The following is a 57,671-nucleotide window of genomic DNA, read 5'->3' on the forward strand; positions in this document are numbered from 1 at the left end:
CATCGGTAACAGGCGGAATTGGCGTTCTGCTCTCAGTTACAATGGGCTCCATTGACGTCATCTCAGTGAAATTCTCATCTGCTGGCATCTGCATGGCAGACATGTCGTGCCCGGCGTGGGGATCTGCAGAGACGGAGCCCGCCGCAATAGAAAGCTGTGAGGTAAACAAACCGGCGACCAGAACAGGTATGGCCTTCAAATTTCTCTTCATTCGCATCATTCCTCCACCCGGACTTCACGAAACATTCCCATTTCCATGTGATAGAGCAAATGGCAGTGATACGCCCAGCGGCCAAGCGCATCTGCTGTCACTCTGTAACTGCGTTTTGTACCAGGGGGAACATCTATTGTGTGTTTACGAACCATGAAATTACCGTTTTCATCTTCCAGATCGCTCCACATACCATGCAGGTGAATGGGGTGAGTCATCATGGTATCGTTGATCAGCGTGATCCTGAGCCGCTCACCGTATTTCAGCAGCACCGGTGCGGCATCTGAAAACTTGATTCCGTTAAATGACCAGGCAAACTTTTCCATGTGGCCGGTTAAATGCAGTTCTATGGTACGGCCAGGTTCACGTCCGTCAGGATCCTCAAAGCGGCTTTTCAAATCCGCGTACGTGAGAACCTTTCTTCCGTTATTTCGAAGACCAATACCCGGATCATTTAATTTCGGAGAGACGCTCATCGCCTGCATATCAACCAGTGGGTTATCCGTTTCTGACGCAGGATGACTTTGCATACCCGGCATTCCGGCCATCCGGGAATGATCCATACCGGCCATGCTGCTGTGATCCATGGGCGCGGAGGATGTCCCGCTATCCGGAAGGTCAGCACCGTCCATAGACATCATCTCTCCGCTGTTATCCATGCCTCCCATCTGGCTGTGGTCCATTCCTGCCATATCATGTCCCATTCCCCCCATACCCATATCTTCCATGGTCAACAGAGGACGGGGATCGAGGGGGGGAACGGCAGCACTTAACCCCTCTCTCGTGGCCAGTGTCCCTCGAGCGTAACCGGTCCTGTCCATGGATTGTGCGAAGATGGTATAGGCCTCACCCTGAGGCTCCACAATGACATCATAGGTTTCGGCAACGGCAATCCTGAATTCGTCAACGGTAACCGGGTTTACATACTGGCCATCTGCAGCCACGACCGTCATTTTCAGCCCGGGGATACGGATATCGAAATAGGTCATTGCCGAGCCGTTGATAAACCGTAAGCGTATCTTTTCACCGGGACGGAACAGTCCGGTCCAGTTTTTCAGCGGGGCCTGCCCGTTCATGAGATAGGTGTAGGTGTAGCCACTGACATCCGCGAGGTCAGTCGGATTCATTTTCATTTCAGCCCACATTTTCCGATCGGCAATGGTGGCTGACAGCCCCCTGGTATTCACGTCGCGGAAAAAAGAGCCAACGGTTGGTTTATTGAAATTGTAGTAATCCGACTGTTTTTTTAATTTTTTCAGCAGGCTGTGAGGATTTTCATCGGTCCAGTCAGACAACATGACCACATGCTCACGATCGTAAGCAAACGGTTCTGGCTCCCTGGCATCGATGATAATGGCACCGTATACCCCCTCCTGTTCCTGCAGACCGGAATGGCTGTGGTACCAGTAAGTCCCGTTCTGCTTAACCTTAAAGGTGTAAACGTAGGTATCATCAGGCTCTATGCCCATAAAACTCAGCCCCGGAACACCATCCATATTGGCCGGAAGAATAATGCCGTGCCAGTGAATGGACGTCTGTTCATTAAGACGGTTTTTGACCTTCAGGGTAATGGTGTCACCTTCTTTCCAGCGAAGAACGGGCCCCGGCAGGCCTCCATTGATTGTTTTGGCCTGACGCTCACTGCCCGTGATATTGACGGCCGTTTCACCAATGGTCAGGTCAAACTGAGTACCCTGCAGGGATGCGGCAACTGGCAGGCTCAGACTGGAACGCGCATTGAAACTCCATACGCCAAGACTTCCGGCTACGCCAGAGAGGGTTAACCCCTTCAGGAAAGTTCGTCGAGACGTTTTCAACAGCATGCGCATTCCCTTATTTAAAGTATGGTTACTGACAGAATTCGAGAACCGATTTAAATTAAATTACTGGTTCATCCACTTACAATGAAATGAATCTAGCACACCTTAAGAAACAAATTCATTACAATCGTGTAATGTACATAGCTGTATTACATTTACGTCATCTTCCCCACAGGTTGATTATTTTTATATATGATCATAAGGACATCTTTTATGTACCTCAGAAGGTAATTACACATGAATATATTAATCACGACCACTGCGTTTACAGCTTTATTTTGTGGGGCAGCTTTTGCTCAGTCCAGTGATATTGCCCATGAAGCACATCGATTTGTTAATAATGCCTCAGCCGTCAGTCATGTGAATTCCTCGACGCATGAAAACTTACCGGACAGGGTTAATAAAAACAACACGCCCTCATTCTCTGAAATGAATGAACATGAAAGGGCCATTGTTGCTCATTCATTTATGAACAACAGCGCGTCCTATGCGCATCAGAAAATGATTGAGGAACATAAAAAAATGCTGTCCGGCAGTGATGCAAATTCAAAGACCTCGTCTTCTTCTTTTAACGAACTGAATGCCGGAGAAAAAGCCGCTCTCGTGCATGAGCTGGTCAATAATGCCGGTGCGGAAGCACATCAGACGCAGGCAAGAAAGCTTCGCGGGCTGTATTCGACCAGGTAACTGCAGGCGGGTTAGTGCTTAGCGTCAGGTGCGCAGCAGGGCTTTACTGACGGGTTACGTAGCAGGACATGAGCCCCATATTGCTCTGCCGTAACCTGTTTCAGTCCCGTTAATCATCACCGTCGGGCTGGTCATACAGTTCCCAGAGCTTCCGGAGCAAACGGGAAACAAGATATGTTACAAAAATGACGACCATCAACGGTGCTCCCGATTAACTGACAGATGACACGCCTCCTGAAAACCCCTAGCATACGCCGCAGTGTTCATGCTAACGGCGAATTCCAGTAAATGTATTCTACCGATGTCGTAAAAGAAAATGCCTACCTTTCAGCCACCCGCTCGGGGCTGGAATCGAACGAGATCGCTACTCTTCAGCGCTCCTTGCCTTCCCGGTTTAATCTGCGGCATTTGAAAAAAAATGAATCATTAAAACTCGTACTGCAAAAGAAAGCGGGAAAATCACGTGTCGTGGCCTATAAATTTACGTCCGGTTCATTTAATTACACGGCGTATCGTATATCAGATAAAAAGTTCTATAACCTTTCCGATACTTCCGGGAAAGGCAGTCTCGATTATCCGTTACCGGCCACAGCAAGACTCAGTTCGCCTTTCAATCCTGCAAGACTTAACCCGGTATCGGGAAAAGTGAGTCCCCATAATGGCATTGATTATTCCATGCCCATGAACACGAAAATAGTCAGCGTCATCGACGGAAAAATCACCCGGGCCGAATACAACAGTACCATGGGATATTTTGTTGAAGTAACGGGAAAAGCCGGTGTTAAAACTCGCTATCTCCACCTCAATAAAATGCTCGTTACTAAAGAGGCCAGGGTTACCCGGGGAGACGCTATTGCGTTATCCGGTAACAGCGGACGTTCATCCGGTCCTCATCTGCATTACGAGCTGGTCATCAATAACAATCCTGTTAACTCACTGGCGTTCCGGACGGCGGCACCCGCTGATAACAAACTCGAACAGCATGCCTTTGCGCATGCCAGAGACTACGAACGATACCTGGACTGATAACGGGACCGCGACGCGGTCCCGTCTGCCGGATTAATTTTTTTTATCGTTTTCACTTCCGTGATGTTGATGATCTCCATGCCCCCCGTGACCGTGGAAAAGATGCATGAGCGGACAAAGCAGCAGTAACAGATATGGCCAGTAGCCTGCCACATGTGACCAGTGTTCGCGCAGGAGAGCAAATGCCGCAATCGCGGCGACAGCAATAAGCGCATAGGTTGTACTTTTCATACCGGACTCCTTCTGTTCGTAACAGCCCCTTCACTCAGTGTTATTTCCCGAGCCTGACACTTTTCAGACGCAACGCATTTGCAATGACGCTAACGGAGGAAAGGGCCATGGCCGCCGCCGCAATAACTGGCGACAGCAGTATTCCATACACAGGATAAAGCAGACCTGCAGCTACAGGCACCCCAAGAGCATTGTAGATAAACGCAAAAAACAGATTCTGCCGGATATTTTTCATGGTGATCTCTGACAGATGACGGGCCCTGTTGAGTATCATCAAATCGCCTTTGAGAAGGGTAACGCCAGCACTTTCTATTGCCACATCTGTACCCGTTCCCATGGCTATACCCACGTCAGCCGCTGCCAGCGCCGGGGCATCATTCACACCGTCTCCGGCCATCGCAACCACATGGCCAGACTCTTTCAGTCGGGTTATCACTGCTTTTTTGCCATCCGGCAGAATCCCGGCTTCAACCTCATCTATTCCCAGTTTCCGTGCGACTGCTTCAGCAGTAAGCTGGTTATCCCCGGTGAGCATAACAATGCGGATCCCCGCCTGACGCAAAGCTTTAAGCGCATCCGGCGTGGTTGCTTTCACGGGATCCGAGATAGCTATCAGGCCTGCAAGGTTCCCGTCTGTGGCCACATAGATAACGGTAGCGCCTTCCATCCGCAACGTATCCGCAACGGCCTTTTGATTATCAATAACGATACTGTTTTCCTGCATAGCCAGTTCATTACCAATAACAACCCGTTGACCTTCGACATCGCCTGAGACACCTTTCCCCGACGGGGCATTGAAATTACTGACGGCAGGTATCACGATCCCCTTTTCATGCGCGGCTCTGACAACAGCCATACCCAACGGATGCTGCGAACCTTTTTCCACTGCAGCTGTTACACGTAAAAGAGATATTTCCCCACCCGGACTGAGACTGATAATCCCTGTCACCGTAGGCGAACCTTCCGTGAGCGTGCCTGTTTTGTCGACAACCAGCGTGTCCACTTTTTCAAGACGCTCAAGGGCTTCGGCATTCTTGATTAACACCCCGGCCTGGGCGCCTTTGCCCACCCCCACCATTATCGACATCGGCGTGGCCAGTCCCAGCGCGCAGGGACAGGCAATAATCAGGACCGACACAGCCGCAATGAGACCGTGCGCCATCCTGGGCTCGGGCCCCCAGACAGACCAGATCAAGAAAGCAACAACCGCGATAAGTATCACCAGAGGAACAAACCAGCCTGAAACGCTGTCTGCCATTCTCTGGATGGGGGCACGCGAACGCTGTGCATCAGCGACCATCTGAACAATTCGTGAGAGCATCGTTTCGGTAATGCTGTCAACCTGTTGATGACTATTTTAATCTGTAGTCATTCAATCCTTGTAACATCAGGATGATCCTGGTGTCAGTGAAAATACGAAATCAACACGTTGGTATCATTACCATCGTTTCATCACCGACTTTCTCTGCACGGATGATAAGACTACCTGTCTGATTAATCGTCCCCCCAATGACAGGGTCACCCTTCGTTTTGGTAACCGGCATAGACTCCCCGGTCACCATCGATTCATCCACAGTTGTTTTGCCTTCGATCACGATACCGTCGACCGGAATACTCTCTCCAGGTCTGATGCGGAGCTTATCGCCAGGCAGGACATCTTCCGCATTAATATCCGTTTCATGACCGTCATGATCCAGCCGTCTGGCGGTTTTGGGGGCAAGGTTCAGAAGCGCAGTAATGGCGCCTGAGGTTTGTTCCCGTGCCCGCAGCTCAAGAACCTGTCCCAGCAGAACAAGCACCGTAATAACTGCTGCGGCTTCAAAATAAACGGCCACCAGGCCATCCATGTTTCTGAACGATGCAGGAAACCAGGAGGGGAAGACGGTTGCAATGACGCTGTAAACCCAGGCTACGCCGGTCCCCATTGCAACAAGGGTAAACATATTCAGGGAGCGGTTACGTAACGACATTCCGGCCCGGGCGAAGAATGGCCAGCCACACCACAACACGACAGGGGAGGCCAGAAGCAACTGCAGCCATGTGTTGTACTGTGGCGGTACTGTATTCCTCAAGTCGGGAAACAGATGAGATCCCATTTCGAGTACCAGAACCGGAAACGCCAGCAACAACCCCAGCCAGAAGCGTCTTGTCATGTCGTGAAGTTCATCACTTGGCCCCGTGGATGCCGTGGCTACGAGCGGCTCCAGTGCCATTCCACAGACAGGACAGCTTCCGGGACCACTGCGGCGTATCTCCGGGTGCATCGGACATGTCCACACACCTTCAGAATTCTCTTTTTCCGCCTGGTTGTGAGGCTGTTTTATCTGATCAGGGCTGACTTCGTGATGATCGTGGTGATGGTGATGGTGATGGGAATGTTCACTGGCATCTTCGGTAAAATAATGATCGGGATGGGCTTTAAATTTGCTCTCACAGCTGGCGGAGCAGAAATAAAGCTGATGGTCCTGGTATCGAATGCTGCTGTGCGCCTTGTCAGGCAGGATGACCATCCCGCACACGGGATCTCTCACCTTATGCAATACGTGGCCCTCGTCCGGGGATAATGTCTGCTCAGAAGCAGTCTGGTTGTTGTGTTGCACTGCATTGTCATTTTTCACAGTAACTCTCCTTATGCATACCGAAGCATCTTCTGTCTTCAGGGTATGTCATGGATGCGATTACCACGAATATCGCCGGCACAGGAGTGCCTGCTACCGGCGTCCCGTTATCAGCCGTTCCGCTGACTATTCGATTCGCTGGAAGACTTTTTTACTTCCATCCGGTGAGAATGCGATAACATCGTAAGCCTCTTTTCGGGCTCCCATCTCCATTCCAGGACTTCCTGCTGGCATACCGGGGGTGGCGAGACCGTATATACCCGAACCAGACTGCATTGCCTTATGTATCGTTGTCGCAGGCACATGGCCTTCAATGATCAAATTACCGGCAACCGCGGTATGACAAATTCGTAGTCCTGCAGGAACAGCATGCTTTTCTTTCAGGGCTGACAGCGCCTGATCATTCATGACGTGAGTTCGTACTTCGAACCCGTCTTTTTCCATCGCTTTGCCCCACAGGGAACAACAGCCACAGTTTTCAGATTTGTACATATCAATCACTTTTTCACTCGCCATCGCGGGTAGTGAAAGGCCGAGAGCCAGCGCCATTAGAACCACTTTTTTCATACTCACCTCTGTATATTATCGATATAAACCCTGACGTCAGGGTGAATCAGTAAAGAAGGACACCCACAGGGGGTGCCCTTTCAGGTTCAGGACACGCTTTTTTTATGTCTGCGCAGCCAGATTAATTTGTAGGCGGCAGGAATAATGAACAGGGACAGCAGCGGAGCCGTGATCATCCCACCAATCATGGGTGCCGCAATACGGCTCATGACTTCTGAACCTGCGCCGGTTCCCCAGAGTATTGGCAGCAGACCCGCAATGATCACCGCCACGGTCATGGCTTTCGGCCGGACACGCAGTACGGCACCATGATAGAGGGCTTCATCAAGACCTTCCGGTGTGAACGTCTCTTTACGGGACAATTCCGGGTGCGCTTCAATGGCATGACGCAGATACATCAGCATGACCACGCCAAACTCTGCTGCCACCCCGGCCAGGGCGATAAACCCGGTTCCGGTCGCCACTGACATATGGAAGCCCTGCCAGTACAGGAACCATATTCCGCCAACCAGGGCGAACGGCAGGCTCATCAGGATCAGCAGGGCTTCGTCAACCCGGCGGAATGCCAGATACAACAGGATGAAAATGATCATCACCGTCATCGGCACCATCAGCTTCAGTTTCTTGTTGGCATGCTCAAGCAGTTCAAACTGTCCGGAGAATGCCACACTGGTTCCCGGTCTCAGTTTCACTTTCTCGCTGATGGCCGTCTTAATGTCGTTAACCACCGACACCATGTCCCTGCCGCGGGCATCAACATAAATCCAGCTGGCTGGCCGGGCATTTTCGGTTTTCAGCATGGTTGGTCCAGAAACGACGTTAATATCCGCGACATCGCCCAGCGTGATCTGCTGCTTCATCGGGGTCAGGATCGGCATCTGTTTCAGCGCCTGCGGACTGTTCCGGTAATCCTGCGGGTAGCGAATGTTAATAGGGTACCGGGCCACCCCTTCAACCGTCTCACCCACCATAGCACCTCCGATTGCTGAAGAGACGAACAGCTGGACATCACCTACCGTCATCCCGTAGCGGGAGGCTTTCTCCCGGTTGATATCGATATCGATGTAGCGCCCGCCCTCAAGTCGCTCAGCCAGGACAGACACCACGCCAGGCACGGTTTTGGCTACCGCCTCGATACTCTGCGCCGTCGCGTCGATATCGGACAGAACAGTCCCGGACACTTTGATACCTATCGGGCTTTTGATCCCGGTTGAGAGCATATCAATACGGTTACGGATAGGCGGCACCCAGAGGTTTGCCAGACCCGGTAAACGGACTGTCCTGTCGAGTTCATCAATAATCTTGTCAATTGTCATGCCGGGACGCCACTGATCCTCAGGTTTGAGCTGGATCGTGGTTTCCACCATTTCGAGCGGCGCGGAATCCGTTGCGGTCTCTGCTTTACCGGTCTTGCCAAATACAGAAGCCACTTCAGGAACGCTTTTGATTAACTTGTCTGTTGTCTGCAGGAGCGCTGCAGCTTCTGCCGGAGAGACGCCAGGCAAGGTCGACGGCATATACAGCAGATCGCCCTCGTTAATCTTCGGCAGAAATTCACCGCCCACCTGACTCAGTGGCCAGATAACCGTGAAAATGGACAAGGCCGCAACCAGCAGGGTTGTTTTTGGCCAGTGGAGGACCCGCAGCAGCAAAGGATGATACGCTTTGATCAGCACCCGGTTCAGGGGGTTACTTGTCTCGGCAGGAATTTTCCCCCGGATCCAGAATCCCATCAGAATAGGAATGACGATGATGGCCAGTGCGGCCGCTCCCGCCATGGAGTACGTTTTCGTGAATGCCAGCGGGCCAAACAGACGACCTTCCTGCCCTTCCAGGGTAAAGATAGGAATAAAGGACAGGGTGATGATCAGCAGGCTAATGAACAACGCGGGTCCCACTTCCACGGAGGCGTCGGTAATCACCTTCCAGCGGGTGGCGTTGTCAATCTGCTCACCCGGATGCTGATGATCCCACTCCTCAAGCCGTTTGTGCGCATTTTCAATCATCACAATGGCGGCATCCACCATCGCACCGACGGCAATCGCTATCCCTCCCAGCGACATGATATTGGCGTTCAGTCCCTGGAAGTGCATGACGATAAAGGCGATACACAGGCCAAGCGGCAGAGAGATAATCGCCACCAGGGCAGAACGTACGTGCCACAGGAACAGAGCACAGACGATGGCCACCACGATAAACTCTTCCAGAAGTTTGGAACTGAGGTTATCAATCGCCCGGTCGATTAACTGGCTGCGATCGTAGGTGGTCACGATTTCAACGCCTTCCGGCAGGCTGGCCTTCAGCGTCTCCAGTTTATCCCTCACTGCCGTGATAACGTCGCGCGCATTTTTACCCGACCGCAGGATCACCACGCCGCCAGCGACTTCTCCCTGGCCGTTCAGCTCGGCAATACCACGCCTCATTTCGGGCCCGGTCTGCACGCGGGCAACATCCCGCAGATAAACCGGCACGCCGTTCTCACCTGTTTTCAGGACGATGTTATTAAAATCATCAATGCTCTGAAGATAACCGCTGGCACGGACCATATACTCCGCTTCGGCCATTTCAACGGATGAGCCACCGGCCTCCTGGTTAGACGATTCAAGTGCCTGTTTCACTTCGGGCAGGCTGATACCGTACTGGGACAGTTTTACCGGATTGACCTGAATCTGGTACTGTTTCACCACGCCGCCAACCGAAGCGACCTCAGCCACGTTCGGGATGGTTTTCAGCTCAAATTTCAGGAACCAGTCCTGCAGAGAGCGCAGTTCTGAAAGGTCGTGTTTTCCGTTGCGATCGACAAGGGCATATTCAAATATCCAGCCCACTCCCGTGGCGTCCGGGCCGATTTCAGAGCTCACACCCGCAGGCAGTTTGCCCTGAACCTGATTCAGGTATTCCAGCACGCGCGAACGGGCCCAGTACAGATCGGTGCCGTCTTCAAAAATGACATACACATACGAATCACCGAACTGTGAAAAGCCACGCACGGTTTTTGCGCCAGGTACGGACAGCATGGTGGTGGTAAGCGGATAGGTGACCTGGTTTTCTACAATCTGCGGGGCCTGTCCGGGATAGCTGGTTTTAATAATGACCTGCACATCTGACAGGTCAGGCAGCGCATCGACCGGCGTGTTAATTATCGTCCATGTGCCCCAGATGCTGAGAAACAGTGCGCCCATCATGACCAGGAAACGGTTGGCGACAGAGCGCCGGATAATCCATTCAATCATCGTCGTCTCCTCAGTGCCCTGAATGCATATTTACAGGCTGCTCAGACATTGCTGGCATACTGTTTTCTGTTTTTTCAGGGTGGCGCATACGTTCCAGCGCGCCCGTAATATTGGCTTCGGAGTCAATGAGGAACAGGCCACTGACCACCACGGTATCGCCTTCATTCAGGCCGGAGCCAATGCCGGACTGTTGCTGTGATTCATGCAGAACGTGGATCTGTTTCGGCACAAACTTGCCTTCATCATCAACAGTAATCACGCGCTGTTCTTTGCCGGTATCGATAACGGCCTGGCTTGGTATCAGCAGCATCTCCTGGCTCTTGGTATTCAGTTTCAGATAGGCATTCATGCCCGGCTTGAGAAACTCATCCTTATTAGAAACCTGGAGACGGACCTGAAGCGTACGGGTTGTCTGATCCACGCTGGGAAGAATGTTCCATTTTTCGACATGGAATGTTTTATCCGGATAAGCCGGTACCGAAATTTCAAACTGCGACGTATCTTTCAGCAGATAGGCGATAGATTCTGGCACTGCAGCGCTGATCCAGACCGGGTCCATCCCCTGAATCTGAGCCACTACTTTATCTTTCGAAATATTCATTCCGGTGCGCAGGTCAAACGCAGTAATGACACCATCAATAGGTGCTTTAATGGTAAAACGGGTCTGGATTGTGCGGGTTGAACGCAGCCTTTGAATATCCTCTTCCGGCATACCAGCCAGACGAAGTCGCTCCAGAACCCCTTTTATCTGGGTTGACGTACCGCCTGTACCGGATAACAGCAGGAACTCACTTTGTGCCTCAACCCATTCAGGAATGGTGATATCGATAAGCGGAGTGCCTTTCTTCACATGATCGCCAATCGTCAGGGGATACACTTTTTCGACGAAACCGTCAGAACGCGCCTGCACAATGACAAACTGATACTCGTTGTAACTGACATTAGCCGGGATTGTCTGGGAATAATTCAGCATTCCTCGCGTAACTTTTTGCGTTTTTAATCCCAGATTCTGAACCTGGGTTGGATCGATACGGATCCCGCCACTGCTTTTATCGCCACTTTCATCAGCATATTTCGGCACCAGGTCCATATCCATAAAGGGAGATTTTCCGGGTTTATCAAATTTGGTATCCGGTTTCATCGGGTCATACCAGAAAAGTACCTTTCGCTCCGGTGCCTTTTGTTCGGTTTGTACTGTTTTTTGTGATGAGTTTACATACTGCCAGGCAGTAACCGATATCAGCCCCCCTGCTATGAGGCTGCTGATAATTATTGCAGCATATTTTATCTTTAAAGAAGCCATACAATTTCTCGCTGAAAAATCAAAACACCTGGCATATGCGCCCGATCATTCATTCACAGTAATCCCTTAATGAATGTTCAGGCGCACTGGATGTATTCGCTCCGGACTGATAATCAGGATTGCGTAACGTTAATGCTTTTGAGTAAGGAGATATTGCCCTGCTGAATAAACGAGAAATCGACATGGTTGCCGGTTTTCAGGGCATTGATAGCGTCGTCTGCATTAACAAAAGTGAAGCGCATGGTCATTGCAGGCCAGCCCACAGCAGGGATTGCTTCGTGCGAAATGGTAATCTTTTTACTATTCATATCAATGTCTTTAACGACACCGGCGCCCTTGATAACCTGCTGTACCGAAGCATCACTGGCAGCATTCATATCGCCATGCTGATGTGTTTCAGCATGAAGACCGGCAGAAAACATGACAGAGAAGGCACCAAATAAAACGGCTTTAAGTGAATTACGCATTTTTAATTTCCTGATTAATTAAATAAATTTACTCTACCCAACCGCCACCCAGCGCGGTAAACAGATTAATTTCGTTAACCTGTCGGGAATAGGTAAGATCGAGAATGGTTTGCTGCGTAGCGAAGAGGGAACGTTCTGCATCCAGCACTTCGATGTAACTGACAGCACCACTTGCATATAATCCTCTGGCACGCTGGAGAGTTATCTGAAGTGAATCAAGATAACGCTGCTGTGACTCAAGTTGCTGGCTAAAGCTGTCGCGCAGCGCAAGCGTGTCGGAAACATCCTTAAAGGCTGACTGAATTTTTTGTTCGTAATTAACCACCGACTGTTGCTGGCGAATTTCAGCCAGCTTCAGATTGGCTTTATTCCTGCCAGCATTAAAAATAGGAATTTCAATTTTAGGGATAAAATTCCACATTCCACTTCCTGACGTAAACAGGCTTGACAGCTCCGTACTGCTTGCGGAAAGACCACTGGTCAGGGTAATGGAGGGGAAAAAGGCCGCTCGCGCTGCGCCAATATTGGCATCAGCCGCTTTCAGCTGATATTCCGCTTCCATAATATCCGGTCGCTGCAGCAAAATTTGTGAAGATAGATTTGGTGGCAATTTTACTGGTGCGATCTCCCCGCCTTTCATCCCTTTTTCTGACGGAAGTGCGCGGTACGTTCCCAGCACCAGTTGCAGGGCATTGTTTGCCTGAGCCAGATCGCCTTCTCGTTTGGCTATTTCGGCGCGGGTACTTTCGATTTGTCCTCTCGCCTGTTCAAGTGCCAGAACGTTCGTACTCCCGGTCACGAGCTGTTGCTCAACGAAAGCATAGGACTGTTCATAATTTTTCAGCGTTTCCCGCGCAATACGGAGTTGTTCGTACGCCAGTTGCTGGCTGAAATAGCTCTGTGAAACGTTGGAGACCAGCAGGATGTGTACGGCACGACGGGCTTCTTCGCTGGCAAAGTAGTTCTGGCGATCAGCCTCACTCATGTTCTTAAGTTTGCCAAAAAAATCGAGCTCATAGCTGAGCTCCAGACCCGCGTCGTACTCCTGTGTGGTCGGCTTGTCACCTTTCAGATCACCGTTGTATGTGATCCCGGATGAGGCATTCAGTTGGGGATAACGATCTGCATCCGTGACGTTGAACTGGGCCCGGGCCTCTTCAACCTTCAGGGCAGCCATTCTCAAATCACGGTTATTATTCAGGGCTTCACCGATCAGCCTGCTGACCTGGGGATCGACAAAAAAGTTTCGCCAGCCCGTATCCTGATAGCTGTTTACCGCAGGCGTCAGACTGTTTTTAGACAATGAAAACTGCTGGGGAACCGGAGCTGGCGGACGCTGATATTCAGGTGCCAGAGAAACACAACCAGCCAGGATGAATATGGTACTGATGCTGAGTAATTTTAATTTGAACATAACGCTTCTCGTACAGGCAGACCTGGTAAATGGTTCAAACGAAGTCCAGAGTATTGATAGGGATACTTTACCGAACGCTCTCTGTTTGCCGGGTGACAGGATAATGACAATGTTGTCATTTTTGCTGTAATCCGTTGATAACGATCGTGGGCGCAATAAAATGACATTAGCAGCCAGCCGGGGAGCATGATGAAAATATTAATCGTTGAAGACGAAATTAAAACAGGTGAATATCTCAGCAAGGGGCTGACAGAGGCGGGGTTCGTCGTGGATCACGCTGATAATGGTCTGACCGGATATCATCTTGCCATGACAGCCGAGTATGATTTAGTCATCCTGGATATCATGCTGCCTGATGTAAACGGCTGGGATATCATCCGTATGCTGCGCAGTGCCGGAAAGGGGATGCCGGTATTACTGCTGACGGCCCTTGGCACGATTGAACACAGGGTCAAAGGACTTGAGCTGGGTGCGGACGATTATCTGGTGAAGCCCTTTGCGTTTGCTGAACTGCTCGCCCGGGTAAGAACCCTCCTCAGGCGGGGAAACACGATGATCACGGAAAGCCAGCTTAAAGTGGCTGACCTCTCGGTTGATCTCGTATCCAGAAAAGTCAGCCGCGCCGGGAACCGCATTGTGCTCACCAGTAAAGAGTTCAGCTTGCTGGAATTCTTCATTCGCCATCAGGGAGAAGTTCTTCCCCGCTCCCTGATTGCCTCTCAGGTCTGGGACATGAATTTTGACAGCGACACTAACGCGATTGATGTCGCAGTAAAGCGACTCCGCGCTAAAATAGACAACGATTACGGGACAAAACTGATCCAGACAGTGCGGGGCGTGGGCTACATGCTGGAGATCCCGGATGCATAGCAAACCGTCCAGACGACCTTTCTCACTCGCTCTGCGGCTGACCTTTTTTATCAGCCTGTCCACAATACTGGCGTTTATCGCCTTCACCTGGTTTATGCTGCATTCTGTTGAAAAGCATTTTGCCGAGCAGGATGTCAGCGATCTGCAACAAATCAGCACCACACTGAGCCGTATACTCCAGTCCCCGGCAGATCCGGATGAAAAAAAAGTAAGCAAAATAAAGGAATCAATTGCCAGCTACCGCAACGTTGCCCTTTTGCTCCTCAATCCCAGGGGTGAAGTGCTCTTGAGCTCAGCTCAGGGGGCGGCACTACGCCCGGCAGTGAATTCAGCAGATTTTAGCGAGCACAGCCGCGCACGGGATGTCTTTCTCTGGACGGTGGAGGATCCTGCGGGACCGATGGATACCGGGTCCGGAATGAAGATGGAAACATACCGGATTATCGCCTCCTCTGGCCAGGCGATATTTCAGGGCAAACAGCAGAACTATGTCATGCTGACTGGCCTCTCCATTAATTTCCATCTCCATTACCTTGATGCGCTGAAAAAAAATCTGATTGCAATCGCTGTTGTGATAAGCCTGCTGATTGTTCTGATCATTCGCATCGCTGTCCGTCAGGGGCATCTGCCCCTTCGTAATGTCAGCAATGCCATTAAAAGCATCACCTCCGAGAATCTTGATGCGCGGCTGGAACCGACACGGGTTCCCATTGAGCTGGAGCAACTGGTTATCTCGTTCAATCATATGATTGGAAAGATTGAGGATGTCTTTACCCGCCAGGCCAATTTCTCTGCCGATATCGCGCACGAGATCAGAACGCCCATCACCAATCTGGTGACACAGACTGAAATCGCACTGAGTCAGGATCGAACCCAGAAGGAACTTGAGGATGTCCTCTACTCCAGCCTGGAAGAGTATAACCGGATGACCAAAATGGTCAGCGACATGCTGTTCCTGGCGCAGGCAGACAATAATCAGCTGATACCTGACAGGGTCATGTTTGACCTCAGAGCGGAAGTCATGAAAGTCTTCGAGTTTTTCGAAGCCTGGGCCGAAGAACGCAATATCACGCTCAAATTTGACGGGATGCCCTGCCTGGTTGAGGGAGATCCACAAATGTTCAGAAGGGCGATCAATAATCTGTTATCCAATGCCCTGCGTTATACCCCGGAGGGACAGGCAATCACCGTCTCAATAAGAGAGCAGGAGAGCTTTTTTGACCTTGTGATTGAAAATCCGGGGAAACCGATCCCTGAAGAACATTTATCAAGGCTGTTTGACCGTTTTTATCGGGTGGATCCATCCAGACAACGAAAAGGAGAAGGCAGCGGCATCGGCCTTGCGATTGTGAAGTCAATCGTGGAAGCACATCACGGAAGAGTGCAGGTGGAATCAGACGTACGCTCCACGCGTTTTATCTTATCCGTGCCCAGACTGGAGAAAATGATCCCGGAAACCCAATGCTGAAAATAAAGATGTAAATGACAAAGATGTCATTAGCCTGTCATGCAGCAAACAGAAGCCATTCGATATAATTAGTGCAACTTATCAGGAAGGCTGGATTGCTTCATCAATACCCGGCGTCAGAGTACGCCAGGAAATGAATATCCAGCCCTCTTCCGGAGAAATAAACGCTGCCGAACTTGTTTCAGTTATGGAACTGAAAACACCGGTTGTACTTCCCCGGACATCACTAATTCAGAAATGGAGAGTTATCATGAAAAATATCGTATTAGCATCCTTGCTGGGCTTTGGTTTAATTTCATCGGCCTGGGCCACTGAAACCGTGAATATCCATGATCGCGTCAACAATGCACAGGCTCCTGCTCACCAGATGCAGTCTGCTGCGGCTCCTGTCGGGATCCAGGGGACTGCTCCTCGTATGACCGGTATGGACCAGCATGAACAGGCCATTATTGCTCATGAAACCATGACGAACGGCTCGGCGGATGCGCACCAGAAAATGGTGGAAAGTCATCAGAAGATGATGGGAAATAACACGGTATCCACGACCGTCCCGTCAACGTCTTACGCGGCGATGAATGAGCATGAAAGAGCAGCGGTTGCCCATGAATTCATGAATAACGGGCAATCCGGCCCACATCAGGCCATGGCCGAAGCGCACCGCCGCATGATCAATGCAGGCTGAATGCGACGGTAGTATCCGTGCTGTTACCTTTTCCCTGATAGATTTTCCTGAAACAACGTTGCTACATTTTTGCCCCCCGTCAGGGGGCTTTTTTGTCTGACTCAGCTACACTTAACCGGTACCTGTCTGAAAGGAATTATTATATGAAAATCAAAAACACCCTTTTTGTAATATTAATGTTATCCCTGCCAGCCATTTCTGCTGAACATTCGGAAATGAAAATGTCAGATATGCACTCATCGGCATCATCACAGGAATATATGGCTGGCATGAAAAATATGCATGAAAAAATGATGGCCGCCGTTAATGAATCCAATCCCGATAAGGCCTTTGCAAAAGGTATGATCGCACACCATGAAGGGGCAATCGCAATGGCTGAGACCGAGCTCAAATACGGAAAAGATCCGGAAATGAGAAAGCTCGCGCAGGACATCATTAAAGCTCAAAAAGGTGAAATTGAGCAGATGAATAAATGGCTTGACAGTCATAAATAATGAACACTGGAGTGTTGTCTTGCGCACCCTCTTAGGGTACCCTCGGACACGAAAACATATAGTACTTAACTAATTAAAAACCCGAATAATTTCGGGTTTTTAATGTAACTTTCTTTTCTGAACGGAAATAATAGTCATACAATTTAATTTTTTTGTAATTATTCCTACTTTTGATCAGGTACTGGACGATGGATAACGACTCCCGCCTGAGAGGGAAAATCCGTCTGGTTACCTGGCGCTATACTTAACCGATTGATCGACATGCCATGCTGGTAAAATATTAAAATCCTCCCCCATAAATCTGAACCACATGACAGGATTGATAGTCAGGCAGTATTTCACATTCATTGCTAAAAATAAAAATAAGCATGCATCTTCTCGAAGATTAATTACCTTCCATCTTGTAAAAAAGAATCAAATCCTCTAATAATATCTCGATTCCCGCTTTTTTTAATACATCTTTCCGCTCGGCATATATTCTCCTCAACATATCTTCAAACCCCTTGCCAAGATGAATTTGTTTATGGCAGTTGCAACATAGTGATATGATATTCTCTTCCACATCCAGTGAATTCTCAAAATAGTCTTGCTTTGACATCGGGACAATGTGATGAGGTTCTGTGTAATTTAGGGGAGAGTTTCGCCTTCTGAACGTTGGATGGTCGCAATTAATTTCACATTTATAATCAGCTTTGTTAAGCGCATTTTTTGAAACAGATTTACTTCTTGGGTATGAGAGTCCATTTTTGACTTCTATTGCAGCTTTCTTAGGTTTCGCTTTTTCGCTATACTCAAATGTCTGAGTAACGTCAAAGTGATTACTTTCTTCTAGAGCAGTGATCAAATCATTATCTGAGTAAAAATCAATGCTTGAGCTTTCGTTCGTACTAAAAAAATCTAGTTCTTTTATTGCCTGAACAAGTTCTTCACGGATAGTCCATAAATTTCGCTTTGGGTTTCCTTTAATTTCTCTACTTTTCATGACTGTAATGAATTTTGTCCCGGAAGCAATCTTTCCGACTCCTTTAACCTCGAATCGGCCAAGCTGCTTCTGAACTCTTCCACCCAACCCATTGATTACACCATTAGCACTCATACTGTGCAGGTCGTACTTCTTGCCGATATCGAAACATGTACAGGAATGGTCTGGCTCAATGAACCATTTTTTTAACGCTGCAATACTTTTGTCATCAAAAACTTTTTTATCCCTTAATAAAATCTTCCATTCTTCAACGCTAATATCTATATCATGACCTGCTCCCCGTTGATTAGTACACCCCGATGTTAGTAATGTCTTCATAAGCCACATGAGGACATCCCCATGAAGAAGCGTTTTTCCGACGAACAGATCATCAGTATTCTCCGCGAAGCCGAAGCTGGGGTACCCGCCCGTGAACTCTGCCGCAAGCATGCCATTTCCGATGCCACGTTTTACACCTGGCGTAAGAAGTATGGCGGTATGGAGGTGCCTGAAGTTAAGCGCCTGAAGTCGCTTGAGGAAGAGAACGCCAGACTCAAGAAGCTGCTTGCCGAAGCCATGCTGGATAAAGAGGCGCTTCAGGTGGCTCTTGGGCGAAAGTACTGACGACAGACCAGAAGCGGGAAGCCGTGATGTTGATGTGTGATGCGACCGGTCTGTCGCAACGTCGTGCCTGCAGGCTTACAGGTTTATCCCTGTCGACCTGCCGCTATGAGGCTCACCGTCCGGCTGCTGATGCGCATTTATCAGGGCGCATCACTGAGCTGGCACTGGAGCGCAGGCGTTTTGGCTACCGTCGTATTTGGCAGTTGCTGCGCCGTGAAGGGCTTCATGTTAATCATAAGCGCGTGTACCGGCTTTATCACCTCAGTGGCCTGGGCGTAAAACGCAGAAGACGTCGTAAAGGGCTGGCAACAGAACGTCTGCCGCTGCTCCGTCCGGCGGCGCCCAATCTGACCTGGTCGATGGATTTCGTCATGGACGCACTTTCCACCGGTCGCAGGATCAAGTGTCTTACCTGCGTCGATGATTTCACAAAGGAATGCCTGACGGTCACTGTTGCCTTTGGGATTTCAGGCGTTCAGGTCACGCGTATTCTGGACAGCATTGCACTGTTTCGAGGCTATCCGGCGACGATAAGAACTGACCAGGGGCCGGAGTTCACTTGCCGTGCACTGGATCAATGGGCCTTTGAGCATGGTGTTGAGTTGCGCTTAATCCAGCCGGGCAAGCCAACGCAGAACGGATTTATTGAGAGCTTTAACGGACGATTTCGCGATGAATGTTTGAATGAGCACTGGTTCAGCGATATCGTTCATGCCAGGAAAATTATTAATGACTGGCGGCAGGATTATAACGAATGCCGCCCGCACTCCACGCTGAATTATCAGACACCGTCTGAATTTGCAGCGGGCTGGAGAAAGGGTCATTCTGAGAATGAAGATTCCGACGTTACTAACTGAGTGTTGTATCTAATCGTGGGGGCAGGTCAATCACAGACGTATTCACCATCAATTACTTCACATATTTTTTCAATCATGTCCATAACTCTCTTGTAACACAGGCTTTGTAATAATGTAAAATCCATTACACGGCGTTGTATGTAATGTCATTGTCTCTTGGACTCCTACAGTCCAAAACAACTTTGTGTTTTGTTGTCCAAAAACTTTTTGTTGCCGTGAGTTCTCACTGAGATAAATCCCGCCTTGAGCGTATCACATCAGCAGACTTCCTCTCAACCTTATGGACTTAACCCGGTCATTCTTCACGACAAAGAAAGTACGGCATTTTACATGACGAAGAGACGGTCTCAGCTTCACATGACCGGATAACATTTTTAATGTACTTCGTTATTACGGCACGGGTGTTCAACGAGTATTTTTAAATATTAATCATTTTGTTTAACGGGTGGATACCTACAAATTTTAACATTTACTAATCAAGATAGCAGTTATACGTACTTTCCCGGCAAAAATCCTGAGGTTTACAGATTCCCTCACCGTAACAGACCCGGTCATTCCCCTGGTCCTCCGGAGAGTCTAGTACGAGTGATAAACGTGAATTCCTGTACCTGAAGTTCAGCCGCTGGCAGATAAGTCGTGAACTATAATTACACTCAGTCAGATCCAAACACCTTTTCATCTGCATATATACTTTGTACATACCAGGAGATTACATGCAGGCACCCGGTATACCGGAGAATGAAGAACAGAGGCTGAAGTCCCTGTATATTACCGGCCTTCTTGATACCCGTGACGATGAGCGTTTTGAACGCCTGACGCGGCTGGCCCGCAAAGCCTTTCAGGTCCCGGTGGCCCTGATAAGCCTGCTGGATCGCGAGCGCCAGTGGCTCTTCGCCTGCCAGGGCGTCGGCGTGCGCGAAACTCCACGTGATATTTCGTTCTGCGGACACGCCATTCTGCAGGAAGGGCCTTTTATCATTCACGATGCGGCTGCCGATGCGCGATTTCACGATAATCCCCTGGTTACCGGTGAGCCACACATCCGGTTCTACGCCGGCCAGCCGGTGAGCCTGCCGGACGGCACGGTGGCCGGCACGCTGTGCCTGATCCACACCGTTCCCCGCGCCTTCACGGATGAGGACATTGCGTCCCTCCGGGACCTGGCCTGTATCGTGGAGGACGAATTCGAGGCCATCAACATGGCTATGACGGACAGCCTGACGGGCATTCCCAACCGGCGCGGGTTTTACCGCGCCGGCGACAAACTCTTCCGCGCAATGAACCGGCAGGATGCGTCGTTCAGCCTCATCTATTTCGATCTGGACAGGTTCAAACCGGTTAACGATCTCTGGGGACACGCTGAGGGTGACGAGGTGCTGAAGATCTTTGCCGGCTTTTTACATCAGCACCTCGAACCGGGCGAAATAGCAGGCCGCCTCGGCGGGGATGAGTTTGCCGCCCTGATCCGGCGAAACGGGAATACCGGCTCTTATCTTCATGCGCTGAGTGCCAGTCTCGATCATTACAATGACACCTCGGGCAAGCCCTACAACATCAATTATTCCTTTGGCGAACTGATCAATAACGCAGACCAGTACACGACGCTGGCGGAGATGATCGGCAAATGTGACGAAGTGATGTACCTGAAGAAATAACGAAAGACCCTCTCCCGGAAAACAGAACCGTGACGTTCTCCTTCCCGGCTGATCCCCTGACCCGGGGTTCAGCCGGACGGCATGAACAATATATTTAACCGCAGGACGCTTAAAGTCATTTATATTTGCTCATGGTGCAATAGTCCACTCATCGCAACAATTACTCGTTTTTTGTGTCCATGCTGCAATAATTCCTCTTCTCCACTTCTGAGATCCGAAAAAAGCAAGTTCCGGATCACGGCGATTTTCTGCGCTGATTTGTGAAACGAAAATTAAAAATGTGCTACACTTTAAGTAGTTAGATAACTTTCACCCTCTCCGCATCAGACCGACCTGACGAGTAAATCCTGTTAATCTGTTCATCATCGCTTCCGAAAACTTTGCTATTATGAATTTTTCGGAAGTCTAAAAGAGTGAGATCCGGTAATTGCGGGCGGTGACTGTTATTCTGCTAATCACTGCGGGCGGGCAACGGAATGTTCTGCTGGCGATGATAAATAAATAGAACTAATAGATATTAAATAATAAGGAAGTTGATTATGAATATGAAAATTACACTGAGTGTTTTATTTGAGGCTCTCATAATCCTTGGGCATGACAGAGTCTGGATGGAAGAATCGGAGTTTGAGCACATATACGGATACGGCTGCTACCGTGAGATACACACTTGGGACGATCGCACAGTTGCCTGGTGGGATGATGCTGATGACACATGGTATCTGTCCACAGAAGTCGATGTGATAACTCCTTTCCTTGGCCCTCTCCCAAAGAAAGAAGGAGAGCTCTCCGAGGAAAAATGCTTCCAGTTAATGACTCTTGGTCGCTACTGATAGCCGACAGCAGCATTTAATGAGTGGTCGGCTGGACACCCTCTGGCGGCCACATGTCACTCGATAGTGTAGTCCGGCGGGATTTCTCCTTGAAGATGATCCAGACATTAACGTAAAGGATACAGGAACGATGTGTAAACTGACCGGTTTTATAATGGGGCTGACGATCCTGCTGGGTGTGACTGCACGGGATGCAGGGGCGGCAACGCTCAGTGAAATGCGGATGGTTAATGCCAGTCAGAAACCCGGGATGGTGATTATCTGCAGCCGGACCTCGGAGATTCCGCAGAAAGGTGAATCCCCCGTTCGTATAGAAAGTCTCCTCAGGGGCGTGGTACTGCAGAACGACGGTGATCGCATGATGTTTGACGTGACCTATACACAGCGAAACGCTGAAGAGAGTATTCCTTTTCGTACGGAAAAATACCGGCTGACCACTGAGCTGGAAGCCACCCGCCAGAAAATGGCCATCGATCCTGAGACGATAGAACTATCGCTTCCGCGTGCCCGCGGTCTTGAAGAAACTTTTCTCGCGGGGATGAAAGCAAGCCCGGTTTCGTTTGAAGATTACACCAATTACCGTGTCAAATCTGCTACCGAGTATCTGATCCTGCCGGGTCCGGCATCCCCGGATGCACCGGTGATGCACTGCACACTCTAATGACAATGGTGACATAACATGATGCCAGCACTGCCAGGCCATAGCGGGGCTTTTTCCTCTGCTCAGCTGCCGGTGGCCATCGATTACCCGGCCGCGCTGGCACTGCGCCAGATGGCGCTCGTTCAGGACGAACTGCCGAAATACCTGCTGGCGCCGGAAGTGAGCGCCCTGCTCCACTACGTGCCCGATCTTCACCGTAAGATGCTGCTGACCACCCTGTGGAACACCGGCGCCCGTATTAACGAAGCACTGGCCCTGACCCGGAGTGATTTTTCCCTGGCCCCGCCCTACCCGTTCGTGCAACTGGCAACCCTCAAACAGCGGGTGGAGAAAGCGGCCCGAACGGCCGGCCGTGCTCCGGCCGGCAGCCAGCCTCATCGTAACGTTCCGCTTTCCGATCCGCAGTATGCCCGCCAGCTGGAAATGATGGTGGCCACCCTGAAAATACCGCTGGAACGCCGGAATAAGCGCACCGGCAGAACGGAAAAGGTGCGCATCTGGGAGATCACCGACCGTACCGTTCGCACCTGGCTGGGCGAAGCTGTTGAAGCGGCAGCCGCCGACGGGGTGACGTTCTCCGTGCCGGTGACGCCACACACGTTCCGCCACTCCTACGCCATGCACATGCTGTATGCCGGAATTCCGCTGAAGGTGCTGCAGAGCCTGATGGGGCACAAGTCGATCAGCTCGACGGAAGTCTATACAAAGGTATTTGCGCTCGATGTTGCTGCAAGGCATCGTGTGCAATTTTCAATGGCAGAGGCTGATGCTGTTGCCATGCTGAAAAAAAGATAACTAAATTTGTCAAAATTTACAGACAGTTGTAATGACATCCACTTATTCGATAATAAATTAATCTTGCGTTACGTGAAAACTGACAGGGGTCCAGGCTGTACCAGGCCGGAATTCACGTAACGCACTTTACGTCTTCTTCATTACTTACCTTTTCGTTCCGATCCTGTTCATCCCTGCATTGCCCCCTTTTCTTCATAACGCATTTCACTGTTGCCGAAAGCCCATGGGGTCGACTTTGCGACCGCGGCCGCACTCAGAAGGATGGCCACTTTAACCGGCGCCACCCTGGCGTACCTACTCGTCCCCGAAGTGAGAGCCCTACTCTTCTATATGCCGGATCTTCACCATTAAATGCTGTTCTCTACTTTCTGGAACACGGGAGTGCGGATCAGTGAATCCCGGACGCTGCCCCCGGAATCCTTTGATCTCGGTGGGTTAAGACCCTTTGTGAAAGTACTGGGCTAAGGGCATCCGCCCTGACGAACAATATTGACTAAGTGATGAAAGTAAACATATCGCAGTGAAGATGTTGAGCAGACTGCCCGCTCTTCCACACACCGCAGTCAATATCAATACTCCGGTAGGCCTATCCGCATATCGCAGTCAAGGCAAGCAAAACCTAAACGGAATGATGAATCAGTATAAATTGACTGTGGTATGCGCTCTGCATACCACAGTCAACAAACTCTAAAACGGCATTCCTCAGTCATTTCCCGGTTTCACGCTGGCGAGCGCTTTTGCTAGTTTCTGAGGATCAATACCTGCAGCCTTCAGGGCTTTAATAACTTCGTCATAGTTCTGCTCAGGTACTTCCTCTTCCGGCTCACGGGGAACAACGACCTTGCTACTGATGAGTTTCGGATTACGGTAATGCACGCTGAAGTAGGTGGCCCGGCCGCGTTTGAATTCGGTGTAATCCAGATAGCCGATATCCTTCAGCTGCGCCATGGCTTTGCGCACCGTGTGGTTCTGCGTGTAGAGGTTAGACGTCAGGTTGAGTCTGTCTCGCATACGCTTCATGGAGATGGGGGCCGGATTCTGTGGCAGACTTTCAATGTAGGTATAGAGTGCCTGTGCGGACTCCTTGCGCTGCAGGGCATCAATGGCTTTCAGACGCAACAGGACCCGCCTGTCCATCTGATAAAGCTCAAAGAGCTTGGGCTCTGCCCTGATCTCCACGACATCGGCAGTGATGTCGTAATAGGCAGACTGAACCAGGTGCGTAGTCCACCCTTTCGTTTCACTCTGAAACTTGAGGGTTACGGATGCCAGCTTGAACAGGGAGTTGCTTATCCTGTCACGCATTTTCTTGTTAGAGCGCCGGGAGTCAAAGCCACACATTTTAACAAACTCAACAAAAGACAGCTTGAGCGTGTCATCCTTAACGCCAAAATCATACATTGAACGGATGATTCCAAGCCAGACTTTGAAGTCCGTATCCATATCGAGGCGCGATCCGGTGATCCTGACATCGGTATACCCTTCACTCCGGGCAATGGACAGCTGTACGAGCTCCTCAGTCGCATCCGTGACGTTTTTGCGGTTCGTCTTACTCCTAGAGGTCGATTTGAGGGTAGGAACGAACAGACCAAGCCTCATGAGCGCAACAGGCTGAACAGTACTGGCGCTGTTGACATCCAGCTTAACAACTTCACCCGTTGTCTTATTGACCTCCTGAAGATTCAGGGGTAACTCATTATTTTCCATAGCCATTTTATTAACCCGCGGTTATCCACAAACGAAAGTATATACGCATATCACAGTCAACGGAAATACATACCCCAGTTAATACAATTGCATACCGCAATAGTTGATCTCGCACACAACAGTCAACATACCACACACCACAGTTAATGAAGATAGTCTCCAGGCTCAGGCGTAGCGGGGCGCTAAACGATCCGGGGATCTCTTTTTGATCTCAACATGATCTCCTTAAGGATCAATTACTGGATCGAAATATGGAATAACAGCCAGCATCCAATACATATGGACCACTGACATGACACAATGTGAATCTTGGTACAACAACCCAGTAATACAACACCAGGAAAGGCAATAGTCTTGACTGTGATATGCAGAAAAATGCATGTCATTACTCTTCCCTATTCCTATTCAGCTTCATACCGCAGTCAATAATCTGCATACTATAGTCAATTCCTTACCATTCAGTTCCTTCCAGTGGAGCTTCGTTAGCTTCAGAGCGTCAGCCACACCTTGTTAGTACGGAGTAATTCCGCTTCCTCGACGCATGCGCCTACGCGCGCATACTTTCTGCGGCGAGCGGATGATATTGACTGAAGCATGCGGCAGCCTTTCAGGCGGATGCTGAACTGAACAAGACTATATTTTGATCGGCTTTGCAATATTTAAGACGGTTTGCAACTTTAATGTTGCTTTGCGCCTTTTACCAAGATTTAATAGATTAATGCAAAGATAATAATAAGGAACAAAGAATGGGACTGATGGAAACGCTTGACCAGTGCATTACGGCCGGTCATGAAATGACGAAAGCTATCGCGATTGCACAGTTTAACGATGATAGCCCGGAAGCCAGGAAAATTACCCGTCGCTGGCGTGTGGGTGAGGCCGCCGATCTGATTGGCGTTTCTTCTCAGGCAATCCGTGATGCAGAAAAAGCAGGACGCCTTCCCCATCCTGATATGGAAATGCGTGGACGTGTAGAGCAGCGGGTGGGCTACACCATTGAACAAATCAACCATATGCGGGATGTATTTGGCACCCGTCTGCGCCGTCCTGATGACAGCGTTCCGCCCGTCATCGCGGTGGCAGCACATAAAGGGGGTGTCTATAAGACATCTGTATCTGTACATTTGGCACAGGACCTGGCGCTGAAAGGGCTGCGAGTACTGCTTGTCGAAGGGAACGATCCTCAAGGCACAGCCTCCATGTACCACGGCTGGGTCCCTGATTTGCATATCCATGCCGAAGACACACTGCTGCCTTTTTATCTTGGTGAGCGCGATGATGCAGCCTATGCCGTCAAAGCCACCTGCTGGCCGGGTCTCGACATCATACCTTCATGCCTGGCTCTGCACCGCATTGAGACAGAACTAATGGGAAGGTTTGACAACGGGAAACTGCCGACAGAACCTCATATGATGCTTCGCCTGGCCATCGAAACAGTGGCCCATGATTATGATGTCATTGTTATCGACAGTGCACCGAACCTCGGTATTGGTACCATCAATGTCGTCTGTGCTGCAGATGTACTCATCGTGCCAACGCCAGCAGAGTTATTTGATTACACCTCTGCCCTTCAGTTTTTTGACATGCTGCGCGACCTGTTAAAAAACGTGGACCTGCAGGGTTTTGAACCTGACGTTAGAATTCTTCTGACCAAGTACAGCAATAACAATGGCTCACAGTCACCCTGGATGGAAGAACAGATCCGCGATGCCTGGGGAAGCATGGTGCTGAAAAACGTTGTTCGCGAGACCGACGAAGTCGGTAAAGGTCAGATCCGTATGAGAACGGTGTTTGAGCAGGCTATCGATCAGCGCTCATCTACAGGAGCCTGGCGAAATGCGCTGTCTATCTGGGAGCCTGTCTGTAATGAAATTTTTGATCGCCTGATTAAACCTCGCTGGGAGATCAGATAATGAAACGTGCACCAGTCATTCCAAAACATACCGTAAAAGATATCCGCCCCGAAACTGAACCTTCAGCGGCACCCGCTGCACCGATGGTTGATTCATTAATTGCACGGGTTGGAGCCATGGCCCGCGGGAATACCATTCTGCTTCCGGTTTGTGGCCGGGAAGTGAAATTTATTCTGGAAGCGATCCCGGGCGAGAGTGTTGAGACGGCATCAAGAGTCTGGTCAGGTAATGAACGTGACCAGGAACTACTGACCGAAGACGCGCTTGATGATCTGATTCCATCTTTTATGCTGAGTGGTCAACAGACGCCTGCGTTCGGACGAAGGGTAGAAGGTGTCATTGAAATTGCTGATGGTAGTCGCCGTCGTAAAGCCGCCATACTGACATCATCAGATTATCGTGTTCTCGTCGGGGATCTCGATGACGAACAGATGATGGCTTTATCACGGCTGGGTAATGATTATCGTCCTGTCAGCGCTTATGAACGGGGCAACCGTTATGCACAGCGGTTGGAAAATGATTTTAACGGCAATATCTCTGCTCTGGCTGAAGCTGAGAATATTTCCCGTAAAATCATCACGCGTTGCATCAACACGGCCCATTTGCCAAAATCAGTGGTTGCCCTGTTTACTCATCCTGGTGAACTTTCCGCCCGCTCTGGGGAGACGCTGTACAAAGCATTTTCGGGAAAAGAAGCTTTATTGTTGCAACGGACACAACAGCTTCATGAGCAAAAGAAAGCGGGAGTTATCTTTGAATCCGAGGAAGTTATTGGTTTACTGACGGATGTTCTGAAAGAGCCATCAGGTAAAAAAGTAAACCTTAATACCCGTCATCAATTTGTACCTGGTGCGACAGCCCTATACAAAGGCGATAAGGTGATTTTTAATCTCGATAAATCTCGTTTGCCTGCCGAGTGTATCGAGAAGATAGAAAGCATACTGCGCGACTTACAAAAAGTTTAGCCTGTTTAATGATACACGCGAGAGTCTTCATTAATTTCCAATATCCTTAATGCGTTACATGCTGCTTCGGAATATATACATCCGAAGCAGTTATTTTCTGCACTATAGCCCAGTGTTGTTAAAAAGATCTGTTTACTTCTCCCAACCTGATTGTTACCACAATCTAAAGATCCAGTTTTTTCTAGTTTTCCTTAACTAGTTCCGCAGTTCACCCCTCAACCTGCATATCAGAACTCAGACGGTAACCCATCCCGGAATACTGATTTCATACACCAGATTAACTGGGACCACGGTCCCACTTCCTACTTGCGTGTCAGAACTCACCCGTCAAGCCCGCTTGGAATATCGATTCCACACGCCGGATTTAACTGGGACCACGGTCCCACCTCCTACTTGCGTGTCAGAACTCATCCTTCAACCCCGCCTGGAATATCGATTCCACACGCCGGATTTAACTGGGACCATGGTCCCACTCTATTCAGCTGTTTCTATCACAATACAGATTTTGAGATTGTTACTGTGATTCCTGTATTAGGTGCGTAAGAAGATTATGTTCGTTTTGTTCCCTGGTGCTTCCTCGCTCACTCGCGGGCTTCGCCCTGTCGTTCGGCTGCGGCGAGCACTACTGGCTCTCTCAGAAAAGCAGAATTTATCTGATCCTCGCAACGGGAATATCTTTCCAGCGGGTGGTGTACGCAGGGGAGAGCATATCGCGTTTCATTTGCCATGATGGCGCTATCCCTCGCCCGGCAAACCAGATCTGTCCCAGACCGGAATGATTAATGCCATCGAGAACCTTCATCAGCTCAGAGCTGTGAGGACGTGGCGGACGTTCGTCGAACAGCTGCAGCTGCGAAACGCCGGAGCCGGTGAAGTCATTCAGCATCACACCGGCTTTGGCATACAGGTGCCCATCCTTCCAGATACGCTCCAGAGCCGTTGTGGCGGCCGCAATAATGTCCCGGGTGTCCTGAGTGGGTGTAAGCAGTTTCTCCGTGGCCACGTTGCCGTAGTAAGGCTCTTTAACGGCGAACGGAGACGTTTTGATGAAAACGGAAATATGCCGGCAGTACTGGCGCTCTTTCCGCAGCTTTTCAGAGGCCCGCTCTGCGTACTGACAGACAGCCTGGCGGAGCGAATCGTACTCCGTGATTTTCTCTCCAAAGCTGCGGCTGCAGACGATCTGCTGTTTCGTCGGTGGTGCTTCCTCAAGCGACATGCAGCTTTCCCCGTTCAGTTCGCGTACTGTTCGCTCGAGAACGACGGAGAAATTTTTGCGTATAAAGGCCGGGTTCGTCAGGGCCAGATCGAGCGCGGTCCTGATACCCAGTACATTAAGTTTGCGTGCAATACGGTTTCCCACGCCCCAGATCTCTTCGACCGGCTGCAGTGAAAGCAGTTTCCGCGTTCGCTGAGGATTCCCCCTGGTCAGGGCGAGCACACCACGAAACTGTTTCCACTCCTTTGAGGCCCACTGGGCTGATTTTGCCAGGGTTTTCGTCGGCCCGGCACCCACGCCGATGGTCAGACGGGTACAGTCATACACGTGCTGGCGCAGCTGCCGGCCGAAGTCCTCCAGGTCCATGCAGTGCTCAACGCCGGTCAGGTCGAGGAACATCTCGTCAATCGAATACTGTTCCACCCTTGGGGCCAGCTCCTCCAGGCAGCTCATCACGCGCGCTGACATCGAGGCATAAAGTTCATAGTTGCTTGAGAACGCGTATATTTTTTCCGGATACGTTTCGTTTTTCATCTGAAACCACGGCGTGCCCATTTTGATCCAGGGCTTTGCCTCGGCACTTCTTGCGATAACGCAGCCATCGTTATTACTGAGCACCACAACCGGCTTTCCTTTCAAATCCGGGCGGAAAACACGTTCGCAGCTGGCATAAAAGCTGTTCACATCGGCCAGGGCAAACATCAGTACATCTCCCTCGGGCGGTGGATGATGTGCGTGACGACGCCAAAGATATCCAGATCGTCCGGGTCGGGATAAATCGGCGGCCAGGCGGCGTTCATTGGCTGCAGCGTCAGTCGTGGCGTCAGCAGAAGCCGTTTAACCGTAAACTCCCCCTGCACACTGGCCACAACAATATCGCCGTGCCGGGGCTTCTCTGCACTGTCCACAACCAGCAGATCGCCATTGTAAAGGCTGCCGTCGGACATACTGTCACCGCTGGCACGGAGATAGTAAGTCGCGCTCGGGTGCCGTATGCAGTAATCATGGAGATCCAGGTCGGACTCGACATAGTCAGCGGCAGGGCTCGGAAAACCGCAGCTGGCCAGGTCTGCAAACAACGGATGGGCCTGTGGCGGGAGTGCTTTCCCGGTGCTGAAAAGCTGCAGTTTCATCTTTCCTCCTGACGTCTAAATATACTGGATATGCATACAGTATATTTAACAGCGTGAGGATAATCCAGATCACCTGCTTCATGAACAGGGTGAGTAACCTAAGTTACTCAAAATGCTATTTAATATCATTATGGGACATTTAAATTACTCATAATGAGAAGCATGGCTTTTATTTTGCCATTTTGCTCTTATAATATGTATCAAATTGAGTTTAATTGACGGAGCATAATGATGAATATTTACTGCGATGATGGTTCAACTAATGTTAAGCTGGCATGGTTTGAAGGAAACGAGCTGCAGACCCGGGTTTCAGCTAACTCCTTCCGGCATGGCTGGAAAGTGGCGGAATTCAGTGCCGCAACGTTCAACTATCAGGTGGGCACGCTGAAATACACCTGGGACAGCGTCAGCCGGGATGCCATCCCGACAACAAACGTGGAATACCAGTACGGTGATCTCAACCTGCTGGCCGTGCATCATGCCCTGCTGAACAGCGGACTTGAGCCGCAGCCGGTGAGCCTGACCGTGACGCTGCCCCTGAGCGAGTATTATGACGGGGACTGCCAGCGGAACGAGGAGAACATCCGACGCAAACGAGAAAACCTGATGCGTGAGCTGGTTCTGAATAAGGGCAGGGCATTTACCGTAACGGACGTGAAGGTGATGCCTGAATCACTGCCGGCGGCGTTCTCCCGTCTCGCGGAGCTGAAGCCCGGACCCGCTGAGACCACCCTGATTATCGATCTCGGCGGAACCACGCTCGATGCCGGCGTGATTGTCGGACAGTTTGATGATATCAGTGCGGTACACGGCAATCCGTCTGTCGGCGTGTCACAGGTCACCCGCGCAGCTGCAGGCGCGCTGCGGGCTGCAGACAGCGAAACCAGCGCGCTTATTGCTGACACGGTCATCCGCAACCGCAATGATCGTCAGTATCTGCAGCGAGTGATCAACGATGCCGGAAAAATTGACGATGTTCTGAACAAAATTACAGAGGCAATCACTTCCCTGGGCGCGCGTGTCACCAGTGAGCTGACGGTCTTCAGGAGCGTTAACCGGGTATTCCTGGTCGGGGGAGGGGCATCCCTCATTGAAGAGGCTATCCGTCAGGCCTGGCCTCTGGCTCCTGACCGTATCGAGGTTATCGGCGATCCGCAGCTGGCGCTGGCCAGAGAGATTGCCCTTTACAATAAAGAGGACTAAACGTGCCGGACGGCCAGTATTCTTTCTATCTGCACAGCGACGATCGCACCGACATCACGGCGATGGCGACCATCAGCACCATCTCACAGCCCCTGCGCGGTGACTTCATCCGGACCGCCGCCACCGCCGGGGCGGTGATGTACCAGACGGATGCCCGTTTACCGGCGCTGATCCCGGTGTTCTTTGACGGACATCTGAGTGCCATCCGGCTTTGTGCCGTGATGGCCCTGGTATCCGGCACCTGGTCTTCACTCTCAGGACTTCCTGATGAGCCTGATGGTGGCGTGGCTGCTCTGGCCATGTCACCGGAGACGGAATACCAGCGCCGGCGTTACACCCTGACGCTTCAGGATGACCGGAGCAGTGAACGGGTTGAGCGTGTGCTGACGGGCGTGTCATCCCGCCTGCGCGGAGAGCTGCTGAGAAACCTGATTATCACCGGTCTGGCCCTGCATACGACCGCACCGGAGCTGCCGCGTCTGCTGGCCAGTATGCCGGTACCGCCCGGCACGGTCAGCGAGCTGCAGGTTCTGGTTCAGCAGATGGCTGGTACGGCTGACGTGAGTATGGCTGCAGTGCCGGAGAAACCAGCGGAGCCTGCCGCACCGGTATCCGCTGAAGCGACCAGCATAAAGAAAAATATGCGCCGGGCATTCGGAGACTAGAGCATGTCAGTGATTAAACAAAAAGCAGTGCAGTGCATTCATAACTTTCTGCGCGCCCGGAACGTGCCTGAATCTCAGTGGCCGGAACGGGTCAAAAAGACCGGCAGGGGAATGATACTGGCAGGCGTGGCCGTCGTGGTTCCTGGCGTTCTGGTTGATAACATCTCACTGCCGGTGACAATCGCGATGCAGGTCTGCTATGCCTCACTGATCGGCCTCGGGGTTCTCCTGGCGTTTGACAAGAAAAAACCAGAGGGGCGGGGATGAATATGAACATTAACCTGAAGGAAACAGTATGCTGCTTGAAGAACTGACAGGAGACGAACGTACGCTGGTCGTTGTGGCACTGCAGGCGTTGTTCCGCGAGAGATTATCCGCATCAAATGCCGTCTTTACGGTATGTAGCCTGTCCGGAAAAGAGCAGCCGCCGGAAGATATTTTTGGGCTGCGTGAAGTAGAGGATGCGCTGAGACGTATTGGTGCAGCTCCTGCGCGTTAAATCCGGTCCCGTACACTTCAGAAAAAAACGGCAGGGTGACATCTCATCCCTGCCGTCAAAACTAAACGCTTAATTTTTCGGCGATTATAATGTATTGTTTTGTGATGTAAATCACATTTTAATTTAATGTGAAATTTTTCCTCCGCTTTACATCTCCCGTAAAAAATTACCCGCCGTGCCTTCACGCTAACCCGGCCGCTGCGGTCGCAAGGGTTCACGTTGTCTCCGTCCTCACCCGTTCGCGCCCTGCACGGTGCATTCAGCCCGTGAAGGGCTTGCGCTGCGGCTTCGGCGTCGCCCTGGCGTCCTCCGCTTTACGCCGTGTTTTTGTGGCGGCACGGCGCAAGAGGGTGCCGGATGCTGAGGACACAACCATGTTCAGACTGACCTGTATTGAACTCGATAACGGCGAGTTTGCCGTCTATATCAATCACCATTACCTGGGGAGTGAAGATGCCAGCGGAGAGCGACTTTCTCTGGGGGAGGTTCTGGAGCAGCTCTCCCTGCTGCCGGGCGTGGAATTACAGACCCTGCTGGAACCCGTACCGGAGTGCGATGACTGGTGCTGGAACGACATCGCTGATCGCGTCCTGCCGTCGCGTCCTGCATGTCGTGATGATGTGACGGTGGCAGGGCTCATCGCCAGGCTGAAGCAGTACCCACCGGATGCACTGTGTATGGGGACGTTCTGGCTGGAAGATGATTTTCTGTCCCTCGATGGCAGTCTGTCGGAGGAGGAAATTGCAGAAGCCATGCGTATCTGCGACCACAGCCACGATGCAGGCATCGGTTTTAACTGGGACACGCTGCAGTTCGCTATCGACCACGTGAAGGGGCGCTAAAAAAAAAGGACACCTTCCGGGGAGGGGTGTCCTGAAATGTGTCATATTCGTTGTAAGTGAAAACCCATCAGATGTTTTCGGCACAGATAATTGCACAATCGCTGCCTTTTTTCACCTGCCATATATCCGACTCAAAAAAAAGACGTCTCCGGTTGGGGACGTCCTGAAATCAAAGGCACACATGTCAGATAACGGCGCGAATCCATTATCAGTGTGCATTCTGCCATACACTCACGGACTCATCAGCTACCAGAACCGGTACCGAAGGATGTCGGTTCCCTCCGCCTTATTGCCGCCAGCCGGCGGCGTGTTCAACGCCGTGCCTTCACGCTAACCCGGCCGCTGCGGTCGCAAGGGTTCACGTTGTCTCCGTCCTCACCCGTTCGCACCTTTCACGGTGCATTCAGCCCGTGAAAGGCTTGCGCTGCGGCTTGCGGCGTCGCCCCTGCGCCCTCCGCTTTTCGCCGGGTTTTTGTGGCGGCACGGCGCAAGAGGGTGCCGCATATCAGAGAGGAGTGTGTCTATGTCCCGTTTTATTCTGGGTGACTGCGTGCAGGTGATGTCCCGTTTTCCGGCGCGTGCCGTCGATTTTATTCTTACCGACCCACCGTACCTGGTTGGCTATAAGGACCGTACCGGCCGCACCCTGGCCGGGGACAACTCTTCCGAATGGCTCCAGCCCGCCTGTCATGAAATGTACCGCGTGCTGAAAAATGACAGCCTCATGGTGAGTTTCTATGCCTGGAACCGCGCGGATCTGTTTCTGAATGCGTGGAAAACGGCCGGTTTCAGGGTGGTTGGCCATATCGTCTTTGCCAAGAGCTACGCCTCAAAATCGACGTTCGTGGGTTACACCCATGAGAGTGCCTACCTGCTGGCAAAGGGAAGGCCGCAAACCCCGGACCGTCCCATCCCGGACGTGATCCCCTGGAAATACACGGGCAACCGACATCACCCGACGGAGAAGCCGGTGCAGAGCCTGCGGCCGCTGATTGAATCGCTCACGCGTCCGGGGGCTATTGTCCTTGACCCGTTCGCCGGCAGCGGCTCCACCTGCGTGGCCGCCGCCGAAGCCAGCCGCCGCTATATCGGGATCGAGATGCTTGAGCAGTACCACGCCGCCGGCGTTCGACGTCTGGCACAGGTTGAACGGGCAAGAAGGATGCCGGCGGCCAATGACGGCGCGTTTTACCCCGACTATCCGGAGGCGGCATGAACTACCCGGGCCTTGAAAACCTGCGCGCGGACGTGGCCGCGCTCAGCAATGCCATGTGTGACGTGCGGATGCTGCTGAACCGCCTCGAATCGCAGCACCGGCACGACGCGGCAACGCTTACCGAACGTATGGCTGCGCAGACTCTGCGCCGGATCAACACCCTGCTTCTTGAAGCCTACCGCGAAGCCCTGGTGCTGGACGAAACCTTTCAGGACTGACTGACCCTGCCGGGCTGATGCCCGGTCTGTAACCCCTTACAAGAGAGAACAAACGATGTACGGAACCCGCGAAGAACTTTGTGTACAGCTTGAAAACATGTTCACGTTTGACGAACCCCTGGTCCTGCTGGTCTGGACGGAAGAGGGGATTAGCGTGGCCTGCCGTGAAGCCCAGCCAGAACCGGACGGGGCTGAAATCCGGAATCTGATGAAGGCGATCGGCGAAATGAAAATGACGCAATACCGCCAGGAGGGGGTAAATAATCTGACTGTCAGCGATCTCCTGGCCCGTCAGCGGGAAGCGGCAAACCGTCAGGTGAGTGTTCCGGCGGTACTCCTGCCCCGCGTCCTGCGTAACTATGAATGTGAGCTGGAAAACCGGATCGGTATGGCCTGGGAACCGGAATGGGGTTATCTACCATTGACTGATTAAACGCGTTCACCATCTCGTGTTCGTTCACACCCGGATTCGCACGTGCAGGGAGCACACTATCTACAATCACTTCAATGGAATCTGTCGCCAGTTTGTCAAAAGTTTGCTGGATAAAATCAGCTACCGGCATCGCACGGGAATCACCGCTTTTGTAGATCAAATCGGTATCGACCCAAGGCGGTGAAATCTCGATCACATTCACACCGGCATCGCGCAGTAAAAAACGCTGCGACAGGGTATAAGAATGAATCGCTGCTTTGGTTGCTGAGTAGAGTGCATTCGTCACCAAGGGTAAAAAAGCCAGAATCGAACTGTTGTTGATCAATACCGCATCCGGTTGTTGTTTCAGGTGCTCAACAAAGGCTGAACTGACCCGAACAGTGCCCAACAGGTTCGTGTCCAGTAAGGTGGTGGCCATATCGTCATCCAGTTCGGCAGCTGGATTATCGAAGGGCATAATGCCAGCGTTATTGATCACCACATTCAGGGCCGGATAGCGGGAGAGCACCTCTTTCGCCGCCGATTTAATGCTGGATACATCGGTGACATCCAGTACCACGGAATCCATTCCCGGATTGGCGGACGTAACCGTGTCAAGAAGAGCTTTACGACGGCCTGAAATGATCACCTGATTACCCATTTGATGAAATTTTTCTGCCATCTCGCGGCCAATACCCGACGTGCCGCCAGTGATAAAAATAGTGTTGCTTGTCAGTTTCATACGGTTATTCCTGTTGGCTAAATACAAGGCTAGTGAGTAAGTCCGGCACGATAACGGCCGGCGGGTACATTGCTGGAGAGGTGCGGGATCATAGCCTGGCGACTACTTTCCATCGCCTGCCAGTAAGCTTCGTTATGCAGTGACGGGATGGTGACAAATTCCCCGTTAAGAAAACCCGTAAGCGCCGCGTCCACCAGATCGTAAGCGCTCATTACTATTGACTTATCGAGTTGGTCAAGGGGTAAACCACCGTTATCCCAGAACGGCGTTGCTGTCGCGCCCGGCAGCACGGCCTGAAAATGGATGCCCTTTTCAGAGAGTTCATGATGCAGTGACTGAGTGAATGCCAGAACAAAGGCTTTTGTGCCGCCGTACACGCCGTTAAGCAGTTCCGGCGCAAGGCTGACAATCGATGAGATATTGATGATGGCACCCACACCTCGCGCGACAAATCCGGGAACCACGCTGTAAGTCAGACGGGTCAGAGCAACGACATTGAGATTAATCATCGCCTGCATTTGATCGACATCGCTCGACAACAACGGCGTATGAGTTCCGACACCGGCATTGTTCACCAGGAGAGTAATGCTGGCATCGGCACGCAGTTTTTTCTCCAGAGCAGCAAGCTGTTGGGCATCACCCAGATCGGTTGCCAGCACTTCCACATTGCGGGCGGTGTCAGCAGTGATGTGACTCGCCATCTGATTTAGGCGGTTATGATTACGGGCGATAATGGTAAGGTCGTATCCCATGCGCGCCAGTCGACTGGCGTAAACGGCACCGATGCCGGTGGATGCACCAGTGATTACGGCAGTGCCTTTACCCGGTTGTGTTGCGACACTCATTGCAGACTCCTTTCGATCACCATTGATTCGATGAGAGAATCATAAGTGAGAAAGAAATGTCGTAAATGACAATTATGGTAGTTATTTAGGACATTGCGTATTTCTGTTCAAGTAACGGGCAGGAGAGAAAGTAACTATCGGGCTGCGGTTTCATTTCAGACACATAAGACTACTTACGGTGTGTAGTAATGTCCGCTCCTGGCACGGAGCGGACCAGCTAACTGAGCTGAAGGTCCGCTGTGAGCGAAAAGCGGACATCCAAGAATTGATGAAAAGTACAACATCTTCAGGTAATAAATAAATTTCGCCGAAATAATGTAATTACCGACCCGAAGGCCGGTAATTGTTAACACTGATAACCTTTTACCACGCGTAAGCTTCAGGTGCCTCTCCGCCTGGCCCCGGCCAGATGGTATCCAGCCTTTTGAGCGTATCGTCTGAAAGAGACAGCGTCAGGGCATTGAGATTCTGACGGAGCTGTTCAACTGTACGCGGACCACTGAGCACGGCGCTAACCACCGAGTTCTGCAGTAGCCAAGCCAGCGCGACGTCTGATGGTGTTTCCCCCAGCTCATCACACAGTGTTTCCCAGGCCTCCAGTTGTGGCCGCAGGCGGTTGATTTGTGCCTGCAACTGCGGTGATGCCCGGCGGCCACCGGCAATTTTCTTCAGAACACCGCCCAGCATCCCCATCCCGACCGGGCTCCAGGGGATCAGGCCAATGCCGTAATGACGCAGCGCCGGAATGATTTCTAGCTCAATCGTGCGCTGGGTCAGATTGTACAGGCTCTGTTCCGATGCCAGCCCCAGCAGGTTGCGCGCGTCAGCCTTGCACTGTGCAGTGGCAATATCCCAGCCAGCAAAGTTACTGCTGCCAACGTAGCTGATTTTACCCTCTCGGATCAGCTGTTCCATGGCCTGCCAGATCTCCTCCCAGGGCGTGTTCCGGTCGATATGGTGCATCTGATAGAGATCGATATGGTCCGTTTTCAGCCTTTTCAGGCTGGCCTCACAGGCCCGGCGGATATGGTAGGCAGACAGGTATTTGTCGTTCGGCCCCGTGTCCATCGGCTGGTAAACTTTCGTGGCCAGCACTATCCGGTCACGCTGACCACTACGCGCCAGCCAATTACCGATGATTTCTTCGGATGTTCCGTAACCCTTTGCCATATCCGGTGACTGCGGCCCGCCATAGACGTCAGCGGTATCGAAAAAGTTGATACCTGCATCCACGGCTTCATCCATGATCCTGAAGCTGGCAGACTCATCCGTCAGCTCACCGAAATTCATGGTACCGAGACCGATGCGGCTCACCCGCAGACCGGTACGCCCCAGATGTTTGTAATTCATGTCAAATGCTCCTTAACTGAACGTGTTATTGCAGATTTTTACGGAAAAAGTCTTTCAGCTTGTCAAAAGGGATGACGTCGGTACGGTCATACAGATCGACATGCCCTGCGCCCGGTACGACATACAGTTCTTTAGGCTGACCGGCGCGTTTGAAAGCGTCCTCGCTGAACTCTTTTGAGTGAGCCTGATCGCCGGTAATAAACAGCATCGGGCGCGGCGAGATGGTTTCAATATCGTTGAACGGATAGAAGTTCATAAACTTGCCAATACTGCTCAGCATCGGTTTCGTCGTCAGTTCTTCTTTCTGACCCTGTGGGGTGTAGCCGCCGCGTTCGGTGCGGTAGAAATCAAAGAACTCGCGCTGAATATCAGGCGTTGAAGCGTCCAGTGTATTCACGGTACCGGGAATGTAGGCCGTCTCGCCTCCCTGAAACTCTGCTAAACGCTGCTCTGTGGCTGACCGGATAAAGGCCTTTCGTTGTTCCGGCGTCTGGGAATGGTTGAGGCCGTTGCGAAATGCAGCCCCCATGTCATACATGCTGACGGTGGCAATGGCTTTCATACGCGGGTCAATCTTGGCAGCACTGATAACAAAACTTCCGCTGCCGCAGATACCTAATACACCGATGCTATCCGGATCGACAAACGGCTGTGTGCTTAGATAATCAACCGCCGCGCTGAAATCATCTGTGTAGATTTCCGGTGAAATCAGGTGCCCCGGTTTGCCCTCGCTTTCTCCCCAGAAAGAGAGATCGATAGCCAGCGTGACAAACCCCTGCTCCGCCAGCTTCTGCGCATAGAGATTCGAACTCTGTTCCTTAACGGCTCCCATCGGGTGACCAACGACGATCGCCGGGTGTCGGGTATTCTGGTTCATCTTTTTCGGGATAAACAGGTTGCCGACCACGGCCATCTGATACTGGTTTTTAAAGGTGACTTTTTGCTGCGTCACCTTATCGCTTTTATAAAAATTATCGGCCCCACGGGACATATCCGCCGCAGAGGAAGCAAATGCACTGATCAACAGCCCCAGCGCTAACGTAAATTTTTTCATGATGGTCTCCTTATCATTAAGCCAGGGTGGCGTTATCAATGACAAACCGGTAATGCACATCGCCCCTGAGCATGCGCTCATAGGCATCGTTAATCTGGTCGGCGCGGATAAGCTCAATGTCGGCGACAATGCCGTGTTGGGCGCAGAAATCGAGCATCTCCTGCGTTTCAGGAATGCCGCCAATCATCGACCCGGCAATCGATCTGCGCTTCATGATGAGGCTGAACACTTCTGGCGAGCCATGCGGCGTGGCCGGCGCACCCACCAGGGTCATCGTGCCATCGCGTTTCAGCAGCGCAGTGAACACGTCGAGGTTATGCGGCGCAGCAACGGTGTTGAGGATAAAATCGAAGCTCTTTGCATGGGCTTCCATTTCGCTGGCATGACGGGAGACCACCACCTCATCTGCACCAAGCGCTCTGGCGGCGTCACGTTTGGACTCAGACGTGGTAAAGGCTACGACATGCGCGCCCATGGCGTGCGCAAGCTTGATCCCCATATGCCCCAGTCCACCGATACCGACCACGCCGACCTTTTTGCCGGGGCCCGCCTGCCAGTGACGCAGCGGTGAGTACGTTGTGATCCCTGCGCACAGCAGCGGAGCCACGGCGGCTAGTTGCGCTTCTGGGTGAGTGACGCGCAGGACATAGCGCTCATGCACCACAATCTGCTGCGAATATCCGCCCAGCGTGTGGCCCGGCGCATCCGGCGTTGGGAAATTGTATGTCCCTGTCATATGGTCGCAGTAGTTCTCCAGTCCGTCGTCACAGTCACTGCAGTGCCGGCAGCTGTCGACAATGCAGCCGACCCCCACCAGGTCCCCTGCACAAAAACCGGAGACGTGATCGCCAACGGCCACGACACGACCGACAATTTCATGTCCCGGTACGCAGGGATAGAGCGTTCCAGCCCATTCAGCGCGTACCTGGTGGATATCCGAATGGCAGACTCCGCAGTACGCGATATTAATCTGCACATCATGGGCACCGGGGGCGCGACGGGTGATATCCATCGGCTCCAGCGGCAGTGTGCCCGCATGGGCACCGTAAGCTTTAACTGTCATGGCATTACTCCTGGGTTTATGAATGGTCTGCGGCAGAAGTGTCTGCCCGCGAGGTCAGGAAGATCAGTACGGTTGCGATAATCAGCATCGCGGCGCTGGCCAGGAAGGTGCTCTGGTAGCCGTGATGGTCGAAAAGCAGGCCGCCCAGCGTCGAACCGAGAGCAATGGACAGCTGCACCATCGCCACCATCAGTCCGCCGCCCGCTTCGGCATTCTGAGGGAAGGTACGCGGAACCCATGCCCACCATCCCACCGGTGCGGCTGTGGAAATCAGCCCCCACAGCCCAAGCAGCGCCGTCACGATGGCTACCTGACTGCCGAAGGCAATCAGTGCCAGCGCGGTGATGGCCATCAGTACCGGGATGGCCATCAGGGTCGGGTAGAACCCGCGTTTTAACACCCGGCCAATCAGCGTAGTGCCGATGAAACCCGCGACACCAATAACCAGCAGGACCAGTGTCACTGTTGCGTCATCCACCCGCGTCACCGTCTCAAGGAAAGGCCTGATGTAGGTAAAGAGCGTGAATTGCCCCATAAAGAAGATCCCCACACCCAGCATGCCCAGCGTGACCACCCGGCGACGAAACAGCATGAAAACGTTGCGGGAAGCCGCCGCCTGACGGGTGACCGACATGGAAGGCAGACTGAGTAATTGCCAGACAAACGCGATGATGGCGACCGGCACCAGGCAGAAGAAGGCGCCCCGCCAGCCAACAACCGATCCGAGCCAGCTGCCCAGAGGGGCAGCCACGACGGTAGCCAGAGCATTGCCGCTGTTGAAAATAGCCAGCGCCAGCGGAACACGATGCACCGGGACCAGACGCATTGCCGTCGCGGCCGACATCGACCAGAACCCGCCGACCACAATGCCAATCAGGGCCCTGCCCGCCATATAGGTCAGGTAATTGGGTGCCATCGCAATAACAGCACCGGAAATTGCCATAATGCAGGTCAGGCCGAGCAGCAGCGTTTTCCGGTTAAGCGTGCCTGCCAGCACGGAAATAAACAGGCTGGTTACCACTGCAAATGCCCCGGAAATAGCGATGCCCTGTCCGGCCATGCCTTCGGTGACACGAAGGGTCTTCGCCATCGGTGTCAGCAGGCTGACCGGCATGAATTCGGAGGCGATCAGGGCGAAGACGCACAGCGTCATGGCAAAGACACCACTCCAGTGCGCAGGCTGTTTCCCGCTTCCGGTGTTTTTTTTTCTGTTTTCGTCTGTCTTATTACTCATTCAGGGATTTCTTTTCAGTAGATAACATGAAGTCTGTGCCCCGGAGCCTTCAGCGCTGCAGGAAGAGCTGAAACGGCATACGGAGACGGGATAAGAGGGATAATCGCGGTACGGAAGGTGCTGCGGGTCAGTTGGCGACCCTGATCTGCACCGCAAGAGGTCCGTGGCGCTGCAGGACCGGCAGTCCGGAATCCACTTTCCCTAACGGGATCAGTGAACGGGCGTAAGCCCTGCCCCGGGCAAAAATCGCCAGGTTGCCCCAGGGCGCGTAGTAAGTGATATCTCCGGCTTCCGGCGTCATGCCGTCCGGTGCCTGCACCGTGGAAAGCCTGCGCGGCAGGTCGCTTATACGCTCAATATCGTCATAGTCTTCCAGCGTCAGGCTGAGGGGAAGCAAAGACGCAAAGTCCCGGCCTGTCGGCGTATCAAAGAGGGTGGCGGTGGCGGTTTCTCCCTCCACAATGATCTCAATTTTCATAAGCGTCTCCTGCGCCACTCCCCGGTCGTTGTCACCCGCCATAGCGGACTGCGTGACGAAAAGCAGGCCGGCAAGGAGCAGCAGTGATGTTCTGCGGTAAGCGTTTTGCATAAGGGTTAGCGTTGACTTTTTCATCGCATTATTGTTACCAATATGCAGCGGGTTAACTAGCTAATGAATACTTAATACCCTTATAAGTAAAATTTATAAATGGACCGGAAACGAGCATGGCCAGACGCAATCTTAACGACTTACTCTCTTTCGTCACCGTGGCGCGTGAGGGCAGCTTTACGCGCGCTGCCGCCCAGCTCGGCGTGACCCAGCCCGCACTGAGCCAGGCGATTTCCGGGCTGGAAGAACGGATGCAAATCCGCCTGCTGACAAGGACCACGCGCAGTGTGTCAGTGACGGCTGCCGGGGAGCGCCTGCTGCAGTCTGTGGGACATCGTATTGATGAGATTGAAACCGAGCTGGACATGCTGACGGCACTGCGTGATAAACCTGCCGGGACCGTCCGTATTACATGTGGACCTAATGTTCTGAAGACCACACTGCTGCCAAAGCTGACACCACTGTTACGCGAATATCCTGATATTCATATTGAGTTTGATGCCAACCACGGCTTCCGGGATATCGTTGCGGATCGTTTTGATGCCGGCGTGCGGCTCGGAGACACTATCGACAAAGATATGATAGCCGTACCCATTGGCCCGAAACTGCGCATGGCGGCTGTAGCTTCCCCTGAGTATTTCGCCCGGTGCGCCGCCCCTCAGACGCCACGCGATCTGATGCAACACTGCTGTATTAATGAGCGCATGGTTCAATCGGGGAAAATTTACGCCTGGGAGTTTGAGCAGGAAAACGGTAAATTTCACGTTCGGGTTGAAGGGCAACTGACGTTTAACACATCGGAACACGTCGTTGACGCAGCTCTTGCCGGACTGGGCATTGCCTTTTTACCTGAAGAGGAGTTCGGCACACATCTGCAGGAAGGAAAACTGATCCGCGTGCTTGAAGAATGGTGCCGTCCTTTTCCCGGCTACTATCTTTATTATCCCAGCCGTAAACAGCCTTCCCCAGCGTTTTCACTCGTTGTGGATGCGTTGCGTATTAACCGGAAAATTTAACGCTGAATTATCGGGCCAATATTTCAAGAACGGACGTGAACGTCCGCTTTTGGCACTAAGCGGACTGTGATCACACTTCTGACGTCTCGTTTTCTGACTTCCTTCGTGGCTTGCCCTAAGCATGTTGTAGTGCGATACTTGTAATGACATTTGTATTTACAAGAGGTGTGAGACATGGGTAGCATCAACCTGCGTATTGACGATGAACTTAAAGCGCGTTCTTACGCTGCGCTTGAAAAAATGGGTGTAACTCCCTCTGAGGCACTTCGCCTCATGCTTGAATATATTGCTGACAATGAACGTTTGCCGTTCAAACAGACACTCCTGAGTGATGAGGATGCTGAGCTCGTGGAGATCGTGAAAGAACGACTTCGCAATCCTAAGCCAGTACGTGTGACGCTGGATGAGCTCTGATGGCATATTTTCTGGATTTTGACGAGCGTGCACTAAAGGAATGGCGAAAGCTGGGCTCGACGGTACGTGAACAGCTAAAAAATAAGTTGGCTGAAGTGCTTGAGTCACCCCGAATTGATGCGAACAAGCTTCGGGGTATGCATGACTGTTACAAAATTAAGCTCCGGTCTTCAGGCTATCGTCTTGTATATCAGGTCATAGACGAGAAGGTTGTCGTCTTTGTGATTTCTGTCGGGAAAAGAGAGCGCTCGGAAGTTTATAGCGAGGCGGTCAAACGCATTCTCTGAAATAAAGCAGGACATCTCTGTTTCGCAGTAAAGGTGCCATTTCTGCTTTGCGTTGACAGGAGAAGAAGGCCATGAAACTGCCGCGAAACACCCTGCTCTGGTGCGTATTAATAGTGTGTCTCACACTGCTGATATTCACTTACCTGACACGGAAATCGCTCTGCGAAATCCGGTACAGGGACACGGACAGGGAGGTGGCAGCTTTTATGGCTTACGAATCCGCTAAGTAGCTAACCCCGGCGGGGGGAAACCCCCGCCATTCAGGGGCTGAGACTGTGTGGACATGCCTGAAGCGCCTTTATGAAGGGGTTGCCGGTTCGCCGGTAGCCCCTTTTTCCTTCCCGATGCGACCGCACGCCTGAACTTCCGGGAAGGGCTGTTCCCCTGCGGGGAACGGGGGAAGGGGGACGCGCCTTCGGCACCGTCCCTCTGCTCCCTCCGCCTTGCCCTCTCTCCTGCCTGATTTTGCTTAAGTCAGAGCACCACGAGTTACCTGCCTGTATCTGGCTTCAGCCTGGTTTTCCCTGTGTTCTTCATCCCGGGCATCATATCCGTCGTCCTGCTGGTTAACTTCCTCAGCTGCAGCTCCGTGGCCATAACCCGAAAACAGGGCAGGGCGATGGCCCCCTTCGGCTCCCGGCCAGCGCTGCTGTCCGGTCGTCGAGCCCCACTCCGCCAGGGCGGCTGCTGACGCACCCGCCGGGCTCCGCCGAACCCGCAAGCGGTTTCGGGCTGACGCTAGGGTCTGATGGCGAAGGTCAAAAGCTGCGGCTTCTCCGGCCGTGCCGTCCGGAACGCCTTCACCGCGCCGGCTGATGCCGTCGCTTTAATGGCGCCACGCCGTTCCGACGTGTCGGGTGTGTGCATCCTGTTCCCCCGGTGAAGCCATCCCCCGTGTGTCCTCACGCGGAGGGCTGCTTGTAGCACCGTCGGGTCGTCATCCAAGGGGTGAAATGCACTCCGCCAAAACTTTTTGCGTGCCGCAAAAACTTTCGTCTCCGCCCCTTTCCTTCCTCCCTTCGCCGTTGCTCCTTTGCCCTTTGCCGCGAGAGAACTCACCAGGGAGATGGACAACCATCACCACAGGAGAAAACCAGGATGTCGTTACGGAGGCCGCATCAGAACACAAACTGATCCGTGACCAGGAGGAAACCACACGACAGACGGAAAAAGACATGCTTAACAAAGCCGTTAAAGCGGAAAAAGAAAAGAGTGAGACTCAGGAGCGTATTGTTGTGCCGGTGGAGGACGCGGTGCGTATTACGCCCGGGATGCTTGAGGTTGACGACCGGAATGAGCCAACGATTCCTGCCGGAAAAGTGCTCATTCAGGTTGCCAGCTCGGACAGCGTTAGCCACGATGAGATTGGCCGTCATATCAGGGCAGAAAAGGAACCATTGGCCAGCAAAGTTGCTTCGGAACGTGCGGGAGTCAGCCGCATTGTGAATGAGCTGGCCAATACCGAGCGGGATATTATCCGGCAACCCGAAAATAGCGAGCGCGGCCGCATGCCGGAGCGAGAAGAACAGACCCTCACCCGTACCATTCAGAAAGAACGTTAATCTCCCTTTTAACCATGAGACTCAGACGATGAAAGTACACAAATTAGCTGCATTAATAGTTACAACATACATAGGCTTTATTGCAACGGCACACGCTTCGGCCCCGCAGCTAGTCTTCAGCCCGGAGCAGGAGGCCCGTATCGGGGAAATCGCAGCAGACTACCTGGTGTCCCACCCGGAGATACTGGTAACGGTCAGTCATAAGCTGCAGGAACAGCAGGAGGCACGTAAGCAGAAGATGTTTGCACTCAGCGTGATGGAGAATCAGGCGAACCTTCTGCATGATCCGGACACACCGGTTTACGGTCCTGATAATGCAAAGGTCGCGGTGATTGAATTCTTTGATTACCAGTGCGTGTTCTGCAGCCGCTTCGCGCCGGAGCTGGAGAAGGTCATGAAAGCGCAGCCGGACGTCCGCTACCTCTTTAAGGAGTGGCCAATTTTTGGTGGTCGCTGGGAAGCCTCACTTCAGGCAGCGCAGCAGGGGCTGACGGTCTGGCAAAAGAAAGGGCCGCAGGCCTATGTCACCTATCACAATGCCATCTACGCCACCGGCCATAATGAAGGCAAGCTGACGGCGGAGGATATTCACGGGGCAGCGTCAAAGGCGGGGCTGACCACTCCAGCTCCTGGCGACCATACCGCGTCCCTTGAGAAAAATAGTAACCTGGCAGAGGCGCTGGGACTCACCGGAACGCCGGGGATCATCGTCATGCCCGTTAGCGGAGCCACTCCTGACACCATCACGGTCTTCCCGGAAGCCGTTACCGCTGAAAAACTCCAGGCTGCAATCCGGAAAGCCACCAGGGTGAAATGATCCTCAGTCCGAAGAACGTCTCCCGCCAGAGACTGTTTTTCATGTTCCGCGCGTAAATGCCATCTTCCTGTTCCGTTCTCCTGCGCTTCCTCGATCAGACCTGCCGGCCTGATACTGCGGCGAGCGCTGCCGGTTAAACGTCCCTTCAGGACAATTAGCACGCAAACAATGAACGCTAATCTGGCCTGACATCTGGAAATATTGCCAGCGAGAAGGTAGTATTCGGATCGTCAGCGATCGTCTTGTGGTGGGACAGATTGTTGATTCAGATTACTTTTGTGACCTAACTCAAACTGACGGTTTGACTGCTTTGTGGTGAGGCAGGCGGGTGGCAGAAGATGGTTTTACGGAAGAAATGCGGACTTCCGGAAACAGACAGGGACAGGACGTGTCCAGTAAAACGTTCAGGAGCAGGTGACGGGATTTCCCGGAGCCTGAATGCACAAACCCCCCGATATCTGCTACGAACTTGGCGGAACGTCAGATATCAGGGGGTCCAAAAGCAGGCGCGTTGCCTGTGAAGGATTATAACGCATGCACCATAGAAAACAACACCCGGCCGCCATAAGAACAGGCCGCCGTGAATGACAAGCAGATTTCTGTTCACTGGTCTGAGCTTCCGGCCGAAGAGTTAATCCGTTTCTGGCAGGACGTCGATGCCGGCACACAGGATAATTTTCTTACTGAGCCGGTCAAAAAGCGGACCCGCCGTAAGCGCGGTGAACACTCCACAAAAGCCAAATGTGAAAACCCGTCCTGGTTCCGTCCTGAGCATTATAAAAAGCTCTCCGGACAGCTCGGTCATGCCTACAATCGCCTGGTGAAAAAAGACAAAGAAACGGGGCAGGTCAGCCTGCGCATGCATGTTTCCCGTCACCCTCTCTATGTTGCCGGCCGCCGTAAAGCGGGACGTAAATATGGCTTCCGTCCGGAACGTCAGCGCCTGCTCGATGCGCTCTGGCCAGTGCTCATCAGCTTCTGTGATGCCGGCAAGCATACCGTTGGCATGTGTATCACCCGTCTTGCAAAAGAACTCAGTGCAAAGGACGCAAAAGGCAATGTCATTCCTGAAACGGAGGTGACGGTGTCACGCCTTTCACGGCTTATTGAGGAACAGGTACGGTTTGGCGTTCTGGGCCTTGCGGAAGAACGCACCTGGGATCGTGAATCCCGCTCCTGGCTGCCAACGTATGTTTATATGGGGTCCGCTTGGAAAACGGAATCTATGGTCACTCCCGTTTTTGCAACACCGATTTTGACGACAAGTTGGCTTGCTTGAATCTATCCGGCGTCTGAATGGGATTTTATTCCCGCGCCTCGATGAGTTCCGCGCCTGATGAACCTCCAGAAAATATACGGCTTCAATGAGCCTTTCCGTTTTACAGGTTCCTCAACAGGCCGGTGGGCCGTTAGTATCATCAATATCAGTATTCGCAAAACCAGATGAATGATTGTTTAAACTGGTGTATTTCTGCCTTTATGCTTCGTAAGTTTGCTGTCGCGCCGTCAGTGCCCAGGCTATTCTGGCCAGCTTGTTTGCCAGAGCACAGGTGACGACAAAGTTGCTTTTCCGACACAACAACTCCCTGACCCAGTCGGCCAACTTGCCAGACTGGTGTTCCAGTTTTTGTATGAATACCCTGGCACACTGAACCAACAAAGTTCGGATCTTTTTGTTGCCCCGCTTGCTAATCCCTAACAATGTCGTCCGACCTCCCGTGCTGTACTGTCGGGGTACCAGCCCTGTTGCCGCCGCAAAGTCACGGCTGCTGGCGTACTGCTTCCCGTCGCCAATCTCAGTTGAAATAGTACTGGCAGTCAGCGTTCCAACGCAGGGAATACTCAGCAAGCGCTGTCCAACCTCATCTTCGTCCAACTTTCGTTTCAACTGAGATTCCAGATCTTTAATCTGCTCAACAAGATAGTGATAATGCTGTTGTAATTTCAGCAGTAACTGGCTGAGATAAAGAGGCAAACTACTGTCCTCAAGAAGGGTACTCAGTCGACTAATAACGGCAGCACCTCGCGGAACGCTGATACCAAATTCCAGCAGAAAAGCATGCATCTGATTAGTTGTTTTCACCTTATCCTGAACCAGGGATTCACGGACACGATGCAGAGCTCGCATTGCCTGCTGAGATTCGGTTCTGGGCTGCACGAAACGCATAGATGGACGTGATGCTGCTTCACAGATAGCTTCAGCATCAACGAAGTCATTTTTGTTGCTTTTAACGAATGGGCGGACAAATTGCGGTGATATCAGCTTTGGAAAATGCCCTAACTCTGCCAGCTTGCGTGCCATAAAGTGAGAACCGCCACAGGCTTCCATCGCGATGGTTGTTGCCGGGCATGTCGCCAGAAATTCGATTAGCTTTGGTCGGGTGAATTTTTTACGGTAAACGGCCTTCCCACGATGATCCTGACAATGAATATGGAAAGAGTTCTTACCCAGATCGATACCAATAAGCGCAATGTTTTCCATGATGGTTCTCCGAATGAAAGCCTGTCCTCAGCATAGTACCGGGAAGGAGGGAGTGACCATCTCATTAATTATCCTACGCTAAGCCTGTTTTTTGTACATATTACTATTCACTGAGCGTAATGCGCGGTATTTACCCTGTCCCAGTTTGAGGTTCGTTCTCCAGACGTAATCCCCGCTCAGGTTGATATGTTCCCATCCCAGTGGTGACAGATGGTAATCAGTTGCTCATTAATCGGGATCCCTTTTCGTCTCAAAGAATCTATCGCTCTTTCTATATATACCGTATTCCACAGTGAGATCGCCGCAGTCAGCAACGTCAGACCGCTGGCTCGATAGCTCTGATTCTCCAGCCCCCGATCTCTGATTTCACCCAGCCGATGCATAAAGACCGCTCGCGCAAGGGCATTGCGAGCCTCACCTTTATTCAGCCCCGCCTGTATTTTAACGAGGAATATACATGCGACGTAATGCACAAAAATGGGTGATGCTGCCAACTTACTGATTTAGTGTATGATGGTGTTTTTGAGGTGCTCCAGTGGCTTCTGTTTCTATCAGCTGTCCCTCCTGTTCAGCTACTGACGGGGTGGTGCGTAACGGCAAAAGCACTGCCGGACATCAGCGCTATCTCTGCTCTCACTGCCGTAAAACATGGCAACTGCAGTTCACTTACACCGCTTCTCAACCCGGTACGCACCAGAAAATCATTGATATGGCCATGAATGGCGTTGGATGCCGGGCAACCGCCCGCATTATGGGCGTTGGCCTCAACACGATTTTCCGCCATTTAAAAAACTCAGGCCGCAGTTGGTAACCTCGCGCATACAGCCGGGCAGTGACGTCATCGTCTGCGCGGAAATGGACGAACAGTGGGGATACGTCGGGGCTAAATCGCGCCAGCGCTGGCTGTTTTACGCGTATGACAGGCTCCGGAAGACGGTTGTTGCGCACGTATTCGGTGAACGCACTATGGCGACGCTGGGGCGTCTTATGAGCCTGCTGTCACCCTTTGACGTGGTGATATGGATGACGGATGGCTGGCCGCTGTATGAATCCCGCCTGAAGGGAAAGCTGCACGTAATCAGCAAGCGATATACGCAGCGAATTGAGCGGCATAACCTGAATCTGAGGCAGCACCTGGCACGGCTGGGACGGAAGTCGCTGTAGCTCTCAAAATCGGTGGAGCTGCATGACAAAGTCATCGGGCATTATCTGAACATAAAACACTATCAATAAGTTGGAGTCATTACCCTTTTTTCAACTTCTGATGGATGCGAGTGATTGAACTCATACATTAATGTTTTCCCACGAAGTCTTTTTTCAGGTAAGCCTTCGCACATATCGGTAAATAGCTTGCCTGCTTTTATTTTTTCTGTCATCGACATGTTCATTTTTAACATTCCGTCCTGATAAGTTGGTCGGATAAGGCGCTCGCGCCGTATCCGACATTAATTTCTTAAGCGACTTCATTCACCTGGCGACGCAGCAGGGAAAGTGGGCCGGGGCCGCTAAGCGTGAACACGGAAATTAAGGTGAAGCCCAGCGCCACCAGACCCAGCACCAGGTAAGCGCCCTGGAAACCGATGCTTTCATACATATTGCCCGCCAGAATAGACATAAAAACCATCGCCAGTTGCTTAAAGAAGCAGAAACAGACCAGATAAATCGTCGCTGAAAAACGCACTTCAAACTGGCTGGTAATATATTTAAAGCAGCCCACCAGCAGGAACGGTACTTCAAACATATGCAGCGTTTTCAGAATAACCACTTCCAGTGCTGAGGTAGCGAACGATGAGCCAATAATACGTACTGACATAATAGTGCCAGCCAGCAGCAGGGCGTTTTTCCCACCGATGCGATTAATGATCAGTGGCGCAAAAAACATAATCGAGGCGTTAAGTAATTCGCCCATTGTCGTTACGTAGCCAAATACCCGCGTACCCTGTTCACCGGTAGCAAAGAACGAAGTAAAGAAATTAGCAAACTGTTGGTCAAAAACATCGTAGGTGCAGGAAACGCCAATAACATACAGTGACAAAAACCACAGTTTTGGCTGTCTGAACAGTTCCAGCGCCAGCTTAAGGCTAAATGCCGAATGGTTGGCACCTACCGCATTGGCAACCGTGGCAGAAGAGGGCGCATCCGTTTTGGCGAAAAAGAGTAAAACGGCGAGGATGAGTGCACAGCCAGAACCCAGCCAGAAAACAAACTGATTATTGATGGTGAACATGATGCCGACAATCGAGGCACACAGCGCCCAGCCAACACAGCCAAACATCCGCGCTCGACCAAATTCGAAATTACTGCGACGGCTGACTTTCTCGATAAATGCCTCTACTGCTGGCGCACCGGCGTTAAAACAAAAGCCTAGATAAATACCACCAACAATCGATCCTACTAAAATGTTGTATTGTAACAGTGGCCCGAAGATAAAAATAAAGAACGGCGCAAACATCACTAACATGCCGGTAATAATCCACAGCAGGTATTTGCGCAGCCCGAGTTTGTCAGAAAGCAGACCAAACAGCGGTTGGAATAATAGCGAGAACAGAGAAATAGCGGCAAAAATAATACCCGTATCACTTTTGCTGATATGGTTGATGTCATGTAGCCAAATCGGGAAAAACGGGAAGTAGGCTCCCATGATAAAAAAGTAAAAGAAAAAGAATAAACCGAACATCCAAAAGTTTGTGTTTTTTAAATAGTACATAATGGATTTCCTTACGCGAAATACGGGCAGACATGGCCTGCCCGGTTATTATTATTTTTGACACCAGAGCAACTGGTAATGGTAGCTACCGGCGCTAAGCTGGAATTCCGCCGACACTGACGGGCTCCAGGAGTCGTCGCCACCAATCCCCATATGGAAACCGTCGATATTCAGCCATGTGCCTTCTTCCGCGTGCAGCAGATGGCGATGGCTGGTTTCCATCAGTTGCTGTTGACTGTAGCGGCTGATGTTGAACTGGAAGTCGCCGCGCCACTGGTGTGGGCCATAATTCAATTCGCGCGTCCCGCAGCGCAGACCGTTTTCGCTCGGGAAGACGTACGGGGTATACATGTCTGACAATGGCAGATCCCAGCGGTCAAAACAGGCCGCAGTAAGGCGGTCGGGATAGTTTTCTTGCGGCCCTAATCCGAGCCAGTTTACCCGCTCTGCTACCTGCGCCAGCTGGCAGGTCAGGCCAATCCGCGCCGGATGTGGCGTATTGCTCGCCACTTCAACATCAACGGTAATCGCCATTTGACCACTTCCATCAATCCGGTAGGTTTTCCGGCTGATAAATAAGGTTTTCCCCTGATGCTGCCACGCGTGGACCGTGGTAATCAACACCGCGTCGGCAAGCGTATCTGCCGTGCACTGCAACAACGCTGCTTCGGCCTGGTAATGGCCCGCCGCCTTCCAGCGTTCGACCCAGGCGTTAGGGTCAATGCGGGTCGCTTCACTTACGCCAATGTCGTTATCCAGCGGTGCGCGGGTGAACTGATCGCGCAGCGGCGTCAGCAGTTGTTTTTTATCGCCAATCCACATCTGTGAAAGAAAGCCTGACTGGCGGTTAAATTGCCAACGCTTATTATCCAGCTCGATGCAAAAATCCGTTTCGCTGGTGGTCAGTTGCGGGATGGCGTGGGGCGCGGAGGGGAGTGTCACGCTGAGGTTTTCCGCCAGACGCCACTGCTGCCAGGCGCTGATGTGTCCGGCTGCTGACCATGTGGTCGCGTTCGGTTGCACTACGTGAACCGTTAGCCAGAGTTGTCCGGCGCTCTTCGGCTGCGGTAGTCCAGGCAGTTCAATCAACTGTTTACCTTGTGGAGCGACATCCAGAGGCACTTCACCGCTTGCCAGCGGCTTGCCATCCAGCGCCACCATCCAGTGCAGGAGCTCGTTATCGCTATGACGGAACAGGTATTCGCTGGTCACTTCGATGGTTTGCCCGGATAAACTGAACTGGAAAAACTGCTGCTGGTGTTTTGCTTCCGTCAGCGCCGGATGCGGCGTGCGGTCGGCAAAGACCAGACCGTTCATGCAGAACTGGCGATCATTCGGCGTATCGCCAAAATCACCGCCGTAAGCCGACCACGGATTGCCATTTTCATCATATTTAATCAGCGACTGATCCACCCAGTCCCAGACGAAGCCGCCCTGTAAACGGGGGTACTGACGAAACGCCTGCCAGTATTTAGCGAAGCCGCCAAGACTGTTACCCATCGCGTGGGCGTATTCGCAAAGGATCAGCGGGCGCGTCTCTCCAGGCAACGAAAGCCATTTTTTGATGGACCATTTCGGTACAGCCGGGAAGGGCTGGTCTTCATCCACGCGCGCGTACATCGGGCAAATAATATCGGTTGCGAAGGTGTCGGCTCCGCCGCCTTCATACTGTACCGGGCGGGAAGGATCGACAGATTTGATCCAGCGATAGAGTGCGTCGTGATTAGCGCCGTGGCCTGATTCATTCCCCAGCGACCAGATGATCACACTCGGGTGATTACGATCGCGCTGCACCATTCGCGTTACGCGTTCGCTCATCGCGGGTAGCCAGCGCGGATCATCGGTCAGACGATTCATTGGCACCATGCCGTGGGTTTCAATGTTGGCTTCATCCACCACATACAGGCCGTAGCGGTCGCACAGCGTGTACCACAGCGGATGGTTCGGATAATGCGAACAGCGCACGGCGTTAAAGTTGTTCTGCTTCATCAGCAGGATATCCTGCACCATCGTCTGCTCATCCATGACCTGACCATGCAGAGGATGATGCTCGTGACGGTTAACGCCGCGAATCAGCAACGGCTTGCCGTTCAGCAGCAGCAGACCATTTTCAATCCGCACCTCGCGGAAACCGACATCGCAGGCTTCTGCTTCAATCAGCGTGCCGTCGGCGGTGTGCAGTTCAACCACTGCACGATAGAGATTCGGGATTTCGGCGCTCCACAGTTTCGGGTTTTCGACGTTCAGACGTAGGGTGACGTGATCGGCATAACCACCACGCTCATCGATAATTTCACCGCCGAAAGGCGCGGTGCCGCTGGCGACCTGCGTTTCACCCTGCCACAAAGAAACCGTCACCCGCAGCTCATCGCGCAGCTCGCCGTATATCTGAACGTCTGCCTCCAGTACAGCGCGGCTGAAATCATCATTAAAGTGAGTGGCTACATGTAAATCGCTGATTTGCGTGGTCGGTTTATGCAGCAACGAGACGTCACGGAAAATGCCGCTCATCCGCCACATATCCTGATCTTCCAGATAACTGCCGTCACTCCAGCGCAGCACCATCACCGCGAGGCGGTTTTCTCCGGCGTGTAAAAATGCGCTCAGGTCAAATTCAGACGGCAAACGACTGTCCTGTCCGTAACCGACCCAGCGCCCGTTGCACCACAAATGAAACGCCGAGTTAACACCATCAAAAATAATTCGCGTCTGGCCTTCCTGTAGCCAGCTTTCATCAATATTAAATGTGAGCGAGTAACAACCCGTCGGATTCTCCGTGGGAACATACGGCGGATTGACCGCAATGGGATAGGTCACGTTGGTGTAGATAGGCGCATCGTAACCGTGCATCTGCCAGTTTGAGGGGACTATGACAGTATCGGCGTCAGGAAGATCGCGCTCCAGCCAGCTTTCTGGTACCGCTTCTGGTGCCGGAAACCAGGCAAAGCGCCATTCACCATTCAGGCTGCGCGACTCTTGGGAAGGGCGATCGGTGCGAGCCTCTTCGCTATTACGCCAGCTGGCGAAAGGGGGATGTGCCGCAAGGCGATTAAGTTGGGTAACGCCAGGGTTTTCCCAGTCACGACGTTGTAATACGACGGCCAGTGAATCCGTAATCATTGTCATAGTTGTATCCTGTGTGAATTGTTATCTGCTCACATTTTCGCATAACATACGAGCCGGACACATAGAGTGTAAAGCCTGGGGTGCCTAATGAGTGAGCTGACTCACATTAATTGCGTTGCGCTCACTGCCCGCTTTCAAGTCGGGAAACTTGTCGTGCCAGCTGCATTAAGGAATCTGCCAACGTGCGGGGAGAGGTGGTTTGCGTATTGGGCGGTAGGGTGGTTTTTCTTTTCACCAGTGAGACGGGCAACAGCTGATTGCTCTTCACCGCCTGGCCCTGAGAGAGTTTCAGCAAGCGGTCCACGCTAGTTTTCCCCAGCAGGCGAAAATCCTGTTTGATGGTGGTTAACGGCGGGATATAACACGAGCTGTCTTCGGTATCGTCGTATCCCACTACCGAGATATCCGCACCAACGCGCAGCCCGGACTCGGTAATAGCGCGCATTGCGCCCAGCGCCATCTGATCGTTGGCAACCAGCATCGCAGTGGGAACGATGCCCTCATTCAGCATTTGCATAGTTTGTTGAAAACCGGACATGGCACTCCAGTCGCCTTCCCGTTCCGCTATCGGATGAATTTGATTGCGTGTGAGATATTTATGCCAGTCCGCCAGACGCAGACGCGCCGAGACAGAACTTAATGGACCGGCTAACAACGCGATTTGCTGGTGACCCAATGCGATCAGATGCTCCACGCCCAGTCGCGTACCGTCTTCATGGGAAAAAATAATACTGTTGATGGGAGTCTGGTCAGAGACATCAAGAAATAGGGCCGGAACATTAGCGCAGGCAGCTTCCACAGCAATGGCATCCTCGTCATCCAGCGGATAGTTAATGATCAGACCACTGACGCGTTGCGCGAGAAGGTTATGTACCGCCGCTTTACAGGCTTCGACGCTGCTTCGTTCTACCATCGACACCACCACGCTGGCACCCAGTTGATCGGCGCGAGATTTAATCGCCGCGACAATTTGCGACGGCGCGTGCAGGGCCAGACTGGAGGTAGCAACGCCAATCAGCAACGACTGTTTGCCCGCCAGTTGTTGTGCCACGCGGTTGGGAATGTAGTTCAGCTGCGCCATCGCCGCTTCCACCTTTTCCCGCGTTTTCGCAGAGACGTGGCTGGCCTTGTTCACCACGCGGGAAACGGTCTGATAAGAGACACCGGCATACTCTGCGACATCGTATAGCGTTACTGGTTTCACATTTACCACCCTGAATTGACTCTCTTCGGGTGCTATCATGCCATACCACGAAATGTTTTGCGCCATTCGGAGGGGGCACGCCGAAGTGAGATTCAAAATGCCGACGTCAGTTCACAGGTGGGTAATGATACCAACGTGTTGATTTCGTATTTTCACTGACACCAGGATCATCCTGATGTTACAAGGATTGAATGACTACAGATTAAAATAGTCATCAACAGGTTGACAGCATTACCAAAGCTGTTGATGCTAATAACCGAGCCAACAGAATGGCGAAAAGGCCAAAACCGTGCTTACTGGATCAAAATTTACCATTGCGAAAGCTTGTTCTGGAAAAGCTGGAGATGAAATGGTCTCCAGAGCAAATATCAGGATGGTTAAGGCGAACAAAACCACGTCAAAAAACGCTGCGAATATCACCTGAGACAATTTATAAAACGCTGTACTTTCGTAGCCGTGAAGCGCTACACCACCTGAATATACAGCATCTGCGACGGTCGCATAGCCTTCGCCATGGCAGGCGTCATACCCGCAAAGGCGAAAGAGGTACGATTAACATAGTGAACGGAACACCAATTCACGAACGTTCCCGAAATATCGATAACAGACGCTCTCTGGGGCATTGGGAGGGCGATTTAGTCTCAGGTACAAAAAACTCTCATATAGCCACACTTGTAGACCGAAAATCACGTTATACGATCATCCTTAGACTCAGGGGCAAAGATTCTGTCTCAGTAAATCAGGCTCTTACCGACAAATTCCTGAGTTTACCGTCAGAACTCAGAAAATCACTGACATGGGACAGAGGAATGGAACTGGCCAGACATCTAGAATTTACTGTCAGCACCGGCGTTAAAGTTTACTTCTGCGATCCTCAGAGTCCTTGGCAGCGGGGAACAAATGAGAACACAAATGGGCTAATTCGGCAGTACTTTCCTAAAAAGACATGTCTTGCCCAATATACTCAACATGAACTAGATCTGGTTGCTGCTCAGCTAAACAACAGACCGAGAAAGACACTGAAGTTCAAAACACCGAAAGAGATAATTGAAAGGGGTGTTGCATTGACAGATTGAATCTACAGCGGCTTTTTTTAATATGTCCCGTTCGTCGGTAACCCGCTTCAGCTCTTTCTGGAGACGGCGGATCTCGGCCTGAGCATCTGACTGTTCTTTATTAGCGGAAGAATCCGGACCGTACTTCTTTATCCAGGCGTAAAGGCTGTGGGTGGTGATATCGAGACGTGTTGCAACGCTGGCAACAGAATAACCGCGATCAACAACCTGTTTGACTGCTTCAGTTTTAAACTCTTCGGGATAACGCTTACCGCTCATGGGCACCTCTCTTTAAGCCATCTTAAATGACTCTGAGGTGTCTGTTAAACCCGTGGCGATTCAATCGCGTAGCCTGCGAACATATTAACCTGGTATCTTGTTAACTTAACATCTTGCCATCTTGTTAAGTTCATATCAGATCCAGACGGTCACGGGCCGTGCGCAGGCGCGCTTCTCCGCGGCGATCGTACTGCTGGGTGGTGGTGACGCTGGCATGACCCATCGCATCCTTCACCGTGATGAGATCCTCGCCGTTATCCAGCATGGCGGTGGCAAAGGTTCGACGCAAGTCGTGCGGCGCGCATTTGGCTATTCCGGCCTGGCGCTGGCGCACCTGCAGGACATGGTACACCGCCTGGTCGGTCAGGCGGTCATTCGT

50 protein-coding genes and 10 pseudogenes (2 of these 60 cut by a window edge) are annotated in these 57,671 nt (G+C 51.9%); 31 read left to right on the forward strand and 29 right to left on the reverse strand.

Features of this window, described 5'->3' with window-relative positions:
• Both pcoB and pcoA read right to left on the reverse strand, forming a co-directional pair.
• Positions 1–211: the 5' end (the start) of a copper resistance outer membrane transporter PcoB gene (gene pcoB / locus LBF07_RS23560; protein ID WP_001378118.1), read on the reverse strand. It extends 680 nt beyond the left edge of the window; only the first 211 of its 891 coding nucleotides appear in the window; the start codon lies at positions 209–211; its stop codon lies off the left edge, out of view.
• Positions 212–216: 5 nt separating this feature from the next.
• The gene (pcoA, locus tag LBF07_RS23565; RefSeq protein ID WP_000925242.1) at positions 217–2,034 is read right to left on the reverse strand and encodes a multicopper oxidase PcoA; all 1,818 of its coding nucleotides are present in this window, start codon (positions 2,032–2,034) and stop codon (positions 217–219) included.
• A 234-nt stretch (positions 2,035–2,268) separates the two neighbouring features.
• Between pcoA and LBF07_RS23570 the strand changes: the two genes are divergently transcribed.
• The gene (locus LBF07_RS23570; RefSeq protein WP_049126516.1) at positions 2,269–2,718 is read left to right on the forward strand and encodes a hypothetical protein; all 450 of its coding nucleotides are present in this window, start codon (positions 2,269–2,271) and stop codon (positions 2,716–2,718) included.
• 288 nt (positions 2,719–3,006) lie between these two features.
• Positions 3,007–3,744, forward strand: a complete 738-nt coding sequence (locus LBF07_RS23575) for a peptidoglycan DD-metalloendopeptidase family protein (protein ID WP_094935619.1) — start codon at positions 3,007–3,009, stop codon at positions 3,742–3,744.
• Positions 3,745–3,777: 33 nt separating this feature from the next.
• Here LBF07_RS23575 and LBF07_RS23580 read toward each other — a convergent pair whose 3' ends face one another.
• From LBF07_RS23580 to silC, 7 genes and pseudogenes are all read right to left on the reverse strand, one after another.
• The gene (locus tag LBF07_RS23580; protein ID WP_004388331.1) at positions 3,778–3,975 is read right to left on the reverse strand and encodes a DUF2933 domain-containing protein; all 198 of its coding nucleotides are present in this window, start codon (positions 3,973–3,975) and stop codon (positions 3,778–3,780) included.
• Positions 3,976–4,015: 40 nt separating this feature from the next.
• Positions 4,016–6,593: pseudogene (gene silP / locus LBF07_RS24790) on the reverse strand (Ag(+)-translocating P-type ATPase SilP).
• 126 nt (positions 6,594–6,719) lie between these two features.
• Complete coding sequence (locus LBF07_RS23595) at positions 6,720–7,160, reverse strand: DUF411 domain-containing protein (protein ID WP_094935620.1); 441 nt, start codon at positions 7,158–7,160, stop codon at positions 6,720–6,722.
• 86 nt (positions 7,161–7,246) lie between these two features.
• A complete protein-coding gene (gene silA / locus LBF07_RS23600; protein ID WP_000574021.1) occupies positions 7,247–10,393 on the reverse strand; it encodes a Cu(+)/Ag(+) efflux RND transporter permease subunit SilA in 3,147 nt (1,048 codons plus the stop codon).
• 10 nt (positions 10,394–10,403) lie between these two features.
• Complete coding sequence (gene silB, locus LBF07_RS23605; RefSeq protein ID WP_001485328.1) at positions 10,404–11,696, reverse strand: Cu(+)/Ag(+) efflux RND transporter periplasmic adaptor subunit SilB; 1,293 nt, start codon at positions 11,694–11,696, stop codon at positions 10,404–10,406.
• Positions 11,697–11,809: 113 nt separating this feature from the next.
• Entirely contained in the window at positions 11,810–12,163 is a 354-nt protein-coding gene (gene cusF, locus LBF07_RS23610; protein WP_049026482.1) for a cation efflux system protein CusF, read from the reverse strand.
• A gap of 28 nt (positions 12,164–12,191) precedes the next feature.
• Positions 12,192–13,577, reverse strand: coding sequence for a Cu(+)/Ag(+) efflux RND transporter outer membrane channel SilC (silC, locus tag LBF07_RS23615; protein WP_045357991.1), 1,386 nt, complete (start codon positions 13,575–13,577; stop codon positions 12,192–12,194).
• A gap of 189 nt (positions 13,578–13,766) precedes the next feature.
• Here silC and silR point away from each other — a divergent pair, with 189 nt between their 5' ends.
• The 4 genes from silR (at position 13,767) to LBF07_RS23635 (ending at position 17,091) form a co-directional block, all read left to right on the forward strand.
• On the forward strand, positions 13,767–14,447 hold the full coding sequence (gene silR / locus LBF07_RS23620) for a copper/silver response regulator transcription factor SilR (protein ID WP_001572351.1): 681 nt from the start codon (positions 13,767–13,769) through the stop codon (positions 14,445–14,447).
• Positions 14,440–15,915 (forward strand): copper/silver sensor histidine kinase SilS, encoded by a 1,476-nt coding sequence (gene silS, locus LBF07_RS23625; RefSeq protein ID WP_032638115.1) that lies wholly within the window; start codon positions 14,440–14,442, stop codon positions 15,913–15,915. The genes silR and silS overlap by 8 nt, the downstream gene beginning before the upstream one ends.
• A gap of 250 nt (positions 15,916–16,165) precedes the next feature.
• On the forward strand, positions 16,166–16,597 hold the full coding sequence (gene silE, locus LBF07_RS23630; protein ID WP_000790483.1) for a silver-binding protein SilE: 432 nt from the start codon (positions 16,166–16,168) through the stop codon (positions 16,595–16,597).
• A gap of 143 nt (positions 16,598–16,740) precedes the next feature.
• A complete protein-coding gene (locus LBF07_RS23635) occupies positions 16,741–17,091 on the forward strand; it encodes a DUF305 domain-containing protein (RefSeq protein WP_000694953.1) in 351 nt (116 codons plus the stop codon).
• 385 nt (positions 17,092–17,476) lie between these two features.
• On the opposite strand, the gene LBF07_RS23640 is transcribed toward LBF07_RS23635, so the two are convergent.
• Positions 17,477–18,391 (reverse strand): HNH endonuclease, encoded by a 915-nt coding sequence (locus tag LBF07_RS23640; protein ID WP_224435163.1) that lies wholly within the window; start codon positions 18,389–18,391, stop codon positions 17,477–17,479.
• 21 nt (positions 18,392–18,412) lie between these two features.
• Between LBF07_RS23640 and LBF07_RS23645 the strand changes: the two genes are divergently transcribed.
• The 6 genes and pseudogenes from LBF07_RS23645 to LBF07_RS23670 all read left to right on the forward strand — a co-directional run.
• A protein-coding gene (locus LBF07_RS23645) for an IS3-like element ISSen4 family transposase (RefSeq protein WP_087451024.1) occupies positions 18,413–19,533 on the forward strand; the annotation gives its coding sequence in 2 pieces (ribosomal slippage) (positions 18,413–18,671 and positions 18,671–19,533; 1,122 coding nt in all).
• Between the two features lie 713 nt (positions 19,534–20,246).
• Positions 20,247–21,188 carry a diguanylate cyclase gene (locus LBF07_RS23650; RefSeq protein ID WP_094935621.1) on the forward strand — a complete coding sequence of 314 codons (942 nt, stop codon included), beginning with the start codon at positions 20,247–20,249 and terminating at the stop codon, positions 21,186–21,188.
• 539 nt (positions 21,189–21,727) lie between these two features.
• Entirely contained in the window at positions 21,728–22,018 is a 291-nt protein-coding gene (locus LBF07_RS23655) for a hypothetical protein (RefSeq protein WP_013087126.1), read from the forward strand.
• 130 nt (positions 22,019–22,148) lie between these two features.
• The gene (locus tag LBF07_RS23660; RefSeq protein ID WP_013087127.1) at positions 22,149–22,679 is read left to right on the forward strand and encodes a hypothetical protein; all 531 of its coding nucleotides are present in this window, start codon (positions 22,149–22,151) and stop codon (positions 22,677–22,679) included.
• A gap of 18 nt (positions 22,680–22,697) precedes the next feature.
• Positions 22,698–23,474, forward strand: coding sequence for a site-specific integrase (locus LBF07_RS23665; RefSeq protein WP_015572054.1), 777 nt, complete (start codon positions 22,698–22,700; stop codon positions 23,472–23,474).
• Positions 23,475–23,675: 201 nt separating this feature from the next.
• Positions 23,676–23,933: pseudogene (locus LBF07_RS23670) on the forward strand (site-specific integrase); the annotation flags it as partial.
• Between the two features lie 243 nt (positions 23,934–24,176).
• On the opposite strand, the gene LBF07_RS23675 reads toward LBF07_RS23670, so the two are convergent.
• Positions 24,177–25,187 carry a RepB family plasmid replication initiator protein gene (locus LBF07_RS23675; protein WP_015572055.1) on the reverse strand — a complete coding sequence of 337 codons (1,011 nt, stop codon included), beginning with the start codon at positions 25,185–25,187 and terminating at the stop codon, positions 24,177–24,179.
• Positions 25,188–25,927: 740 nt separating this feature from the next.
• On the opposite strand from LBF07_RS23675, the gene sopA reads away from it, so the two are divergent.
• Positions 25,928–27,094 carry a plasmid-partitioning protein SopA gene (gene sopA / locus LBF07_RS23680; protein ID WP_023327689.1) on the forward strand — a complete coding sequence of 389 codons (1,167 nt, stop codon included), beginning with the start codon at positions 25,928–25,930 and terminating at the stop codon, positions 27,092–27,094.
• The gene (locus tag LBF07_RS23685; protein WP_013087134.1) at positions 27,094–28,059 is read left to right on the forward strand and encodes a ParB/RepB/Spo0J family plasmid partition protein; all 966 of its coding nucleotides are present in this window, start codon (positions 27,094–27,096) and stop codon (positions 28,057–28,059) included. The genes sopA and LBF07_RS23685 overlap by 1 nt, the downstream gene beginning before the upstream one ends.
• Positions 28,060–28,708: 649 nt before the next feature.
• Here LBF07_RS23685 and LBF07_RS23690 read toward each other — a convergent pair.
• Both LBF07_RS23690 and umuD read right to left on the reverse strand, forming a co-directional pair.
• Positions 28,709–29,980 carry a Y-family DNA polymerase gene (locus LBF07_RS23690; protein ID WP_015572056.1) on the reverse strand — a complete coding sequence of 424 codons (1,272 nt, stop codon included), beginning with the start codon at positions 29,978–29,980 and terminating at the stop codon, positions 28,709–28,711.
• A complete protein-coding gene (gene umuD, locus LBF07_RS23695) occupies positions 29,980–30,411 on the reverse strand; it encodes a translesion error-prone DNA polymerase V autoproteolytic subunit (protein ID WP_013087136.1) in 432 nt (143 codons plus the stop codon). Before umuD ends, LBF07_RS23690 begins: the two co-directional genes overlap by 1 nt.
• Before the next feature lie 231 nt (positions 30,412–30,642).
• On the opposite strand from umuD, the gene parM reads away from it, so the two are divergent.
• The 8 genes from parM (at position 30,643) to LBF07_RS23735 (ending at position 35,487) form a co-directional block, all read left to right on the forward strand.
• Positions 30,643–31,614: a plasmid segregation protein ParM domain-containing protein gene (gene parM / locus LBF07_RS23700; RefSeq protein ID WP_023327692.1), complete on the forward strand. Its 972-nt coding sequence runs from the start codon at positions 30,643–30,645 to the stop codon at positions 31,612–31,614.
• A 2-nt stretch (positions 31,615–31,616) separates the two neighbouring features.
• Positions 31,617–32,279, forward strand: a complete 663-nt coding sequence (locus LBF07_RS23705; protein WP_032664819.1) for a plasmid partitioning/stability family protein — start codon at positions 31,617–31,619, stop codon at positions 32,277–32,279.
• A gap of 3 nt (positions 32,280–32,282) precedes the next feature.
• On the forward strand, positions 32,283–32,546 hold the full coding sequence (locus LBF07_RS23710) for a hypothetical protein (protein WP_015572058.1): 264 nt from the start codon (positions 32,283–32,285) through the stop codon (positions 32,544–32,546).
• 28 nt (positions 32,547–32,574) lie between these two features.
• Positions 32,575–32,778 carry a hypothetical protein gene (locus LBF07_RS23715; protein WP_015572059.1) on the forward strand — a complete coding sequence of 68 codons (204 nt, stop codon included), beginning with the start codon at positions 32,575–32,577 and terminating at the stop codon, positions 32,776–32,778.
• A 374-nt stretch (positions 32,779–33,152) separates the two neighbouring features.
• A complete protein-coding gene (locus LBF07_RS23720) occupies positions 33,153–33,620 on the forward strand; it encodes a hypothetical protein (protein WP_023327694.1) in 468 nt (155 codons plus the stop codon).
• 523 nt (positions 33,621–34,143) lie between these two features.
• On the forward strand, positions 34,144–34,836 hold the full coding sequence (locus LBF07_RS23725) for a DNA methylase (RefSeq protein WP_008502212.1): 693 nt from the start codon (positions 34,144–34,146) through the stop codon (positions 34,834–34,836).
• Positions 34,833–35,054 carry a hypothetical protein gene (locus LBF07_RS23730; protein ID WP_008502213.1) on the forward strand — a complete coding sequence of 74 codons (222 nt, stop codon included), beginning with the start codon at positions 34,833–34,835 and terminating at the stop codon, positions 35,052–35,054. Before LBF07_RS23725 ends, LBF07_RS23730 begins: the two co-directional genes overlap by 4 nt.
• Before the next feature lie 97 nt (positions 35,055–35,151).
• The gene (locus LBF07_RS23735) at positions 35,152–35,487 is read left to right on the forward strand and encodes a DUF1380 domain-containing protein (protein WP_232926369.1); all 336 of its coding nucleotides are present in this window, start codon (positions 35,152–35,154) and stop codon (positions 35,485–35,487) included.
• Here LBF07_RS23735 and LBF07_RS23740 read toward each other — a convergent pair.
• The 7 genes and pseudogenes from LBF07_RS23740 to LBF07_RS23770 form a co-directional block, all read right to left on the reverse strand.
• Positions 35,453–36,208, reverse strand: a pseudogene (locus LBF07_RS23740) (SDR family oxidoreductase); the annotation flags it as partial. The gene LBF07_RS23735 and the pseudogene LBF07_RS23740 overlap by 35 nt on opposite strands.
• A gap of 29 nt (positions 36,209–36,237) precedes the next feature.
• The gene (locus tag LBF07_RS23745; RefSeq protein ID WP_032670836.1) at positions 36,238–37,053 is read right to left on the reverse strand and encodes an SDR family oxidoreductase; all 816 of its coding nucleotides are present in this window, start codon (positions 37,051–37,053) and stop codon (positions 36,238–36,240) included.
• A 363-nt stretch (positions 37,054–37,416) separates the two neighbouring features.
• Positions 37,417–38,403, reverse strand: coding sequence for an aldo/keto reductase (locus LBF07_RS23750; protein ID WP_045325189.1), 987 nt, complete (start codon positions 38,401–38,403; stop codon positions 37,417–37,419).
• A gap of 25 nt (positions 38,404–38,428) precedes the next feature.
• Positions 38,429–39,457 (reverse strand): alpha/beta hydrolase, encoded by a 1,029-nt coding sequence (locus LBF07_RS23755; RefSeq protein ID WP_045325188.1) that lies wholly within the window; start codon positions 39,455–39,457, stop codon positions 38,429–38,431.
• Positions 39,458–39,473: 16 nt separating this feature from the next.
• Positions 39,474–40,520: an NAD(P)-dependent alcohol dehydrogenase gene (locus tag LBF07_RS23760; RefSeq protein ID WP_045325187.1), complete on the reverse strand. Its 1,047-nt coding sequence runs from the start codon at positions 40,518–40,520 to the stop codon at positions 39,474–39,476.
• A 16-nt stretch (positions 40,521–40,536) separates the two neighbouring features.
• Entirely contained in the window at positions 40,537–41,673 is a 1,137-nt protein-coding gene (locus tag LBF07_RS23765; RefSeq protein WP_045325192.1) for an MFS transporter, read from the reverse strand.
• 208 nt (positions 41,674–41,881) lie between these two features.
• The gene (locus tag LBF07_RS23770; RefSeq protein WP_040171876.1) at positions 41,882–42,232 is read right to left on the reverse strand and encodes a cyclophilin-like fold protein; all 351 of its coding nucleotides are present in this window, start codon (positions 42,230–42,232) and stop codon (positions 41,882–41,884) included.
• Positions 42,233–42,459: 227 nt separating this feature from the next.
• Between LBF07_RS23770 and LBF07_RS23775 the strand changes: the two genes are divergently transcribed.
• Positions 42,460–43,359, forward strand: coding sequence for a LysR family transcriptional regulator (locus tag LBF07_RS23775; protein WP_045325182.1), 900 nt, complete (start codon positions 42,460–42,462; stop codon positions 43,357–43,359).
• A gap of 38 nt (positions 43,360–43,397) precedes the next feature.
• On the opposite strand, the pseudogene LBF07_RS23780 reads toward LBF07_RS23775, so the two are convergent.
• A pseudogene (locus LBF07_RS23780) lies at positions 43,398–43,509 on the reverse strand (hypothetical protein); the annotation flags it as partial.
• A 24-nt stretch (positions 43,510–43,533) separates the two neighbouring features.
• Between LBF07_RS23780 and relB the strand changes: the two are divergent.
• From relB to repA, 6 genes and pseudogenes are all read left to right on the forward strand, one after another.
• A complete protein-coding gene (relB, locus tag LBF07_RS23785; protein WP_000534858.1) occupies positions 43,534–43,773 on the forward strand; it encodes a type II toxin-antitoxin system antitoxin RelB in 240 nt (79 codons plus the stop codon).
• A complete protein-coding gene (locus LBF07_RS23790) occupies positions 43,773–44,060 on the forward strand; it encodes a type II toxin-antitoxin system RelE/ParE family toxin (protein ID WP_015572079.1) in 288 nt (95 codons plus the stop codon). The genes relB and LBF07_RS23790 overlap by 1 nt, the downstream gene beginning before the upstream one ends.
• Before the next feature lie 71 nt (positions 44,061–44,131).
• Complete coding sequence (locus tag LBF07_RS23800; RefSeq protein WP_013087178.1) at positions 44,132–44,290, forward strand: type I toxin-antitoxin system Hok family toxin; 159 nt, start codon at positions 44,132–44,134, stop codon at positions 44,288–44,290.
• Positions 44,291–45,013: 723 nt separating this feature from the next.
• The gene (locus LBF07_RS23805; RefSeq protein ID WP_094935623.1) at positions 45,014–45,622 is read left to right on the forward strand and encodes a hypothetical protein; all 609 of its coding nucleotides are present in this window, start codon (positions 45,014–45,016) and stop codon (positions 45,620–45,622) included.
• 28 nt (positions 45,623–45,650) lie between these two features.
• Entirely contained in the window at positions 45,651–46,439 is a 789-nt protein-coding gene (locus LBF07_RS23810) for a DsbA family protein (protein ID WP_015572118.1), read from the forward strand.
• Positions 46,440–47,019: 580 nt separating this feature from the next.
• Positions 47,020–47,640, forward strand: a pseudogene (gene repA, locus LBF07_RS23815) (plasmid replication initiator RepA); the annotation flags it as partial.
• A gap of 276 nt (positions 47,641–47,916) precedes the next feature.
• Here repA and LBF07_RS23820 read toward each other — a convergent pair.
• Entirely contained in the window at positions 47,917–48,921 is a 1,005-nt protein-coding gene (locus LBF07_RS23820) for an IS110-like element IS5075 family transposase (protein ID WP_000427614.1), read from the reverse strand.
• A 78-nt stretch (positions 48,922–48,999) separates the two neighbouring features.
• Positions 49,000–49,364: pseudogene (locus LBF07_RS23825) on the reverse strand (Tn3 family transposase); the annotation flags it as partial.
• Between the two features lie 92 nt (positions 49,365–49,456).
• Between LBF07_RS23825 and LBF07_RS23830 the strand changes: the two are divergent.
• Positions 49,457–50,154 (forward strand): annotated as a pseudogene (locus LBF07_RS23830) (IS1 family transposase).
• A 14-nt stretch (positions 50,155–50,168) separates the two neighbouring features.
• On the opposite strand, the pseudogene LBF07_RS23835 reads toward LBF07_RS23830, so the two are convergent.
• The 4 genes and pseudogenes from LBF07_RS23835 to lacI form a co-directional block, all read right to left on the reverse strand.
• Positions 50,169–50,309: pseudogene (locus tag LBF07_RS23835) on the reverse strand (maltose acetyltransferase domain-containing protein); the annotation flags it as partial.
• 65 nt (positions 50,310–50,374) lie between these two features.
• Positions 50,375–51,628 (reverse strand): lactose permease, encoded by a 1,254-nt coding sequence (gene lacY / locus LBF07_RS23840; protein WP_015572119.1) that lies wholly within the window; start codon positions 51,626–51,628, stop codon positions 50,375–50,377.
• A 51-nt stretch (positions 51,629–51,679) separates the two neighbouring features.
• Positions 51,680–54,754, reverse strand: coding sequence for a beta-galactosidase (gene lacZ / locus LBF07_RS23845; protein ID WP_032664843.1), 3,075 nt, complete (start codon positions 54,752–54,754; stop codon positions 51,680–51,682).
• A 121-nt stretch (positions 54,755–54,875) separates the two neighbouring features.
• Complete coding sequence (lacI, locus tag LBF07_RS23850; RefSeq protein WP_032664842.1) at positions 54,876–55,958, reverse strand: DNA-binding transcriptional repressor LacI; 1,083 nt, start codon at positions 55,956–55,958, stop codon at positions 54,876–54,878.
• Between the two features lie 236 nt (positions 55,959–56,194).
• Between lacI and LBF07_RS23860 the strand changes: the two are divergent.
• Positions 56,195–57,034: pseudogene (locus LBF07_RS23860) on the forward strand (IS30-like element IS30 family transposase); the annotation flags it as partial.
• 9 nt (positions 57,035–57,043) lie between these two features.
• On the opposite strand, the pseudogene LBF07_RS23865 reads toward LBF07_RS23860, so the two are convergent.
• Both LBF07_RS23865 and LBF07_RS23870 read right to left on the reverse strand, forming a co-directional pair.
• Positions 57,044–57,292, reverse strand: a pseudogene (locus LBF07_RS23865) (transposase); the annotation flags it as partial.
• A 130-nt stretch (positions 57,293–57,422) separates the two neighbouring features.
• A protein-coding gene (locus LBF07_RS23870) for a tyrosine-type recombinase/integrase (protein ID WP_224435155.1) crosses the window boundary here: on the reverse strand, positions 57,423–57,671 show its 3' end. Its footprint extends 729 nt past the window's final position; 249 of the gene's 978 nt are visible here — the last part of the coding sequence; the start codon falls outside the window, past its right edge; it ends in the stop codon at positions 57,423–57,425.

This window comes from Enterobacter cloacae complex sp. ECL352 (genome assembly GCF_020149545.1).
Lineage (GTDB): Bacteria > Pseudomonadota > Gammaproteobacteria > Enterobacterales > Enterobacteriaceae > Enterobacter > Enterobacter asburiae_B.

Excerpts from the sequence above, each read along its gene's own strand:
- LBF07_RS23715 (WP_015572059.1), top strand. The coding sequence starts at position 32,575 with ATGCTGCTTGAAGAACTGACAGGAGACGAACGTACGCTGGTCGTTGTG.
- relB (WP_000534858.1), top strand. The coding sequence starts at position 43,534 with ATGGGTAGCATCAACCTGCGTATTGACGATGAACTTAAAGCGCGTTCT.
- LBF07_RS23735 (WP_232926369.1), top strand. The coding sequence starts at position 35,152 with ATGTTCACGTTTGACGAACCCCTGGTCCTGCTGGTCTGGACGGAAGAG.
- sopA (WP_023327689.1), top strand. The coding sequence starts at position 25,928 with ATGGGACTGATGGAAACGCTTGACCAGTGCATTACGGCCGGTCATGAA.
- LBF07_RS23800 (WP_013087178.1), top strand. The coding sequence starts at position 44,132 with ATGAAACTGCCGCGAAACACCCTGCTCTGGTGCGTATTAATAGTGTGT.
- LBF07_RS23720 (WP_023327694.1), top strand. The coding sequence starts at position 33,153 with ATGTTCAGACTGACCTGTATTGAACTCGATAACGGCGAGTTTGCCGTC.
- LBF07_RS23820 (WP_000427614.1), bottom strand. The coding sequence starts at position 48,921 with ATGGAAAACATTGCGCTTATTGGTATCGATCTGGGTAAGAACTCTTTC.
- LBF07_RS23580 (WP_004388331.1), bottom strand. The coding sequence starts at position 3,975 with ATGAAAAGTACAACCTATGCGCTTATTGCTGTCGCCGCGATTGCGGCA.
- LBF07_RS23770 (WP_040171876.1), bottom strand. The coding sequence starts at position 42,232 with ATGAAAATTGAGATCATTGTGGAGGGAGAAACCGCCACCGCCACCCTC.
- LBF07_RS23660 (WP_013087127.1), top strand. The coding sequence starts at position 22,149 with ATGTGTAAACTGACCGGTTTTATAATGGGGCTGACGATCCTGCTGGGT.
- LBF07_RS23570 (WP_049126516.1), top strand. The coding sequence starts at position 2,269 with ATGAATATATTAATCACGACCACTGCGTTTACAGCTTTATTTTGTGGG.
- parM (WP_023327692.1), top strand. The coding sequence starts at position 30,643 with ATGAATATTTACTGCGATGATGGTTCAACTAATGTTAAGCTGGCATGG.
- LBF07_RS23575 (WP_094935619.1), top strand. The coding sequence starts at position 3,007 with ATGTATTCTACCGATGTCGTAAAAGAAAATGCCTACCTTTCAGCCACC.
- LBF07_RS23635 (WP_000694953.1), top strand. The coding sequence starts at position 16,741 with ATGAAAATCAAAAACACCCTTTTTGTAATATTAATGTTATCCCTGCCA.
- LBF07_RS23685 (WP_013087134.1), top strand. The coding sequence starts at position 27,094 with ATGAAACGTGCACCAGTCATTCCAAAACATACCGTAAAAGATATCCGC.
- umuD (WP_013087136.1), bottom strand. The coding sequence starts at position 30,411 with ATGAAACTGCAGCTTTTCAGCACCGGGAAAGCACTCCCGCCACAGGCC.
- LBF07_RS23750 (WP_045325189.1), bottom strand. The coding sequence starts at position 38,403 with ATGAATTACAAACATCTGGGGCGTACCGGTCTGCGGGTGAGCCGCATC.
- LBF07_RS23595 (WP_094935620.1), bottom strand. The coding sequence starts at position 7,160 with ATGAAAAAAGTGGTTCTAATGGCGCTGGCTCTCGGCCTTTCACTACCC.
- LBF07_RS23655 (WP_013087126.1), top strand. The coding sequence starts at position 21,728 with ATGAATATGAAAATTACACTGAGTGTTTTATTTGAGGCTCTCATAATC.
- silE (WP_000790483.1), top strand. The coding sequence starts at position 16,166 with ATGAAAAATATCGTATTAGCATCCTTGCTGGGCTTTGGTTTAATTTCA.
- cusF (WP_049026482.1), bottom strand. The coding sequence starts at position 12,163 with ATGCGTAATTCACTTAAAGCCGTTTTATTTGGTGCCTTCTCTGTCATG.
- silC (WP_045357991.1), bottom strand. The coding sequence starts at position 13,577 with ATGTTCAAATTAAAATTACTCAGCATCAGTACCATATTCATCCTGGCT.
- LBF07_RS23755 (WP_045325188.1), bottom strand. The coding sequence starts at position 39,457 with ATGAAAAAATTTACGTTAGCGCTGGGGCTGTTGATCAGTGCATTTGCT.
- LBF07_RS23650 (WP_094935621.1), top strand. The coding sequence starts at position 20,247 with ATGCAGGCACCCGGTATACCGGAGAATGAAGAACAGAGGCTGAAGTCC.
- LBF07_RS23810 (WP_015572118.1), top strand. The coding sequence starts at position 45,651 with ATGAAAGTACACAAATTAGCTGCATTAATAGTTACAACATACATAGGC.
- silA (WP_000574021.1), bottom strand. The coding sequence starts at position 10,393 with ATGATTGAATGGATTATCCGGCGCTCTGTCGCCAACCGTTTCCTGGTC.
- lacZ (WP_032664843.1), bottom strand. The coding sequence starts at position 54,754 with ATGACAATGATTACGGATTCACTGGCCGTCGTATTACAACGTCGTGAC.
- LBF07_RS23690 (WP_015572056.1), bottom strand. The coding sequence starts at position 29,980 with ATGTTTGCCCTGGCCGATGTGAACAGCTTTTATGCCAGCTGCGAACGT.
- LBF07_RS23730 (WP_008502213.1), top strand. The coding sequence starts at position 34,833 with ATGAACTACCCGGGCCTTGAAAACCTGCGCGCGGACGTGGCCGCGCTC.
- LBF07_RS23775 (WP_045325182.1), top strand. The coding sequence starts at position 42,460 with ATGGCCAGACGCAATCTTAACGACTTACTCTCTTTCGTCACCGTGGCG.
- LBF07_RS23725 (WP_008502212.1), top strand. The coding sequence starts at position 34,144 with ATGTCCCGTTTTATTCTGGGTGACTGCGTGCAGGTGATGTCCCGTTTT.
- LBF07_RS23675 (WP_015572055.1), bottom strand. The coding sequence starts at position 25,187 with ATGGCTATGGAAAATAATGAGTTACCCCTGAATCTTCAGGAGGTCAAT.
- silB (WP_001485328.1), bottom strand. The coding sequence starts at position 11,696 with ATGGCTTCTTTAAAGATAAAATATGCTGCAATAATTATCAGCAGCCTC.
- LBF07_RS23790 (WP_015572079.1), top strand. The coding sequence starts at position 43,773 with ATGGCATATTTTCTGGATTTTGACGAGCGTGCACTAAAGGAATGGCGA.
- LBF07_RS23765 (WP_045325192.1), bottom strand. The coding sequence starts at position 41,673 with ATGACGCTGTGCGTCTTCGCCCTGATCGCCTCCGAATTCATGCCGGTC.
- LBF07_RS23805 (WP_094935623.1), top strand. The coding sequence starts at position 45,014 with ATGCACTCCGCCAAAACTTTTTGCGTGCCGCAAAAACTTTCGTCTCCG.
- LBF07_RS23640 (WP_224435163.1), bottom strand. The coding sequence starts at position 18,391 with ATGAAGACATTACTAACATCGGGGTGTACTAATCAACGGGGAGCAGGT.
- silS (WP_032638115.1), top strand. The coding sequence starts at position 14,440 with ATGCATAGCAAACCGTCCAGACGACCTTTCTCACTCGCTCTGCGGCTG.
- LBF07_RS23665 (WP_015572054.1), top strand. The coding sequence starts at position 22,698 with ATGATGCCAGCACTGCCAGGCCATAGCGGGGCTTTTTCCTCTGCTCAG.
- lacY (WP_015572119.1), bottom strand. The coding sequence starts at position 51,628 with ATGTACTATTTAAAAAACACAAACTTTTGGATGTTCGGTTTATTCTTT.
- silR (WP_001572351.1), top strand. The coding sequence starts at position 13,767 with ATGAAAATATTAATCGTTGAAGACGAAATTAAAACAGGTGAATATCTC.
- LBF07_RS23710 (WP_015572058.1), top strand. The coding sequence starts at position 32,283 with ATGTCAGTGATTAAACAAAAAGCAGTGCAGTGCATTCATAACTTTCTG.
- pcoA (WP_000925242.1), bottom strand. The coding sequence starts at position 2,034 with ATGCTGTTGAAAACGTCTCGACGAACTTTCCTGAAGGGGTTAACCCTC.
- LBF07_RS23745 (WP_032670836.1), bottom strand. The coding sequence starts at position 37,053 with ATGAGTGTCGCAACACAACCGGGTAAAGGCACTGCCGTAATCACTGGT.
- LBF07_RS23760 (WP_045325187.1), bottom strand. The coding sequence starts at position 40,520 with ATGACAGTTAAAGCTTACGGTGCCCATGCGGGCACACTGCCGCTGGAG.